General features: G+C 66.1%; 50 protein-coding genes, 1 tRNA gene and 1 pseudogene (1 of these 52 cut by a window edge). 24 read left to right on the top strand and 28 right to left on the bottom strand.

Features of this window, described 5'->3' with window-relative positions; all coding sequences use genetic code 11:
• The first annotated feature begins 72 nt into the window (after positions 1 to 72).
• The 4 genes from FQ775_RS12665 (at position 73) to FQ775_RS12650 (ending at position 4,110) form a co-directional block, all read left to right on the top strand.
• A complete protein-coding gene (locus tag FQ775_RS12665; protein WP_146300303.1) occupies positions 73 to 1,167 on the top strand; it encodes a polyamine ABC transporter substrate-binding protein in 1,095 nt (364 codons plus the stop codon).
• A gap of 64 nt (positions 1,168 to 1,231) precedes the next feature.
• Entirely contained in the window at positions 1,232 to 2,371 is a 1,140-nt protein-coding gene (locus tag FQ775_RS12660; protein ID WP_146300304.1) for an ABC transporter ATP-binding protein, read from the top strand.
• Positions 2,372 to 2,380: 9 nt separating this feature from the next.
• Complete coding sequence (locus FQ775_RS12655; RefSeq protein WP_146300305.1) at positions 2,381 to 3,292, top strand: ABC transporter permease subunit; 912 nt, start codon at positions 2,381 to 2,383, stop codon at positions 3,290 to 3,292.
• Positions 3,289 to 4,110, top strand: a complete 822-nt coding sequence (locus FQ775_RS12650; RefSeq protein ID WP_146300306.1) for an ABC transporter permease subunit — start codon at positions 3,289 to 3,291, stop codon at positions 4,108 to 4,110. The genes FQ775_RS12655 and FQ775_RS12650 overlap by 4 nt, the downstream gene beginning before the upstream one ends.
• 15 nt (positions 4,111 to 4,125) lie before the next feature.
• Here FQ775_RS12650 and FQ775_RS12645 read toward each other — a convergent pair whose 3' ends face one another.
• Positions 4,126 to 4,368, bottom strand: coding sequence for a DUF6460 domain-containing protein (locus FQ775_RS12645; RefSeq protein WP_146300307.1), 243 nt, complete (start codon positions 4,366 to 4,368; stop codon positions 4,126 to 4,128).
• A 138-nt stretch (positions 4,369 to 4,506) separates the two neighbouring features.
• Positions 4,507 to 6,354, bottom strand: a complete 1,848-nt coding sequence (locus FQ775_RS12640) for an AsmA family protein (protein ID WP_146300308.1) — start codon at positions 6,352 to 6,354, stop codon at positions 4,507 to 4,509.
• Between the two features lie 183 nt (positions 6,355 to 6,537).
• Between FQ775_RS12640 and FQ775_RS12635 the strand changes: the two genes are divergently transcribed.
• Positions 6,538 to 8,496 carry an acetoacetate--CoA ligase gene (locus FQ775_RS12635; RefSeq protein ID WP_146300309.1) on the top strand — a complete coding sequence of 653 codons (1,959 nt, stop codon included), beginning with the start codon at positions 6,538 to 6,540 and terminating at the stop codon, positions 8,494 to 8,496.
• Positions 8,497 to 8,750: 254 nt separating this feature from the next.
• On the opposite strand, the gene FQ775_RS12630 is transcribed toward FQ775_RS12635, so the two are convergent.
• From FQ775_RS12630 to FQ775_RS12620, 3 genes are all read right to left on the bottom strand, one after another.
• A complete protein-coding gene (locus tag FQ775_RS12630; RefSeq protein WP_146300310.1) occupies positions 8,751 to 10,451 on the bottom strand; it encodes an ABC transporter permease in 1,701 nt (566 codons plus the stop codon).
• Positions 10,452 to 10,553: 102 nt separating this feature from the next.
• On the bottom strand, positions 10,554 to 11,549 hold the full coding sequence (locus FQ775_RS12625; protein WP_146302001.1) for a Fe(3+) ABC transporter substrate-binding protein: 996 nt from the start codon (positions 11,547 to 11,549) through the stop codon (positions 10,554 to 10,556).
• Positions 11,550 to 11,805: 256 nt separating this feature from the next.
• The gene (locus FQ775_RS12620; RefSeq protein WP_349291476.1) at positions 11,806 to 15,576 is read right to left on the bottom strand and encodes a histidine kinase dimerization/phospho-acceptor domain-containing protein; all 3,771 of its coding nucleotides are present in this window, start codon (positions 15,574 to 15,576) and stop codon (positions 11,806 to 11,808) included.
• Between the two features lie 243 nt (positions 15,577 to 15,819).
• Here FQ775_RS12620 and FQ775_RS12615 point away from each other — a divergent pair, with 243 nt between their 5' ends.
• Positions 15,820 to 16,272, top strand: a complete 453-nt coding sequence (locus tag FQ775_RS12615) for a phasin (protein WP_146300311.1) — start codon at positions 15,820 to 15,822, stop codon at positions 16,270 to 16,272.
• Between the two features lie 192 nt (positions 16,273 to 16,464).
• Positions 16,465 to 16,541, top strand: a tRNA-His gene (locus FQ775_RS12610).
• Positions 16,542 to 16,755: 214 nt separating this feature from the next.
• Here FQ775_RS12610 and FQ775_RS12605 read toward each other — a convergent pair.
• Positions 16,756 to 16,896, bottom strand: coding sequence for a DUF1127 domain-containing protein (locus FQ775_RS12605; protein ID WP_146300312.1), 141 nt, complete (start codon positions 16,894 to 16,896; stop codon positions 16,756 to 16,758).
• A gap of 185 nt (positions 16,897 to 17,081) precedes the next feature.
• The gene (xseA, locus tag FQ775_RS12600) at positions 17,082 to 18,635 is read right to left on the bottom strand and encodes an exodeoxyribonuclease VII large subunit (protein WP_167812953.1); all 1,554 of its coding nucleotides are present in this window, start codon (positions 18,633 to 18,635) and stop codon (positions 17,082 to 17,084) included.
• 164 nt (positions 18,636 to 18,799) lie between these two features.
• Here xseA and FQ775_RS12595 point away from each other — a divergent pair, with 164 nt between their 5' ends.
• Positions 18,800 to 20,218, top strand: a complete 1,419-nt coding sequence (locus FQ775_RS12595) for an amidase family protein (RefSeq protein WP_146300982.1) — start codon at positions 18,800 to 18,802, stop codon at positions 20,216 to 20,218.
• A gap of 22 nt (positions 20,219 to 20,240) precedes the next feature.
• Here FQ775_RS12595 and FQ775_RS12590 read toward each other — a convergent pair whose 3' ends face one another.
• Positions 20,241 to 21,194, bottom strand: coding sequence for a LysR substrate-binding domain-containing protein (locus tag FQ775_RS12590; RefSeq protein ID WP_146300981.1), 954 nt, complete (start codon positions 21,192 to 21,194; stop codon positions 20,241 to 20,243).
• A 174-nt stretch (positions 21,195 to 21,368) separates the two neighbouring features.
• On the opposite strand from FQ775_RS12590, the gene FQ775_RS12585 reads away from it, so the two are divergent.
• Positions 21,369 to 21,671 carry a DUF1127 domain-containing protein gene (locus tag FQ775_RS12585; protein ID WP_146300980.1) on the top strand — a complete coding sequence of 101 codons (303 nt, stop codon included), beginning with the start codon at positions 21,369 to 21,371 and terminating at the stop codon, positions 21,669 to 21,671.
• A gap of 120 nt (positions 21,672 to 21,791) precedes the next feature.
• On the opposite strand, the gene FQ775_RS12580 is transcribed toward FQ775_RS12585, so the two are convergent.
• The 4 genes from FQ775_RS12580 to FQ775_RS12565 form a co-directional block, all read right to left on the bottom strand.
• Positions 21,792 to 22,730 (bottom strand): DUF937 domain-containing protein, encoded by a 939-nt coding sequence (locus FQ775_RS12580; protein ID WP_146300979.1) that lies wholly within the window; start codon positions 22,728 to 22,730, stop codon positions 21,792 to 21,794.
• A gap of 80 nt (positions 22,731 to 22,810) precedes the next feature.
• A complete protein-coding gene (locus FQ775_RS12575; RefSeq protein WP_146300978.1) occupies positions 22,811 to 24,184 on the bottom strand; it encodes a glutamate--cysteine ligase in 1,374 nt (457 codons plus the stop codon).
• Positions 24,185 to 24,308: 124 nt separating this feature from the next.
• Positions 24,309 to 25,601, bottom strand: a complete 1,293-nt coding sequence (locus tag FQ775_RS12570; protein WP_146300977.1) for an Hsp70 family protein — start codon at positions 25,599 to 25,601, stop codon at positions 24,309 to 24,311.
• Positions 25,602 to 25,730: 129 nt separating this feature from the next.
• Positions 25,731 to 26,468 (bottom strand): 16S rRNA (uracil(1498)-N(3))-methyltransferase, encoded by a 738-nt coding sequence (locus tag FQ775_RS12565; protein ID WP_146300976.1) that lies wholly within the window; start codon positions 26,466 to 26,468, stop codon positions 25,731 to 25,733.
• A gap of 220 nt (positions 26,469 to 26,688) precedes the next feature.
• Here FQ775_RS12565 and FQ775_RS12560 point away from each other — a divergent pair, with 220 nt between their 5' ends.
• Positions 26,689 to 27,180: a hypothetical protein gene (locus FQ775_RS12560; RefSeq protein WP_146300975.1), complete on the top strand. Its 492-nt coding sequence runs from the start codon at positions 26,689 to 26,691 to the stop codon at positions 27,178 to 27,180.
• A gap of 67 nt (positions 27,181 to 27,247) precedes the next feature.
• On the opposite strand, the gene FQ775_RS12555 is transcribed toward FQ775_RS12560, so the two are convergent.
• A complete protein-coding gene (locus FQ775_RS12555) occupies positions 27,248 to 27,892 on the bottom strand; it encodes a hypothetical protein (RefSeq protein WP_146300974.1) in 645 nt (214 codons plus the stop codon).
• Between the two features lie 18 nt (positions 27,893 to 27,910).
• Entirely contained in the window at positions 27,911 to 28,345 is a 435-nt protein-coding gene (locus FQ775_RS12550) for a GNAT family N-acetyltransferase (protein ID WP_146300973.1), read from the bottom strand.
• 99 nt (positions 28,346 to 28,444) lie between these two features.
• Here FQ775_RS12550 and FQ775_RS12545 point away from each other — a divergent pair, with 99 nt between their 5' ends.
• Positions 28,445 to 29,143 (top strand): type 1 glutamine amidotransferase, encoded by a 699-nt coding sequence (locus FQ775_RS12545; RefSeq protein ID WP_146300972.1) that lies wholly within the window; start codon positions 28,445 to 28,447, stop codon positions 29,141 to 29,143.
• Between the two features lie 13 nt (positions 29,144 to 29,156).
• Here the strand turns inward: FQ775_RS12545 and FQ775_RS12540 are convergent, their stop codons facing one another.
• Complete coding sequence (locus FQ775_RS12540) at positions 29,157 to 29,780, bottom strand: thioredoxin family protein (protein ID WP_146300971.1); 624 nt, start codon at positions 29,778 to 29,780, stop codon at positions 29,157 to 29,159.
• 223 nt (positions 29,781 to 30,003) lie between these two features.
• Here FQ775_RS12540 and FQ775_RS12535 point away from each other — a divergent pair, with 223 nt between their 5' ends.
• Positions 30,004 to 30,144: a hypothetical protein gene (locus tag FQ775_RS12535; protein WP_167812950.1), complete on the top strand. Its 141-nt coding sequence runs from the start codon at positions 30,004 to 30,006 to the stop codon at positions 30,142 to 30,144.
• Here the strand turns inward: FQ775_RS12535 and FQ775_RS12530 are convergent, their stop codons facing one another.
• The 6 genes from FQ775_RS12530 to FQ775_RS12505 are packed head-to-tail and all read right to left on the bottom strand — an operon-like array spanning position 30,145 to position 35,773.
• Positions 30,145 to 30,885, bottom strand: coding sequence for a metallophosphoesterase (locus FQ775_RS12530; RefSeq protein WP_146300970.1), 741 nt, complete (start codon positions 30,883 to 30,885; stop codon positions 30,145 to 30,147). It abuts the gene before it with no gap.
• A 7-nt stretch (positions 30,886 to 30,892) separates the two neighbouring features.
• On the bottom strand, positions 30,893 to 31,564 hold the full coding sequence (locus FQ775_RS12525; protein ID WP_146300969.1) for a LutC/YkgG family protein: 672 nt from the start codon (positions 31,562 to 31,564) through the stop codon (positions 30,893 to 30,895).
• On the bottom strand, positions 31,561 to 32,997 hold the full coding sequence (locus FQ775_RS12520) for a LutB/LldF family L-lactate oxidation iron-sulfur protein (protein WP_146300968.1): 1,437 nt from the start codon (positions 32,995 to 32,997) through the stop codon (positions 31,561 to 31,563). Before FQ775_RS12520 ends, FQ775_RS12525 begins: the two co-directional genes overlap by 4 nt.
• A 4-nt stretch (positions 32,998 to 33,001) precedes the next feature.
• On the bottom strand, positions 33,002 to 33,784 hold the full coding sequence (locus FQ775_RS12515) for a (Fe-S)-binding protein (protein WP_146300967.1): 783 nt from the start codon (positions 33,782 to 33,784) through the stop codon (positions 33,002 to 33,004).
• Positions 33,785 to 33,822: 38 nt separating this feature from the next.
• On the bottom strand, positions 33,823 to 34,968 hold the full coding sequence (locus FQ775_RS12510; RefSeq protein ID WP_146300966.1) for an alpha-hydroxy acid oxidase: 1,146 nt from the start codon (positions 34,966 to 34,968) through the stop codon (positions 33,823 to 33,825).
• Positions 34,969 to 34,987: 19 nt separating this feature from the next.
• Entirely contained in the window at positions 34,988 to 35,773 is a 786-nt protein-coding gene (locus tag FQ775_RS12505) for an FCD domain-containing protein (RefSeq protein ID WP_146300965.1), read from the bottom strand.
• A gap of 186 nt (positions 35,774 to 35,959) precedes the next feature.
• Between FQ775_RS12505 and FQ775_RS12500 the strand changes: the two genes are divergently transcribed.
• Entirely contained in the window at positions 35,960 to 37,288 is a 1,329-nt protein-coding gene (locus FQ775_RS12500) for a DUF3422 family protein (RefSeq protein ID WP_146302056.1), read from the top strand.
• Here the strand turns inward: FQ775_RS12500 and FQ775_RS12495 are convergent.
• A complete protein-coding gene (locus tag FQ775_RS12495; protein WP_146300964.1) occupies positions 37,285 to 38,283 on the bottom strand; it encodes a LysR family transcriptional regulator in 999 nt (332 codons plus the stop codon). The two genes, FQ775_RS12500 and FQ775_RS12495, sit on opposite strands and share 4 nt — an antisense overlap.
• Before the next feature lie 231 nt (positions 38,284 to 38,514).
• Here FQ775_RS12495 and FQ775_RS12490 point away from each other — a divergent pair, with 231 nt between their 5' ends.
• Genes FQ775_RS12490 through glcF form a run of 5 tightly spaced genes read left to right on the top strand, consistent with a single transcriptional unit; the run spans position 38,515 to position 43,567 of the window.
• Positions 38,515 to 40,011, top strand: coding sequence for an FAD-linked oxidase C-terminal domain-containing protein (locus tag FQ775_RS12490; RefSeq protein WP_146300963.1), 1,497 nt, complete (start codon positions 38,515 to 38,517; stop codon positions 40,009 to 40,011).
• Between the two features lie 5 nt (positions 40,012 to 40,016).
• Positions 40,017 to 40,598 carry an ASCH domain-containing protein gene (locus tag FQ775_RS12485; protein ID WP_146300962.1) on the top strand — a complete coding sequence of 194 codons (582 nt, stop codon included), beginning with the start codon at positions 40,017 to 40,019 and terminating at the stop codon, positions 40,596 to 40,598.
• Positions 40,595 to 41,830: a glycolate oxidase subunit GlcE gene (gene glcE / locus FQ775_RS12480; RefSeq protein WP_146300961.1), complete on the top strand. Its 1,236-nt coding sequence runs from the start codon at positions 40,595 to 40,597 to the stop codon at positions 41,828 to 41,830. The genes FQ775_RS12485 and glcE overlap by 4 nt, the downstream gene beginning before the upstream one ends.
• Positions 41,831 to 41,840: 10 nt before the next feature.
• On the top strand, positions 41,841 to 42,221 hold the full coding sequence (locus FQ775_RS12475) for a DUF4870 family protein (RefSeq protein ID WP_146300960.1): 381 nt from the start codon (positions 41,841 to 41,843) through the stop codon (positions 42,219 to 42,221).
• 44 nt (positions 42,222 to 42,265) lie between these two features.
• Positions 42,266 to 43,567, top strand: a complete 1,302-nt coding sequence (glcF, locus tag FQ775_RS12470; protein ID WP_146300959.1) for a glycolate oxidase subunit GlcF — start codon at positions 42,266 to 42,268, stop codon at positions 43,565 to 43,567.
• A gap of 35 nt (positions 43,568 to 43,602) precedes the next feature.
• Here the strand turns inward: glcF and FQ775_RS12465 are convergent, their stop codons facing one another.
• The 3 genes from FQ775_RS12465 to FQ775_RS12455 form a co-directional block, all read right to left on the bottom strand.
• Positions 43,603 to 44,466, bottom strand: a complete 864-nt coding sequence (locus tag FQ775_RS12465; RefSeq protein WP_146300958.1) for a bile acid:sodium symporter family protein — start codon at positions 44,464 to 44,466, stop codon at positions 43,603 to 43,605.
• A 72-nt stretch (positions 44,467 to 44,538) separates the two neighbouring features.
• Positions 44,539 to 45,441, bottom strand: a complete 903-nt coding sequence (locus FQ775_RS12460; RefSeq protein ID WP_146300957.1) for a bile acid:sodium symporter family protein — start codon at positions 45,439 to 45,441, stop codon at positions 44,539 to 44,541.
• 193 nt (positions 45,442 to 45,634) lie between these two features.
• The gene (locus FQ775_RS12455) at positions 45,635 to 46,444 is read right to left on the bottom strand and encodes a L,D-transpeptidase (protein ID WP_146300956.1); all 810 of its coding nucleotides are present in this window, start codon (positions 46,442 to 46,444) and stop codon (positions 45,635 to 45,637) included.
• Between the two features lie 229 nt (positions 46,445 to 46,673).
• On the opposite strand from FQ775_RS12455, the gene FQ775_RS12450 reads away from it, so the two are divergent.
• From FQ775_RS12450 to hisG, 5 genes are all read left to right on the top strand, one after another.
• The gene (locus FQ775_RS12450; protein ID WP_146300955.1) at positions 46,674 to 47,309 is read left to right on the top strand and encodes a DNA-3-methyladenine glycosylase I; all 636 of its coding nucleotides are present in this window, start codon (positions 46,674 to 46,676) and stop codon (positions 47,307 to 47,309) included.
• A gap of 1,268 nt (positions 47,310 to 48,577) precedes the next feature.
• On the top strand, positions 48,578 to 50,278 hold the full coding sequence (locus FQ775_RS12445; protein WP_146299437.1) for a histidine--tRNA ligase: 1,701 nt from the start codon (positions 48,578 to 48,580) through the stop codon (positions 50,276 to 50,278).
• 124 nt (positions 50,279 to 50,402) lie between these two features.
• Positions 50,403 to 51,521, top strand: a complete 1,119-nt coding sequence (locus tag FQ775_RS12440) for an ATP phosphoribosyltransferase regulatory subunit (RefSeq protein ID WP_167812948.1) — start codon at positions 50,403 to 50,405, stop codon at positions 51,519 to 51,521.
• A gap of 44 nt (positions 51,522 to 51,565) precedes the next feature.
• Complete coding sequence (locus FQ775_RS12435; protein WP_432420069.1) at positions 51,566 to 52,021, top strand: endonuclease domain-containing protein; 456 nt, start codon at positions 51,566 to 51,568, stop codon at positions 52,019 to 52,021.
• A 79-nt stretch (positions 52,022 to 52,100) separates the two neighbouring features.
• A complete protein-coding gene (gene hisG, locus FQ775_RS12430) occupies positions 52,101 to 52,799 on the top strand; it encodes an ATP phosphoribosyltransferase (protein ID WP_146300738.1) in 699 nt (232 codons plus the stop codon).
• Between the two features lie 243 nt (positions 52,800 to 53,042).
• Here hisG and FQ775_RS12425 read toward each other — a convergent pair whose 3' ends face one another.
• Positions 53,043 to 53,549, bottom strand: coding sequence for a YciE/YciF ferroxidase family protein (locus FQ775_RS12425; protein ID WP_146300739.1), 507 nt, complete (start codon positions 53,547 to 53,549; stop codon positions 53,043 to 53,045).
• 255 nt (positions 53,550 to 53,804) lie between these two features.
• Here FQ775_RS12425 and FQ775_RS12420 point away from each other — a divergent pair.
• Positions 53,805 to 55,528: pseudogene (locus FQ775_RS12420) on the top strand (AMP-binding protein).
• An 81-nt stretch (positions 55,529 to 55,609) separates the two neighbouring features.
• Here the strand turns inward: FQ775_RS12420 and FQ775_RS12415 are convergent.
• Positions 55,610 to 56,008 (bottom strand): DoxX family protein, encoded by a 399-nt coding sequence (locus FQ775_RS12415; RefSeq protein WP_146300740.1) that lies wholly within the window; start codon positions 56,006 to 56,008, stop codon positions 55,610 to 55,612.
• Positions 56,009 to 56,133: 125 nt separating this feature from the next.
• A protein-coding gene (fumC, locus tag FQ775_RS12410; RefSeq protein ID WP_146300741.1) for a class II fumarate hydratase crosses the window boundary here: on the bottom strand, positions 56,134 to 56,349 show its end. 1,176 nt of this gene lie beyond the right edge of the window; only the last 216 of its 1,392 coding nucleotides appear in the window; its start codon lies off the right edge, out of view — the gene reads right to left on this strand; it ends in the stop codon at positions 56,134 to 56,136.

Genomic DNA, 56,349 nt, shown 5'->3' with positions numbered 1-56,349 from the left:
GCTCAAAGTCAAAACCCGGCCGTGAAGGACCGCTGTGCGAGCCGGGAGGGGAAAAGACAGAGGAGAAAGTTCATGTCGCGCAAGGGGTTGCTGTTCGCCGCCACGTCTCTCGCCGCTATCGTCAGTTTCGGCGCTTCCGCCCAGGATCGGACGGTCAACGTCTACAACTGGTCCGACTATATCGACGAGTCGATCCTTGAGGACTTCACCGCCAAGACCGGAATCAAGGTCGTCTATGACGTCTTTGATTCGAACGAGATCCTCGAGACCAAGCTGCTCGCTGGCGGCACCGGCTACGATGTCGTGGTGCCGACCGGCACGTTCCTGGCGCGGCAGATCCAGGCCGGCGTGTTCCAGAAGCTGGACAAGTCGAAGCTGCCCAACATCTCCAACATGTGGGACATGATCGCCAGCCGCACCGAGAAATACGATCCCGAGAATGCCTATTCGATCAACTACATGTGGGGCACGACCGGCATCGGCTACAACGTCAAGAAGGTGCAGGACGCGCTTGGAATCGAGCGTGTCGACAGCTGGGACGTCGTCTTCAAGCCGGAGATGATTGCCAAGCTGGCCGACTGCGGGGTGCATATGCTCGACGCCCCGGCGGAGATGGTGCCGGCGGCGCTGAAATATCTCGGGCTTGACCCCCTCAGCACCGAGGCGGACGACCTCGCCAAGGCCGAGGAACTGCTTCTTTCCATCCGCCCGCACATCCGCAAGTTCCATTCGTCGGAATACATCAACGCTCTGGCCAATGGCGACATCTGCATGGCCATCGGCTGGTCGGGCGATGTCTTCCAGGCGCGCGACCGCGCGGCGGAAGCCGACCAGGGTGTGGCCGTCGATTATTCGATCCCGAAGGAAGGCGCGCAGATGTGGTTCGATCAGATGGCGATCCCGGCCGACGCCAAGAATGTCGAGGAGGCGCATGAGTTCCTGAACTACCTGATGACGCCCGAGGTGATCGCCAAGGCGTCCAACTACGTCTACTACGCCAACGGCAACAAGGCTTCGCAGGAACTTCTGGAGGAAGACGTGATCGGCGATCCGGCCGTCTACCCGGACCAGGCGACGCTCGACAATCTCTATACGACCATGCCCTACAACGCGAAGGCTCAGCGCCAGATCACGCGCCTGTGGACGCGGGTGGTCACCGGGCAGTGAATGCCGAAGGCCCCGGCAGGGACGCCGGGGCCTCGTTCGGCGGTCACGTAGGGGTGGAGGGGTCATGAAGTCGCTTGGCAGCATCCGGAAGAGTTTCGCGCCCTGGGTCGATCCGGCCGCCAAGCCCTATATCTCCGTCGAAAACGTCACCAAGAAATTCGGCGACTTCACAGCCGTCGACGATCTGTCCCTGACCATCTACGAGCGCGAGTTCTTCGCGCTGCTGGGTGCATCCGGCTGCGGCAAGTCCACTCTGTTGCGCATGCTGGCCGGCTTCGAGGAACCGACGGCCGGGCGCATCCTGCTTGACGGTCAGGACCTTGCCGGCATTCCGCCCTATCGGCGGCCCGTCAACATGATGTTCCAGTCCTATGCGCTGTTCCCGCACATGACGGTGGCGCAGAACATTGCGTTCGGGCTCAAGCAGGACGGCATGTCGAGAGCGGAGATCGAAACCCGCGTCGGCGAGATGCTGAAGCTGGTCAAGCTGGAGCAGTTCGCGAGCCGCAAGCCGCATCAGCTCTCCGGCGGACAGCGCCAGCGGGTGGCGCTCGCGCGTTCGGTCGCCAAGCGGCCCAAGGTGCTGCTGCTCGACGAACCGCTCGGCGCGCTCGACAAGAAGCTGCGCGAGGAGACCCAGTTCGAACTGATGGATCTGCAACAGGATCTCGGCCTGACCTTCATCGTGGTCACGCACGACCAGGAAGAGGCGATGACCATGGCCGACCGCATCGCCATCCTCGACAAGGGCGAGGTCATGCAGGTGGCGACCCCCGCCGAGATCTACGAAGCGCCCAACTCGCGCTTCGTCGCCGACTTCGTCGGCTCGGTGAACCTGATCGAGGGCGATGTCTCGGCGCGCGACGGCGCCTCGGCCCGCATCGACGGCGCTGGCCTTACCATCCTGACCGAGAATCCCGGTGACGCGCAGGCGGGGAGCCGGGTCTGGTTCGCGATCAGGCCGGAAAAGCTGCGTGTCAGTGCCGCGCGCCCGGAGGGCGCGGAGCTCAATGCTGCCGAGGGCGAGGTCTACGACATCGCCTATCTCGGCGACATGACCATCTACCACGTGCGCCTCGACGACGGCCGCATCGTGCGCGCCAGCACCATGAACAGCGCCCGCGTTAGCGAGGAGGCGCTGACCTGGCACGACCGTGCCTGGGTTTCCTTCAAGCCGGATGCCGGCGTCGTGCTGACGCGATAGGGGCATGTGATGAACCGTGTCGCCTCCGCCATCGCGAGCCGCCTGGTCATCCTCATCCCCTATCTCTGGCTGCTGGTCTTTTTCCTCGTCCCGTTCCTGATCGTCTTCAAGATTTCATTGTCAACGACGGCGATCGCCATGCCGCCCTACACGCCGGTGTTCGAGTTCTCCGGCGGGCTGGCGGGCTTTTTCGACAACCTCTCCCGGCTCGGCGTCGACAACTATCTCTGGCTGACCGAGGATCGGCTCTACATCAACGCCTACCTCTCCAGCATCGTGATCGCGCTTGTCTCGACGCTGATCACGCTCCTGATCGGCTTCCCGGTCGCCTATGGCATGGCGCGCGCGCCGGCCGAGCTTCGCCCGATCCTGCTGATGCTGGTCATCCTGCCGTTCTGGACCTCGTTCCTGATCCGCGTCTACGCCTGGATCGGCATCCTGAAACCGGAAGGGCTGCTCAACCAGTTCCTGCTCTGGATCGGCGTCATCGACGAGCCGCTTATCATCCTCAACACGCACACCGCGATCTTCATCGGCATCGTCTATTCCTACCTGCCGTTCATGGTGCTGCCGCTCTATTCCTCGCTCGAGAAGATGGACTATTCGCTGATCGAGGCGGCGCAGGACCTCGGCTGCACGCCGATCTCCGCCTTCTGGAAGATCACCTTCCCGCTGGCGCTGCCGGGCGTCGTCGCCGGCTGCCTGCTGGTCTTCATTCCCGCCGTCGGCGAGTTCGTTATCCCCGACCTGCTCGGCGGTTCCGGCACGCTGATGATCGGCAAGACGTTGTGGACGGAATTCTTCAACAATCGCGACTGGCCGGTTTCCTCTGCCGTGGCGGTGATCCTGCTTTTGATCCTGGTCGTGCCGATCATGTATTTCCAGCAGGCGCAGGCGCGCGCCCAGGAGCAGGACCGATGACCGGCTCGTGGACACGCTTCAACATCGTCTCGATCGTGGCGGGTTTCGCCTTTCTCTACCTGCCGATCGTGCTCCTGATCGTCTATTCCTTCAACGAATCGCAACTGGTCACCGTGTGGGCCGGCTTTTCGACGCGCTGGTATTTCGAGCTCTTCAACAATCAGGGCCTGCTCGACGCGGCATGGGTGACCGCGCGCGTCGCCTTCATCTCGGCCAGCGTGGCCACCGTGCTGGGCACGCTCGCCGCGCTCGCCCTGACGCGCTATACGCGCTTCCGGGGCAGGGTGCTTTTTTCGGGCATGGTGTTTGCGCCACTGGTGATGCCCGAAGTGATCACCGGGCTGTCGCTGCTGCTGCTGTTCGTGGCGATCGGGCTCGATCGCGGCTTCCTCACCGTGACGCTGGCCCACATCACCTTCTCAATGTGCTTCGTCGCGGTCGTGGTCCAGTCGCGCCTGTTGAGCTTCGACCGTTCGCTGGAGGAAGCCGCCATGGATCTCGGCGCGCCGCCGGTGAAGACCTTCTTTGCCATCACCCTGCCGGTGATCATGCCGGCCATTGTCTCGGGCTGGATGCTCGCCTTCACCCTGTCGCTCGACGATCTGGTGATCGCGAGCTTCACCTCGGGGCCTGGCGCCACCACCTTGCCGATGAAGATCTACAGCCAGGTGCGTCTTGGCGTGACGCCGGAGATCAACGCGGTCTGCACCATCCTGATCGGCGTCGTCACGATCGGGGTGGTGGCCGCCTCGATCCTCAACAAGCGCCGCGAGGTGCAGCGGCGGCGTGACGCCCAGGCGGCGCTGCGCGACGGCTGACGGGCACCGGGTCGTTCAACCGCGCGGCGGCTTCAGCAGATAGATCACCAGCCAGATCGGCACGATCACCATCGATCCCAGGACGATGTTGGGGACGGCCCAGGCGGCGCCGCGCTGCAGCAGATCGAGCACGTTTTCGGGCGTCAGGCCGAGATCGGCCAGAATGTCGGCGGCGGTGATGTCGAAAGCGGACAGCCCCGCCCCGGTGATGAGCGACACCACCGCGATCTTGAACAGGCCCGTCAGCAAGCGCAGCAAGCAACCCCTCCCGGACTGTGTGACCGGACACCCCGCCCGCCGCGCAATGGATCGCGGCACGCCGACCGACACCAAGCGGCACTTGACACGATCTTCGCGAACCTAGCGCGATTCGCCACCGCCGGGAAATTCGGCGGCTTACTCCACGGGCGGCACGGGGGCGAGAACCGGGGACACGAAGGGGGTGCTCCAGGAGCCGCCGACGAAGAAGGCGGCGACCGATTGCGGGTCGGGCGTACCGGCGGAAACGTCCTTCGGCGCGACGAGGCCGGACAGGGCCAGCCCGCGCCCGACATAAGGCACGATGCCGGTCAGCGAGATCGCGCGGTCGCCCGAGATCGCGCGGGCGATGTCGAGGCGGGCGACGCCATTGGCGATAGATGCCTTCAACTCGGCTTCCTGGATGGGCAGGGTGCCCTTGGACACCTCGCTCAGCGGAAAGAAGCCGCCCTGGCGGGTGCGTTCGAGGAAAGCGGCAAGATCGATGCCGGCAATGCTTCCCGGGCCCAGCTTGGCCGAGATCGACCCGTCGGCGCGTGACAGGAAATCGTCCCAGATAACGACATTGCTGTTGAGGATGACCGACAGCGTGGCGCGCGCCTGCGGCGCCGGGCGGGTCAAGGTCGCCGCAGTCGCCAGCGGGGCGGTGTCGATATCGGTGGCGAGAAAGCGGAACTGGGCGTGATTTTTGCCGTCGCGGCGGTCGATGCGCATGCCTGCCTGCACGGTGCCGCCGAAAGCCGTGGCGTCGGAAATGTCGAAGGCGGCCAGGCCATCCTTGATCTGCACCGTCGCGGCGACCTCGGTCATGGCGATCGGTCCGGCGGTAGCGCGGTCGGCGGAAAGCCGCAGGTCGAGGCCGAGGTCGTGCGCGAAGCGCGTGTCGATCTCCTGATGCCATGCCTCGGCGTTGTCGGGCGTGCGGGTGAACGCGGCGAGCAGCGAGCGCAGGTCGAGCGTTTCGAAGGCGAGCGTGCCGGCGACGGCCGGGATATCGCTGGCGAAGGAGAAGTCGATGACGCCCATGCCGGGATGGCCGCTGAACTCGATCTCGGCCTCCTCGACCTTGAGGCGTTGCATGTCGCCGATCAGGTGGCCGGACAGGGAAGCTGCGCCGACAGCCGATCCCGGGGAAATCTCGGTCCGCGACCATTCGAGTGCGCGCCGCAGCGAGGGCGATGAAAACTGTGCCCGGCCATCGATGAAGCCGCTGCCGGAGAAGGTGGCGATGCCCTCGAAGCGCGCGGTCAGCGGGGCGGCGGTCATCGCGAAGGTCACCGGCGCGCTGCCGCCGGCGAACAATGTCAGCGGCTGGCTCGTCGTCGTCTCGACGGAGACGTTCTCGCCGCGCCAGACACCCTTGGCCGTGATCGACAGCGGGCGGTTGAGCGATGGCCAACCGCCCCGCCCGCTGAGCGCGGTGACCAGGATTTCTTCCTTGCCGTCCGCCACCAGAACGATCTGGCCGTCCGTGAACTCGACCGAGCCGAGCGGGTCGGCCGGCATCTGGCTGGTGTCGGGCGCAGCCGGGTTGGCCGCGACGGCCTCGCGGGCCTTGACGACGGCGCGCTTGACGCGCCCGCCCATCGGCTCCGACGGCAGGGGCACGACCGCACCTGTGTCGCGCACGCGGACCATCGGCCGCAACAGATGCATCCTGGAGAAAACCACGTCGCCACGCAGGGCGGCGATGGCCGACAGCTCGAGCTCGATCCGCTCGGCCTGCAGCACCGGTGGATCGTCCGGATCGCTCCATTCCTTGAAGGCGACGTCATGCAGCACCGCGCGGAAGGTCGGCCAGACGTCGATGCGGGGATTGCCGAGCAGTTCGACCCTGTATCCGGTCCAGCTGCCGATCTCGTGGGCGATGCGGTTGCGCACGATCTGGGTCGAAGCGACATAGGGAATGGCGGCGAGAAGCGCGATCAGCGCCAGCACGCATATGCCGAATATCCAGATGCTTCTGCGCGCCGCCCTGGATGGCATCAGCCTTTTCAACTCCCGCATGCGCCCGGAGCGACCCCGACGCCGTTGCCCGCTTTGCACGAGACCGATGGCATTTCAAGCCATTGTGGCCCCGCGATGGCGCGATCACGCCACCGCCTGACGATATCTTGCCCGAAGGCGGCGCAGCATGCATAACCGCGCCACCAATCTCGGAGGTTCTATATGTCACGGACGGACCCGCTCTGGACCCCAACACCCGAAGCTGTCCGCAGCGCGCCCATCATGGCATTCATGGCTGAGGCATCCAAGCGCGCCGGCAGATCGTTCACGACTTATGAAGAGCTTCATGCCTGGTCGGTCGCCGAGCGCGAGGCGTTCTGGTCGCTGATCTGGGATTTCTGCGGCGTCGTCGGGGAAAAAGGCGGCACCATCCTCGAGAATGGCGATCGCATGCCGGGCGCCTCGTTCTTTCCCGAGGCGAAGCTGAATTTCGCCGAGAACCTGCTGGCGAAGTCGGGTCCGGGCGACGCGCTGGTCTTCCGCGGTGAAGACAAGGTCGAGCGGCGCATGTCCTGGGATGAATTGCGGGCGCTGGTATCGAAGCTGCAGCAGGCGCTGAAGGCCCAGGGCGTGAAGGCCGGCGATCGCGTCGCGGCGATGATGCCCAACATGCCCGAGACCATCGCCGCAATGTTGGCGGCAACCTCGATAGGCGCCATCTGGTCGTCCTGCTCGCCGGATTTCGGGGAGCAGGGCGTGCTCGACCGGTTCGGCCAGATCGAGCCGGTCGTCTTCGTCACGGTCGACGGCTACTGGTATGCCGGCAAGCGCATCGAGGTCGGCGACAAGGTCGAAAAGGTGCTCGACAAGCTGCCTGGCGTGCGCCAGGCAATCATCGTCGACTATCTGGGCACGGCCGGCGAACTGGCGGGTCGCATCGCCCGGGCCGAGACGCTGGAAAGCATCGTCGCGGCCCATCCCGCGGGAGAACTGTCCTTCGAACGGCTGCCCTTCGCGCATCCGATCTACATCCTGTTTTCGTCGGGCACCACCGGCATTCCCAAATGCATCGTGCATTCGGCCGGCGGCACGCTCCTGCAGCATCTGAAGGAACAGCGCCTCCACGCCGGCATCGCCGACGATGACCGCTTCTTCTATTTCACCACCTGCGGCTGGATGATGTGGAACTGGCTGGTGTCGGGGCTGGCGAGCGGCGCGACGCTGCTGCTTTATGACGGCTCGCCCTTCCATCCGGACGGCAATGTCATCTTCGATTTCGCCGAGGCCGAGAAGATGACCTATTTCGGCACCTCGGCGAAGTTCATCGACGCGGTGCGCAAATCCGGACTCGAGCCGATCGCGACGCATGATCTGTCGGCTGTCCGCGTCATCTCCTCGACCGGCTCGCCGCTGTCGCCGGAAGGTTTCGAGTTTGTCTATTCCGGCATCAAGAAGGATGTCCACCTCGCATCGATTTCAGGCGGCACGGACATCGTTTCCTGCTTTGTGCTCGGCGTGCCGACGCGCCCGGTATGGAGCGGCGAGATCCAGGGTGCGGGGCTCGGCATGGCTGTCGACGTGTGGGACGACGACGGCAAGCCGGTCGTCGGCGAAAAGGGCGAACTGGTCTGCACCAAGGCTTTCCCGTCGATGCCCGTGATGTTCTGGAACGATCCCGACGGCGCCAAATACCATGGCGCCTATTTCGAACGCTTCGACAATGTCTGGTGTCACGGTGACTTCGCCGAGCGCACCGGCCATGACGGCTTCGTCATTCATGGTCGTTCCGACGCCACGCTCAATCCGGGCGGCGTGCGCATAGGTACGGCCGAGATCTACAACCAGGTCGAGCAGATGGAGGAGATCGTCGAGGCCATCTGCATCGGTCAGGACTGGGAGGATGACGTGCGTGTCGTGCTGTTCGTTCGGCTGGCGGGTGGCGTCGAACTCGACGAGGACCTGCAGAAGCGGATCAAGGCCAAGGTGCGCTCCGGGGCGAGCCCGCGTCACGTCCCGGCGAGGATCGTCGCCGTCAGGGATATTCCGCGCACCAAGTCGGGCAAGATCACCGAACTCGCGGTGCGCGACGTGGTGCACGGGCGTCCGGTGAAGAACAAGGAAGCGCTCGCCAATCCGGAGGCGCTGGCGTTCTTCGCCGACCTGCCGGAGCTGAAAAGCTGAGCCCCGCGATGGTTAATGCTTTACCAACGCGAAATTTACCTAAGTGGAAGAAGTGGTACACTTCGGTAAAGAGCGGCGCATCGGGGTAAGGTTTTGTTAAGGCGATATGCCGATATTCGTGCGTAACTTGACGGAGGTTCTCCGAGCCTGGTGACAGGCAAACGCATTCGCTCAAGTCCTCGCGTGACAGCCCAATTAGAAGCTAAAAGGCGTCCCTCCGGGCGCCTTCTTTTTTTGCCGCCGCGGCTTTGATGTCAAAGAGTGGCTTCGGCGTCGCGCATCAGCGCCCGCGACAGCAGCACCACCGGCACGAGCGCGGTCAAGATGATCAGCAGGGCGGCGAGCGCTCCATCCTCGACCACGCCGCGCGAAGCGTTCTCGTAGACATGCGTGGCGAGGGTGGAGAAGCCGAACGGCCGCAGCAGGATCGTCGCCGACAGTTCCTTCACGGTGTCGACAAAGACCAGAACGGCGGCGGTGAAGAGCGCCGGCTTCAGAAGTGGGATCAGCACCTTGCGGGCGGTAGCGCCCGGCGCGTGGCCAAGGCTGCGCGCCGCCTCGTCGATATGCGGGGGCAGCTTTTCGAGGCCGGAATGGATGGCGCCTTCAGCCAGCGCCAGGAACCGTACCGAACAGGCCAGCACCACCGCCGCGGCGCTGCCGGTGAACAGCAGCCCGGTCGAAAAGCCGAGATGTTCCCGCGCCAGCGCGTCGACGACATTGTCGATCCGGCTCAGTGAAAACAGCAGGCCGAGGCCGAGGATCGTGCCGGGCATGGCGTATCCGCTGGACGCCAGCCGCGCCAGCGCGCCGACCGCCGCCGAACGGGAGAGCCGTGTTGCGTTGACGAGCGCCAGCGCGGCCAAAACGGTGACGACCGCCGCACTGCCGGCCGTCACCACGCTGGTGAGGAAGGCGTCGAACAGGGCAGGCTCGGCGAGTTGTTCCAGCCGCCGCGAGGCGTAGCCTGCAAAGACGTAGGCCGGAACGCCGAAGCCGGTGAGGACCGGCGCCACGACCGCGACGGTCGCGAGGCCGGCCCTGACACCCCTCAGCCTGACGCGCGGCGGGTGCGCCTTCATGTGGGTGGAGCGCGCGCCGTGGAAGCGCCGGTGGCGTCGTGCCCAGCGTTCGGCCCAGAGCAGGCCGAGCACGATCACGAGCATGACCATGGCGATCTGGGCCGCGCCTTCCAGGCTGCCGCGATTGAGCCAGGTGGTGAAGACGGAGAAGGTCAGCGTGCGCACCCCGAGATATTCGACGGCGCCGATGTCGTTGAGCGTTTCCATCAGCACGAGCGCCGTGCCGGCGATGATGGCCGGCCGGGCAACGGGGAGCAGGATTTTGAACAGCACCCGGGAAGGCGAGGCGCCGAGCGTCCTCGCCACGTCGGCGATGTTGCGGCCCTGCATGATGAAGACCACGCGCACCGTCAGATAGACATAGGGGAACAGCACCGAGGACAGCACGATCGCCGCGCCGGTGGTGCTGCGGATGTCTGGAAACCAGTAGTCGCGGGCGGTCTGGAAGCCGAACAGCGCGCGCCACAGGGTCTGGACGGGGCCGGTGAACAGGAAAAACTCGCCGAACGCATAAGCCGCGAGGTAGGGGGGGACCGCCAGCGGCAGGACGAGTGCCCAGGCCAGGACGCGGCGCAACGGAAAATCGTAGGCCACCACGAGCCAGGCGCTGGTCACCCCGATCGAGGCCGAACCGGCCGCGACCATGGCCAGCAGGACGAAGGTCGTGCCCGTCGATTGCGGAAGGACGTTGCTGACCAGATGCGGCCAGTCTTCGCCGCTGCCGGAGAGCGCGATCCCGACCACGACGGCGATCGGCAACAGCACGACGGCCGCGATCAGGCCGGCCGCGAGGGTTGCCCCGAGGTAGCGCTCGCGAAGGGCGGGCGGCGCGGTCTCAGCCAAGGCGAACACAGGCGCGCTTTCGGCGCTCACGACGCGGCCTCCCGTGCGCGCGGGATGTCCGTCATTGCCCGCAAATACGGAGCGGGCCGGATCGAGGATCCGGCCCGTCCGACATGGCTCGCCCTTGTCGGATCAGCTTGCCGGGCCATCCTGGAAGCCGGTCTTGTCGACCAGTTCCGATGCCGTCTTGCGGTTCTTGGCGATTTCTTCCAGCGGCAGCGTGTCGGGCTTGATCTCGCCGAAGCCCTTCACGATGTCGGAGGCTTCCGAACCGGGCGCGATCGGGTATTCGAACACCTGCTCGGCGTAGATTTCCTGACCTTCGGGGCTGGCGAGGAATTCCATCAGCTTGAGGGCATTGTCCTTGTTCGGCGAATGCTTGGCCAGCGCCATGCCGGAAATGTTGACATGGGTGCCACGATCGCCGGAATTGGGGAACAGCACCTTCATGGCATTGGCCCAGTCCTTCTGCTCGGGCTCCTTCTCGTTGTTCTGCATCAGACCGACATAATAGGTGTTGCCGATGCCGAGGTCGCATTCGCCGGCGAAGATCGCCTTGGCCTGTGCGCGGTCATTGCCGTCGGGCTTGCGCGCCAGATTGTTCTTCAGCCCGGTCAGCCATTTCTCGGCCTCGGCCTCGCCATGATGAGCGACCATCGAAGCGAAGAGAGCCAAATTGTAAACGTGCTGGCCGCTGCGGATGCAAATCTTGCCCTTCCACTTGGGATCGGCGAGTTCCTCATACGTGATCGTGTCCTGCTCGACGCGATCCTTGGACGCATAGACCACGCGACCGCGGGTGGTCAGGCCGAACCAGTGGCCTTCCGAATCGCGGTACTGCGCGGGAATGTTGGCGTTGACGGTCTCGTTCTCGACCGCCTGGGTGATCCCCTTCGCCTTGGCGTTGGAAAGGCGGCCGATGTCGACGGTGAAGATCAGGTCCGCTGGCGAATTGGCGCCCTCGGCCTCGATCTTTTCCTCCAGCCCCTTGTCCAGGAAGAGCACATTGGTGGTCACGCCGGTCTTCTCGGTGAAGGCATCGAGCAGCGGTTTGATCAGGTCAGGCTGACGATAGGAATAGATATTGACCTCGCCGTCGGCCTGAGCGGGCATGGCAAGGGTGGCCATTCCGCAGGACAGCGCGAAGGCGGCGATGGCGGTGTGGCGAAAGCTCGCGAATGTCATGAACGTCTCCTCTTGTCCCGAACCTGCGGCCGGCGTGGGGCCACGTGGCGGGCCCCTAATGGGCCAACCATATCAGATCGTCAAGGAAAAATGCAGCAAAATCAATAATTTAGAATTATTCTAAACTACGTTTGTCAACTATCTGGAAAATCTGGATTCTTTTGCTCCAGTAAGCTTCCAGCGTGCCCCGCGTAGGGCCTCAGTCGGCCAGGACGCGTGTCGACGGGAAGCAGATCTCGACCAGCGTTCCCTCTCCGGGCGTCGAGTGGATGGAGAACCGGGCGCGATTGGCTTCGACCATCGCCTTCGTCAGCGGCAGGCCGAGCCCGGTGCCGTCCGTGCGCTTGCGCTTCAACGAATTGATCTGCTTGAACGGTTTCAGTGCTTGGTCGATCTCGGCCGACGACATGCCGACGCCGGTGTCGCGCACCCGCAAGAACACGTCGCCGCTGGCTTCATAGGATGTCGAGACGATGACCTGCCCGCCCGGCGGCGTGAAGCGCACCGCGTTGGACAGCAGGTTGAGCGCGATCTGGCGGATGCTGCGCATGTCCGCCACCACGTCCGGCAACCGCGAGGCGTAGCTCGAGCGGATGATGACACGCTCGCGATTGGCCTGCGGCTGCATCATGGCGACGATTTCGCCCAAGGCGTCGTTCAGGGACACCGCCTCGTAGGCCATCTCCTGCTCGCCGGCCTCGATCTTGGAGATGTCGAGCAGATCGTTGACGAGGTCGAGCACATGGTTGCCGGAGCGGTTGATGTCGCGAAGATAGTCGCGATAGCGCTCGTTGCCGATCGGGCCGAACTTCTCGTCGAGGATGAGTTCGGAAAAGCCGATGATGGCGTTGAGCGGCGTGCGGATCTCGTGGCTCACCCTGGCCAGGAAGTCGGTCTTCTGGGAGGAGGAGCGCTCGGCCATCGCCCGCGCCTTGGTCAGTTCCTCCTCGGCGCGCTTCCACTGGGTGATGTCGCGCAAGACCGCGCAGAAGCCGCCGGAGGGCAGGCGGCCGATGGTCATGAACAGCGGGATGAACCGGCCCTGCGATTCGCGGCCGATCACCTCACGCCCGTCATTGAGGACGCTCGCAACGCCATTGTCGGAAAGGCCCTGGAGATAGTCGCGCGCCGCCCGCTGGCTCTCGACTGCGAACAGCGAGGTGAACGGCTTTCCGGCCATCTGGGCGCTCTCGCAGCCGAACAGGGCTTCGGCCGAGCCGTTGAGCGAGCGTATCTTCCCGTCCTCGGCAATCAGCACCACGCCGTCGGTCGCCGTGTCGAGGATCGAGCGCATTTCGGCGACGCGGGCGTCGGCGCTCAATGCCGCCGTCTCCGCAATCGCTTCCGGCTCCGGTTTCGGTTGGTCCACCTCGGCCGGCGTAATGGCCAGCAGCAGCGCCTTGCGCCTTGCCCACGGGATCGACTGCAAATGCGCCCGTACCGCGAATTCGCGGCCGTCGCGCGTCCGCACCACCGTGCCACGTCCGACCGGCTCGTGGGTTTCCTCATCCTCGTAGGGCTCGACGAACAGCGCGCCGAGACCGCCGGCCTCGTCCAACTCGTCGAGCGAGCGATAGCCGGTGAGTTCCCAGAAGGCATCATTGCCGAAATGCAGGACGTCGCCCGAATGCACCAGAACGGCTATCGGCAGCCTGGCCAGCACCGGCACACCGAGATTGCGGAACCCGTCTTCGGCACCCGCCGCGGCAAAGGCCGAGGGCAGGCTGATCACGCGGTCGGCTTCGCTGTCGGCGAGGTCCTCGCCGTCGCGGTCATCGCTGTGCCGATCTTCGCTTTCCGCGCTGGCATCGGCAGCGCGTTCGTCCGCCGCAGGCTCGCCATGCTCGTTGCGATCCTCAATGGCCGTCGGCGCTGAACGGTCGTCGTCGGCGGACGGGATAGAATCACCGTCCTTTGCCAATCCCGTCTCGCTCTCATTCGTGTCCGTGGGCTCGTCAGGGCGGTTCGTCGCCATCGGGGCGACAAACAACGGGCCGCCATCATGTGTCCTGCCGGCCTCCATGGCCGGAGCGAGGCGCGGCTCGACCGGGGCCGGCCTCGCCTCGACGCGCTCCTCAGCTGCGCCCGCTGCGTCGGCAAGCGGTTCGTCATGTGCCGCTGGAGGCGTCGGCGCGTCGGCTTTGCCATCCTGCGGGACCGATTCGTCCTCCGCGAGGGCCTCCGGCGCCGCCTCGTCGGCGGCGGGAGCATCGAGTCGGGGAGGCAGATCCTTGGTCTCGTCGGAGGTCTCTGCTTCCTCAGGGGCGTCGGCGGCCGCGGCCGTCTCCTCGCGCGAACCGGTCTCGTCGCCACGACGATCGTCATTGTCGGCGGGGCGCTGGCGTTCGGCGTCGTCGGCCTCGGCGGTTCCTTCGGTCGCGGCGGCCCGCAATTGCGAACCGATCTCGCGAAAGGCGTCGTGCTCGTTCGACGACAGCGTCCGTTCGGCTCCCTTGCCCCTGCGCGAGGCGAGCGTGACCACCTTGCCCGGCGCTTCGGTTACGGACCCGTCATCGGTCGTCTCTGCCCGGGGCTCGTTTGCCGCGGCTGCTTCCTGCGCGCCGCTCGTCGGGCGCTCGTCGGCTTCCACATGCTCGGCTGTCCCGGCATCATCAGGCGCGGCCGGCTCCTTGCCGGCCTCGGCGTCGGTCAGGCGTGCAATTCCAAAGCCGCGAAAGCCCTCGAAGCCGCGGTCGCGGCCATAGACCGGCAGCGCGGCAAGGTCGACCGGCACGCGGATGGCGGTCCCCGCCACCGGCCAGGAAACGGTCTTTCCCGACCAGGTGTCGCGGCGCGCCAGCAGCCCGGCGATGACGCCGTCGGGGTCGAGGCCAAGGCTTACGGCGATGTCGGCGAAGGGCCGGCCGACCAGTTCGTCCGGCCTCATGCGCACGGACCTGGCGAACTCTTCCGCGATGACGCTGATGCGGCCGCCAGCGTCGGTGCGCCAGACGAAGCGGACCGGCTGCGCGCCGGCGAAATCGGCCAGTGTCGGAGCGGGTTCCCTGGCTTCGTCGGCAGCGACGGTTTTGCTCGCGGGAGGCTGCTCGTTGTCGAAATACCAGCGGTCGACATGAGTGCGGCCATTGCCGTTGCCAGCGTCTTTCGGCCTTACCGCCTGATCGCCGGCGCCATCGTCGGCTGCGTCCGTGGTCGCGATTGCGTCCGTCCCGGTACGGGCGGTCTCCGGAGCGACGGCCGCGTCTGCCTGCACCGGGCCGGTGGCAGCCGGGGTCTCTGTATTGTCGGAGGCGGATTCAGCGTCGGGTTCGCCGCCAGCCTCGGCCGCTTCGGGTGCTGCCGCGTCGGCCACCACCACCAGCAGATGCGTCGGCGGATCGTCGGCAAGCCGGGCGATACCGGCCGGGATTTCCCTGCCGCCGGCGGAGATGCGGCGCTTGACGAGGCGGTCCCGTTCGCGGGCGACCTCGCTCACCAGCCGGGCGACGGTGTCGACTGCGATGTCGAGCGTCTCGAAGCCGGGGGCGGCCGCGATCAGCCGGCCGCCTTCGCCGACCAGCGCGGCGAAATAGCCGGCCTCGGTGAAGCCCGAGACGGCGCGGCGGGCGATCTCGACCGGATCGCGTGCGGCGGCCGCGGGCGCCGGCGCGGCGAGCAGGATCGCGCGCTCGCCATCGGGCAGTTCGACGCTGCTGGCATAAAAGCCCACCGCATGGCTCGACGCGCCGCGCGCCAGACGCAGCATCAGCGGCCGGTCGCGGCCGATATCGGGAAAGCCGGGCGTTGCCGCGATCTGGCGGCGCTGGGCCACGGAAAGGCCCGCCGCCGCGCCCATGATCGCTTCTATGTCGGGATAGCCGAACAACTGAGCGCCAGGCCCGTTGGCCCAGATCACTGCGTCGAGGTCGGTCGACAGGATCGCCAGCGCATCTCCGGCGGCAAACCGGGTGCGGACCTCGTCAAGGACGGCAATGTCGATGAACGAATATTCGCTGGACGCCATACGCATGACCCGGATTCGAAGGGATCCCCACCCCTGGCATTAAGGTTTCGTTAATAAAAGAGACATCTGCCAAGGTCTACAATCGGATCGGCACTGGCGAGCGGATTCTGGTTGGTTGGTTAACCCCGCATATCGTCTTTGCTGCAATGCAATATGAATGTTGCAATGCACAATAATATGCGCTATGTAGAGTCCTGACGCTGCGGCCCGGCGAGGCCGCGCGAAGCCCCAATCAGCGAGGAAACCAACATGAGCAAAGCCGCGAAATCCGCAGAAACCATCGAATTCCCGACCTTTGACCCGAGCCAGGCGACGGACCAGTTCCGCAGCCTCGCCGAGAAGGGCCTGGAGCAGTCCAAGGAAGCCTATGCCAAGTTCAAGGCCGGCGCCGAGGAAGCCCAGAAGACGCTTGAGACCAGCTTCGAGACCATCAAGAAGGCCGGCGACGAAGTGTCGCTCAAGACCATCGCCGCCATGCGCGCCAACGCCGAGGCCGGCTTCAGCCACCTCGAGGCGCTGGTTGGCGCCAAGAGCCTGTCGGAAGTGATCGAGCTGCAGACCTCGTTCGTCCGCAAGAATGTCGACATGGCCGTCGACCAGGCCAAGGAAATCCAGGCGGTGTCGTCCAAGGCCGTCGAGGACGTTTCCAAGCCGGTCAAGACCGCCTTCGACAAGGCGATGCAGGACCTCAAGGTCGCCTGATCGGCCGCATCTCATCGGGGAAGCGGTTTCCTCCTCCCTCCGCAACCCCGCGAACGGCCCTGGCAATCGCCGCGGCCGTTCATTGGAAGGCCGGCTGGCGCCGGCCTTTTCCTTTCCGCGCCGGGCGTGTTCCGGCCTTGCATTCGCGGCTGTTTGAACGTATTTGCACACTCGTCTCGCAACGAGGCCAGTGCGGTTGTAGCTCAGTTGGTTAGAGCACCAGATTGTGGATCTGGGGGTCGCTGGTTCGAGCCCAGCCAACCGTACCATTTCCAGCTTTTCCCTTCCTTTCGAAACCCCGCGCCGCCTCGGCCTTGCGGCAACCTTCGTGTTGCTCCGGCATGCCAAACGCAAAAGGCCCGCCGGGGGAGGAAACCGGCGGGCCTTCACATTTCGGATGGCGGGTCGTTCAGGGAGGAGGATGACCTGCCATCCTGGCCGGCGGGAACGGGAGGAACCAACCCGCCGGAAACTGTTGGACGGTCAGACCGTCTTGCGCGCGACGAGCGGGATCTCGGCGCGGGTGATGCCGATATCGTCGAGCTCGCGGTCCGACAGGCGGCTCAACTCGCCGACGGCGTGACGATAGCGTCGCCAGTTGCGGTAGTTGCGGATGATGCTCACGGCTTTTGCTCACATTCGATGTTGTTGTTCGACAGCGGGTAGATAGTCATGCGCCTGTCGCAAAGAAGCGCTGAAACCGCATAGGTCGAATGCAATTTTTGCAGGGCTCGCAGAGGCCGGAAATCGGCGGCGCCAAGGCCGCCCAGCCACACCGTTTCGCGTAATTCAAGGCCTGTAGATAACCGCTAGAAAAGCGAGCCCTGGCCGGCCGGCACGGGCTTCTCGGCCACCTTGCGCGGCTTGCGCTCGGCCGCCCCGTCGCCGCCGACGATCACGGCATTGGCGGCCGCATCGGCAAACTGCAGCGCGACCTGGTCTCCGGCGCCAAGATCGGCGGCGCGCTTGACCGGCAGCCCCTTGGCATCGGTGACCAGCGCGAAGCCGCGCGCCAGCACCGATTTGTAGGAGATCGTCTCAAGAAGCCTTGTCGCCTGCGCCAGCGTCCGCCGCCGTCCTTCGCCGGAGGCGGCGATGGCGCGGTCGGCGCGGCGGCCGGCATTGGCGAGCATGTCGCGCGCGCCGCCGAGCCGCGCGGCAAGCGGTTCCGGCCGCAGCCGCGCCACCGGGGCCGCCAGCCGTGCGCGGTGATCGCGCAGCACGTTCTGATGCGCGGCCGGCAGCCGGGTTGCGGCGCGCGAAACGTGGCGCCGCGCCTCTCCGAGGCGCCGTTCAAGCGTCGCCGGCGCAAGCCGCAGGCCGCCAAGCCGCAGCTTCTTGTTCTCCACATTGACGCTGAGCCCGCGCGACAGCCGGCTTGCCGCCTCGTCGAAGCGGCGGCGGGGCAGGCCGAGCAGCTGGTCGACTGAGGGCAGGGCGCGTGCCGCCGCCCGCAGCGCCTGGCGCTTGCGTTCGCCATTGCGTGACACCGCGCCGGAAAGCCGCGCCGAGAGGCTGGCCAGCGTCGCCTCGAGTTCGGCCCGCACCGGGACCGCGAGTTCGGCCGCCCCGGTCGGGGTCGGCGCGCGCGTGTCGGCGGCATGGTCGATCAGGGTCCAGTCGGTTTCGTGGCCGACGGCCGAAATCACCGGAATGTCGGATGCGGCGACCGCGCGCACCGCGTCCTCGTCGTTGAAGCCCCAGAGGTCCTCGAGGCTGCCGCCGCCGCGCGCCACGATGATGAGATCCGGCCGGGCGATCGCCCCGTCCGGCGGCAGGGCGTTGAAGCCGGCAACCGCGCTGGCGACTTCGGCGCCGGTGGTCTCGCCCTGGACGCGCACCGGCCACACGATCACGTGCAGCGGATAGCGGTCGGCGATGCGGTGCAGGATATCGCGGATGACGGCGCCGGTCGGCGAGGTGACGACGCCGATGACGCGCGGCAGGTAGGGCAGCCTTTTCTTGCGCTGGTCGTCGAAAAGGCCTTCGGCCGCCAGCTTGCGGCGGCGTTCTTCCAGCAGCGCCATCAGCGCGCCGGCGCCGGCCGGCTCCAGGCTGTCGATGACGATCTGGTACTTCGACGAGCCGGGATAGGTGGTGAGCCGCCCCTGCGCGATCACCTCCATGCCTTCCTCGGGGCGAATCTTCAGTCTGGCGAAGGTGCCGCGCCAGATCACCGCCTCGAGCCGCGCGCGCTCGTCCTTCAGCGCGAAATAGGCGTGGCCGGAGGAATGCGGGCCGCGATAGCCGGAAATCTCGCCGCGCACGCGCACATTGCCAAACGCGTCCTCGACCGTGCGCTTCAGCGCGCCGGAGATTTCCGAGACGGTGAATTCCGCCGCATTGGTGGGAGAATCGTTCATCCGCCCATTCGGGAAAGCGGGCCGCCGCAAGTCAAGCCCCGCTGGAGTTTGCGCTGGCTCAGTCCCGCCATGCTGCTGCCGCTTGCCGGTGCTGTCCTTACCGGCTACCCAAACAGCAGCGAAACGGAGCCGCATTCGCGGCAGCGACCGACCAGCGGGGAAACATGAGTGAACGCGCGATCTGGCAATTGAGTGCCTGCGACCTTGCCGAGGCTGTCCGGGCCAGGAAGATATCGGCCGAGGCCGCCGTCGGTGCCAGCGTGGAGCGCATGCGTGCCCGCAACGGCCGCATCAACGCCGTCGTCGACGATCTTGGCGATGCCGCGATCGAGGAGGCACGCCGGCTCGACGTCAGGTTCGCCGAGAGCGGGCCGGTCGGGCCGCTGCATGGCGTACCGGTGACGATCAAGGAAAATGTCGATCAGAAGGGCAGGGCGACCCCCAACGGCGTTGCCGCCTTCAGGGAGGTCGTGGCGCCCGACGACGCGCCGATCGTTCGCAATCTGAAGAATGCGGGTGCGGTGATCATCGGCCGCACCAACACGCCTGAGTTCTCCTTCCGCGCCACGACCGACAACGAACTGCACGGCCGTACCCTCAACCCGTGGGACGACGAGGCGTCGCCCGGCGGCTCGTCCGGCGGCGCGGCGGCGGCGGTGATGTCCGGCATGGGTGCGCTCGCGCATGGCAACGACATCGGCGGCTCGCTCCGCTTCCCCTGCGCGGCGACGGGAGCGGCGACGGTGAAACCCGGGCTCGGCCGGGTGCCCGCTTACAATCCCTCGGCCAAGGCCGAGCGCGGGCTGCTTGCCCAGATGATGTCCGTCCAGGGCATCATCGCGCGCGAGGTCCGCGATGTGCGGGCCGGGCTACAGGCCGCCATCGCCTACGATCCGAACGATCCCTGGATGGTGCCGATGCCCTTTGCCGGGCCGGCGCATGAGGGCCCGCTGCGCGTCGCCGTCACCCGCGACAGCTTCGAGTTCGACCTGCACCCCGCCGTCGAGCAGGCGATCACCACCGCCGCCGACTGTCTTGCCGATGCAGGCTACGAGATCGTCGAGATCGAGCCGCCGCTGGTGCGCGAATGCGGCGAACTCGGCTACCGCGCCCTGATGGGCGAGGTCACCGAGCTGATGGGGGCGGACATCGAGAAGTATGGCTCCGACACCATCAAGCAGATTTTCCAGGATTATTTCACGCTGTTTGCGCCGCTTGCAGGCAAGGAACTCCTCCAGGCCATCGCGCAGCGCGCCCACTATGTGCGCAGCTGGACCCTGTTCATGGAAGATTATCCGCTGGTGCTGACGCCGTTCCTGCTGGCCCCGGTCTATGGCTGGAACCGCGATGCCGAGGGAGTCGAGGGCGTGCGCGACGTGCTCGGCAAGGCGCATTACTCCTTCGCCATGAACTTCATGGGCCTGCCTGCCGGCCACATCTCGGCCGGCTTCCACGACGGACTGCCTGTCGGCGTCCAGATCGTCGGCCGCCGCTTCCGCGAGGACATGATCCTCGATGCCTGCGAGGTGGTCGAGAAGAAGGTCGGCGTGATGGCCGACAGGCTGTTCGCGCGCGGCGACTGATCGCCACACGCGATCGCGTCGTCTACCAGCCGGGCATCATGTTGGGCCGGTGGCGGCGCGGGCGCATCGCCATCATGGCGGCAAAGTCGAACATGCCGGCCTCCTCGCTCGCGGGCAGCGTTATGTTGTCGAGGCTTTCCGACACATGCCGGGCCAGCGCCTCGACGATCGCCGGCTGTCCCGTGTGGCCGCGCATCAGGCCGATGCGGCAGTCCGGCAGTGTGCCGAAGCCGTCACTTTCGCCGAGCACCCGCATGCCAGGGCGCAGCGCGCATTCGGGCAGCACCGAGACGGCAAGCCCCGAAATCACCGAGGCGATGATGACGGTGGCCGACCAGCTGGTGAACAGCACGCGATAGTCTCGCTCCATCTGGTCGAGCATGTCGATCGCGGCCCTCCGCCACACGCAGGTCGGCCGGCCGACGGCGAGCGGCAGCACTTCCTCCTCGTGCACGGCATGGTTGGAGGATGCGACCCACAACAGCGGCTCGTGGCGCACCACCTCCGACTGGCCCTTCTCGTCGTCATGGGTCACCAGCGCCAGATCGAGCGTGCCGCGCCGGATCTGCTCGACCAGGTTGACGGTCGGCTCGCAGATGACGGAAAGCTCGACGCGCGGGTTGGAGCGGGCGAACCGCGCCATGATTTCGGGCAGGAAACGGTCGGCGTAGTCGTCGGGCGTGCCGATGCGCACATGGCCCTCGAGCCGCCGGTCGTCGAAGGCGGCGATCGTCTCTCGGTTCAGCCGCAGCATGCGGCGCGCATAGGCCAGAAGCCGCTCGCCGTCTTCCGACAGCCGGTTGACGCGGCCGTCCTTCTCGAAGAGCTGCTTTCCGATCCGCTCTTCCAGCCGCCGCATCTGCATCGACACCGCCGACTGGGTGCGGTGAACCTCCTCGGCGGCGCGCGTGAAGCTGCCGGTATCGGCGATCGCGATGAAGGTCTGGAGCTGGTCGAGATCGAGCGGCGCGGCCATGGAGCATATCCATCATTCGTTTTGATGCTAAAGATTAAAAACATTCGTTCGACTTATCAATTCGCCCATGCGAGAAAATGCGCGTCCACTTGAATGGCGCGCATCAAGGCTCGCGGCCGGGTTTCTAACCCGTTGCCGAAGCAATGCGCGTGTTCAAAACCCAGGAGTAAGGAAATGACCGCTCTTCACCACGACCCGATCCCGCTTGCCGGCCATGTGCGTCCGCGGATCGTGGCGCGCGTTCTGCGCGTGGTGGCGGAGCGCATCGTACAGCTCTGGCGTGCCTGGAAAAATCAGCGTGAGGTCATCCGTCTCGCAGAGATGACGGACGCCCAGCTGGCCGACATCGGGCTGGTGCGCGGCGACCTCCACGCGGCCGCGCAGACGCCGCTCGGCGTCGACCCGACCGCCTATCTGGGCCTGGTCAGCGCGTCCCGTTCGCGCGAGATCGAGGATGCGGCCCGCCGCGCGAACTGAATTGCGCCGTCCTTCGCGGACGTCCGCCTTCCGCAGGCCCGATACTCCCGCCGGCTATCCCCCCGGCTAGCGCCTGCCGACTGCCCGGCCTTCTCCCCACGAAGGCCGGGCTTTTTTGGTTCAGCGGTGGCGGTCCATGCCCTTCAGAAACTGGTCGAACACCGATTCCATGTTCTTCTGATAGTCGTCTCGCGTCTTGCGCCCGGTCTCGAACATGTCGCCGAAGAGATCGTCATAGGGCGTGCGCTGCCGGCCGCTGGGATTGGTCCGCGCGCGCGGCTCGGGTTGCGGCTCGCGCGGCTGCGCGCCCGGTTGGGCGCCGCGCATCATTTCCTCGAAGATGCGACCGAGCGGGTTGTCGCCATAGGGACTTTGCTGCTGCGGCGCACGGCGCGGCTGTGGCGTCTGCCTCGGCTGCTGCTGCATGGCGCCGCCGAACATGTCCTGCAGGATCTTGCCGAAAGGATTGTCCATGGGATCGGGTGCCGCCTGCGGCTGCGGCGACCGCGATTGCGGCGCGCCCATGCCGCCGCCCTGGCGCATCATCTGCTCGATGATCTCGCCGAGCGGGTTGCCCTGACCGCCGAAGCCGGCGGCGCCGAAATTGGGCTGCACCGAGTGGCCGCCCTGCGCCATCTGCCCGGTCGACTGCTTGAACAGGCCACCCATCACCATCGCCGCGATCACCGGCAGCATCTGCTTCATGATTTCCTGTCCGATGCCGGTCGCCTGCGCGGCCTGTCCGGCAACGGCCCGCGACAGTTCCTTGGAGCCGAACAGATGGCCCAGAATGCCGTTGCCCTCGGCGACGCCCTGAGGCGACATGGCGCTGGTCGCATCCTCGAAATAGCGGGCGTGCTGGCCGGTCGCCAGCGCCGAGATGAACGCGCCGACACCATAGGGATCGGCGGCGTTGCGCTTCAGCCCCTGGCTGAAGGCCGGCAGCAGCGCCTCGACCGCGGCCTGCGTCTGCTGTTGCGAGAGGTTGAACTGGCGCGCCAGCGTCTCCATGGCGTGCCCGTTCTGGGCGTTGGCCAGCATGTCGTAGAGCGGCAGCATGGTTATCTCTCCCGGGCTTCCTCGTGCGCGCAGAGCCTAGACCAAATGCAACCGGTCGGGAACGAAAAAGGGGCGCTGCCCTAGTAGGCGTATTCCAGGAACACGGGTTCGATCGAGCCGCCCCAGCGGGTGTGGAAGGCGTTGGTCATCTCGTCGGCCGAGGTCGTACCGCGCGCCACCACCTCGTCGAGCGGCGACAGGAAGCTGGTCTCGTCATAGCCGTCGCGGTTGCAGCGGTTGCGGTTCTTCAGCCCCTTGCGCGAGATCGCCAGCACCTCGCGGGCCAGGTCGCGCAGGGGCGCTCCGCGGAAGCCGGCGTCGATGCCTTGGCCGGGCACGGCGTCGCGCATGGCGAGCACGTCGGCAAAACTCCAGTCGCGTGTCAGCGCCTCGGCGGCATCGAGCGCCTCGTCTTCGTAGAGCAGGCCGACCCAGAACGCCGGCAGCGCGCAGATGCGCCGCCACGGGCCGCCGTCGGCGCCGCGCATCTCCAGGAAGCGCTTCAGCCGAACGTCCGGAAACAGCGTCGACAGATGGTTGGCCCAGTCGCCCATGGTCGGCACGCCGTCGGGCACCGAGTTGCGCAGCGCGCCCTCCATGAACTGGCGGAAGGTGACATGGGTGCAGTCGTGATAGCGGCCGTCGCGGATGACGAAATACATCGGCACGTCGAGCGCCCATTCGACATAGTCGGCAAAGCCGAATTCGGGCGAGAAGCAGAAGTCGAGCAGGCCGGAACGCTGGTTGTCGGTGTCGCGCCAGATCTCGCCGCGCCAGCTCTTGAGCCCGTTCGGCCGGCCCTCGGTGAAGGGCGAATTGGCGAAAAGCGCGGTCGCCAGCGGCTGCAGCTTCAGGGACACCTGCATCTTGCGGCGCATGTCGGCTTCCGAGGCGAAATCGAGATTCACCTGGATGGTGCAGGTCCGGTACATCATGTCGAGCCCGTGCGTGCCGACCTTGGGCATGTAGGCGGTCATGATGTCGTAGCGCGACTTCGGCATCTTCGGCGTTTCGGCGAGCGTCCATTTCGGGCTGCCGCCGAGGCCGAGGAAGCGGATGCCGAGCGGCTCGGCGATCTCGCGCAACTGGGCGAGGTGCGCATTGCCCTCGCGGCAGGTCTGGTGGATCGTCTCCAGTGGCGCGCCGGAGAGCTCGAACTGGCCGCCCGGCTCCAGCGAGATGGCGCCGCGGCCGGTCGGTTCGACGAGGCCGATGATGTTGCCGGCGTCCATGATCGGCTCCCAGCCGAGCACCCGCTGCATGCCTTCCAGCAACGCCCTGATGCCGCGTTCGCCGCCATAGGGTACGGGCCCGTTGCCGTCGACGTAGAACGGGAACTTCTCGTGCTCGGTGCCGATGCGCCAGTCTTCGCGCGGCTTGCAGCCTGCCGCGAGATAGGCGACGAGTTCGTCCAGACTTTCGACGGGCCGGCTGTCGGTGGTGTCGCGCGCCATGAGCGTTTCCTGGACGATCCTGTTGGCCGACTTCGCGGCCGGCGAGTGATGGCCGGTCCATGCGGTGCGATCAAGCAAAAAATCCTGACAGCTCGGTCAATCGGAGTTGATCGGGCCGGCGTTGTCAGGCGGCCCAGCGCGCGACCTCGCCGGCTTCACCGATCAGTGCCAGCCCATGGGCGATGGAAAGCAGTTCGCCGCCGCTTTCGATGCGCGAGGCGTCGAAGCGGCGTTCAAAGATGGCGCGCACCGCCGGCACGAAGGAGCTGCCGCCGGTCAGGAAGACCTTGTCGACCGCCCCCGTCGGCGTGTCGGTCGTGGTCAGCACCTCGTCGAGCGCATCCTCGATGCGGGCAAGGTCGTCGGCGATCCAGTCTTCGAAATCGGAGCGCTTGACGGTCTTGCGGCCGGCCTTGCCGAGCGGCGCGAAATGGAACTCCGCCTCCGGTGCCTGCGACAGCGCCATCTTGGTCGCCGCGATTGCCTGGTAGAGTGGATAGCCCTCGTCATATTCGATCAGGTCGACGAAGAGTTGCAGCTTTTCCGGTTCCGTCGCCTGGCACACCAGCGATTTCAGGTCGGCGAACTCGCGTGTGGTCTTGAAGATCGACAGCTGGTTCCAGCGTCCGAAATTGGCGAAATAGCTCGCCGGCAGGTCGAGCAGCTTGTCGAAGCTGCGGAACTGGCTGCCCTTGCCGATCTCGGGCGCGACGAGATTGTCGATCAGGCGGTAGTCGAAATGGTCGCCGGCAATGCCGACGCCGGAATGGCCGATCGGCACGGCGCGCAGCACGCCGGCGTGGAATTCGAAGCGGATCAGCGAATAGTCGGTGGTGCCGCCGCCGAAATCGGCGACCAGCACGGTGGCGTCGCCGGAAAGCTGCTGCGCGAACCAGTAGGCCGCCGCGACCGGCTCGTGGACATAATGGATCTCGGGGAACCCGAAGCGGTCGAGCGCGGCGCGATAGCGCTCCAGCGCAAGTTCTTCGTCGGGACTGGCGCCGGCAAAACGCACCGGCCTGCCGACGACCAGCCGCGAAATCTCTTTCGGCCACGCGTCGCCGGCGTAGGCGCGGAGCCGGCGCAGGAAGATCTCCATCAGATCGTTGAAGGAATGGCGGCGGGCAAAGATGGTCGTCGCCTTGAAGGCGGCGCTTGCGGCAAAGGTCTTGATTGATTGCAGGAAGCGGCAGTCGCCGGGATGATCGATGAAGAGGTCGATCGCGGCCTGGCCGGCTTCGGTGCGCACCGTTTGCGTGCTGCGGCCCTCCTTCATGAAGGCGAGCGCGGTGCGGACGGAATCGGCGCCGCCGGCGCCGCAGTGAAACCGCAGCGAATGCGTCGCCACGCCGGAAGGCTCGGCCAATGCGAGTACCGTGTTGGTCGTGCCGAAATCGAGCCCGAGCGCGCGTGCCATGGCCGGCGTTCCTTCGGTCAGCATTGTTGTCAGAATGAAGCGGAGCGCTTCGGGTTGCGCGGAGCCTGGCTCACGCCGTCAGGGGCGCTCTGGTCGCACGACGGCCGGCATTTGGCAAGTCCGCCGGCGTTATAGCCAGTCGCCGATGGTCGCCTGGATCACGGCGAGCGCTGCCACGGCAGCCGTATCGGCACGCAGGATGCGCGGTCCGAGCGGGATCGCGGTCACGAAGGACTGCGCGCGCAGGAGGCGCCTTTCCGCTTCCGAAAACCCGCCCTCCGGGCCGACGAGGACGGCGAGGCTGCGCTCGGTGATCGCTCGCAGCGTGTCGAGCGGATTGTCGGTGTCGAACCCCTCGTCGCAGAAGATCAGCCGCCGCGCGGCGTCCCAGTCGGCGAGCAGCCGCTCAAGCTTCACCGGCTCGGCGACCCGCGGCAGGGCGAGGATGCCACACTGTTCGGCCGCTTCCAGCGCGTTGGCCTGCAGGCGCTCGATAGCGAGCTTCGGAACTTGCGTGTGTTGCGTGATGACGGGTTGTAGCACGCCGGCGCCCATCTCGACCGCCTTCTGGACCATGTAGTCGAGCCGGCCCTTCTTCAGCGGCGCGAAACAGTAGATCAGGCCGGGCGCCGGCGGCTGCGGCCGTGCCTGGCTTTCTGGCATGAGGGCCGCCTTCTTGCGGCCCTGCGTTTCGAGGCGGGCGAGCCACTCGCCGTCGCGGCCGTTGAAGAGCAGCACTTCGCTGCCGCTTTCCATGCGCAGCACGTTCAACAGATAATGCGCCTGTTCGCGGCTGGCCTCGACGGGCTGGCCCGCCGCCAGTCCGGCTTCGACGAACAGCCTTTGCATTCGATGGTTCGCGCGCATCGGCGAGCAATGCGCGACGCGCGGCAGCGGGTCAAGGGAGGGGGCGGCAACGCCCTTCGAGGCGGTGAACCGCGTCGAAAGTTTCCCGCATGACTTGTATCATCGCCCGGAACGTGCTTCATTGTTCCTGTTATGTTCTAGTTCTTGGGGGAAGGAGATGCGTAGCCTCCGCTCCGGCGTGCTCCTAGCGTTGCTTTGTGCTTTGGTCGCCGCGTGCACCATGAGCAACGGCACCATCGAGCGAATCCTGCGCAGTTCCGCGGAGGACCCACGCAAGGTCATGGATGCGACACGGTTCGAGCACGATCACCACAAGGGCGTCATCGTTCTCCGCGGCCCGATGGTCTACCTCGACAGGCTCGCGGGCGAGTATTTCATCCGCGGCTGGATCGATCCGGCAACGCGGACCTTGAAGGATGATTTCCAGATCGCCGTCGACGCGGTCTTCAAGCGGCGCGTCTACCTCGATCAGGCCTATTCGGAAGGGCAGGAACTGCCGACCAAGGTCATCGATCGGCTGCGGATTTGCGAAAGCACTTGCAGGACGCATGAGCGGATCGGCATTGCAGTGAGCGCCGAGGAGATGGTCACGCGCGCCGAGATAGGGCTCTCCTTCAAGATTTCCGGCAGGCGCGACGCCGTCGAAGTCAATATCCCGCCAGGCTATTTCGCCGGCGTGCTTGCCGCCTATCATGCCCATCGCGACGGCTGAGAACACTTTTTTCCAATGGTGTCCGATACCTCGTGTGGGCCTGGCCAACGGTGCAGCAATTGTCCCGTCAGTTGAGTGCGGTGGCGTGCAGGAGCGGCCCATAACCGCCCACCAGCGCCGCGATCGTGGCCGGCGGCGTGATTGCCTTGACGTCGCCGACAAGCGCGGCGCTCCACAGAGGGTCCCCATAGCCCGCGAAGCGCCAGAGTCGGACCTCGCCGTCAAGAACGAGGTGAGGTTTGCCCCGATACGCGACCATGGCGCCGTTCGGCAGGCCTGCCACCTCGGCGGGGCGCAGCAACGGTCTCTCCGACATTGGGGTCAGGCGTTCACGGTGCAGGATCGCGTCCATATCGGGAGCCGACAGGCGCTCCGTACCCTGGCCGGAGGCAAAGGCGGTGGCAAACCGCGTGGCCGCTTCGTGTCGGCAATAAAAGCAGGGCCGGTGGCCGGCGGCGAGCGCGGTCGCCTCGTCGAGGAAGAAAAGCTCGGTCCAGCCGGCGTTGCCCGACGGCGTGTTGCGACCCATCACCTCCCGGCGGCGGCCGCGAAAGCTGCATTCGCAGACGATCCAGGCCTTTGTCGTCCAGCGGCGCCCGAGCAGGGTTTTCGTCGCTGGATCGTGGATGACGCCGCGATTGCCGGTGAAGAGGCCGCGCTCCGGGGCCGCGTGGATCGTTCCGAACGGGTCGACACGGTTTTGCAGCGGCATGGATCACCGAACCCCGGGTCAGTGCTCGCGCTGGTACCAGAACGCATCGGCGGTGCGCGCCATGCCGATCCGCCCGTAAAACGGGACGGCGTCGGGCACCGATATCAGCACGAGACTGACTTCCGGTCCGAGCCGGCTGCGGGTCTCCTCGACCAGACCCTTGCCGATGCCGAGCCCCTGCGCCTGCCTGGAGACGGCGAGATCGGAGAGATAGGCGACCCAGGAGAAATCGGCGAGGGTGCGCGCCACACCGGCCAGAGTTCCGTCAGTCAGCCGTGCCGTGATTACGAGCCCGGCACCGTCGAGCATGCGCTGAAGCCGTTCCTCGTCGTCGACCGGGCGGATCGAACCGAGGCCGGACTCGACAAGCACCTGCCGGAACTCCGAAACGGCGAGTGTGTCTTCGCGCGCATAGGTGACGGCGCCGATCCCCGGTGCTGCGGTGGCTGTCATGACGACCTCGCTGTTCCTGTTTGACCAGGCCCGCACGAGCCCCTTGCGCGCGGACGCCACCTTGGTAATGGTCCGGCGGCAACCTTGCCATAGGGCACCATGCGCATCCTCGTCGTCCAGAACCTCGAACATACCGGCCTTGGCCAGATCGGGCGCGCGCTCGAAGAGGCGAGCGCCGAGGTCGATATGCTTCGCATGGATGCCGGCGGCGTTCTGCCGGCGAATACAGACAGCTATGACGGGCTCGTCGTGCTGGGAGGAGCGCAGAGCGCCATTGCCGACGTGGACCACCCCTATCTTCCGGCGCTGGCCGGGCTGATGCGCGACGTTGCACTTTCCGGGCGGGCGGTGCTCGGCGTCTGTCTCGGCAGCCAGCTTCTGGCGCGCGGGTTCGGCGCAAAAAACCTCCTCGGCGTGGCGAAGGAGTTTGCCTGGCAGCAGGTCGAACTCACCGCCGAAGGCAGGCTTGACCCGGTGTTGCGGGCAGCCCCGCCGGCTTTCCGCATCTTCCAGTGGCATGACGACACCTTCACCCTTCCCGCCGGCGCCGTCAGGCTCGCGCTCAGCGAAGCTGCCGACAACCAGGCGTTCCGCATCGGACGCGCCGGATACGGCATCCAGTTCCATTTCGAGGCCGACCGAAAGCTGGTCGCGCACTGGAACGGGGTTTTTTCAGAGTACATCGCCGAGCGGCATCCGGAATGGCCGCAACGCTTTGCCACCGAGGCGGAAGCGTACGGGCCCGAGGCCGACCGTGCCGGCCTGGCGATCGCGCGGGCCTGGGTCGCGATGGTGTGACGCCTGTAAGGCCTCAGTCCCAGATCTCGACCTCTTCGCCCTCCTCGCGCAGTTTTTCGGCGCGGGCGACGATGAACTCCTGGAAGTGCTGGTCCCGGTACGCGCCGCTCGCCACATAGTCGAACATCGAGGCGAAGTGGAACGGCTTGAAATAACCGGGCATCACGGCTGCCGCGGCCATGTTGGCCGGCTTGCCGTCGGGATCGGCGTCACTGGGCAGGAAGATCAGCGTCGGTGTGAACACCACGCCCCATTTGCGGGCGAGGTCGCGCTCGGCAAGCTCTTCGCCATCGGTGTCGGTCACCGCGCGGCTGCCGCGCAGGTCGAGTTGCAGCACATCGAATGTCTCGCGGATCTGGGCGACGATCTCCGGGCGGCGCAGATTGACCTTGTGCATCTCGCGGCAATAGGGGCAGCCCGACTGTTCGAAGACGATCACCAGCCCCTTGCCGGCGGCCTGTGCGTCGGCAAGGTCTTCCCCGACCTCGAGGAAGGACTGCAGGAACCAGTCCTGGACATGCAGGCCGTTGTCTCCGAGCTTCGGCTCGGCAAGCAATTCGTCGGCACCGGCCCTGCCGACCGCCGAGGCGATCATCAGCAGGGCGGCAGCGACGCCTGCGATTGTGGAGCGTGACATAATTGATACGCCTCCCGGAATCCGGTGTGGAACGCTTCACAGAAGACTAGCACCGCTCAGCCTATCGAACTATGTCGTCGCGGCTTCGCTGGCGAAAGCCAGTCGAAGGGCAAACGAAGGCAATCGAGCGCGGAAGGCGCAATACGACCGTAACAAAATTCTGCTTTGGTGAAACACTATCGTAACCACGAACGTTTTTAGTACGAAGAGAGTTTTAAGCGAGATGACCCCCGTGAAAGCCGCCCTTTTGTCCTTCCTCATGCTCTCAGGCATTGCGATCTGGGGTCTTGGCATCTACTCCGCCGACGCCGGTTCCGGCTATGTGGTGACCGACGGCTACGGCGTCGGTGCCGTCAAGAAGTAGTCAGCCCGCGACAGCTTCCAGCACGCGCTTTTCCCTGCCGTCGACCACCAGCGCGGTCAGCCGCCCGCTGGCGTAGGCCAGCGTGTCGACATTGACCCGGTTGGCGAGGATTTCGGCCTCCTCGTGAGGTGTGTGCCCGTGGACGATCACCTTGGGGTGAAGTTCGGGATGGTGCAGGAAGGCGTCGCGAATCCACACGAGGTCTTCGCGGTCCTGGCGATCGAGCGGCACCCCCGGCCGAATGCCGGCATGGCAGAAGAAAAAGTCGCCGAATTCCTGCGAAACCCGTAGATTTCCGAGAAAATCCACGTGTTTTTCCGGCACTTTGGCGGCCAAAGCCGCCCGGCTTGAGGCGGCGGCTTCGGTTGTCGAGAAGTCGGCCGCGACCCCATAGGAGCGCGCCGTGTCGGCGCCACCGAAGCGCGCGAACAGGCCGGTGCGGTCGCCGTCCCTCAGGAACGCCAGCAAGCCGTCATCATGGTTGCCCGCAAGTGCGATAACGCGGTCATCCTCGGCCGTGCGGTCGACCAGGAAATCGATCACACCGTTGGAGTCCGGACCGCGATCGACATAGTCGCCGAGATGGATGATGCGCCAGTCGTCCGGGCGGTCACGCTTCAGTTCGGCGCGGATTTGCGCATGCATGGCGCGAAGAAGGTCAAGGCGGCCATGAACGTCGCCGATCGCATAAAGCCGCATGCCGTCTGGCGCCGCCGCATCGAGGAAATGCACGCCGGCCATAGCGCCGCTAGCCGACCACGATCAGGTGGAGCGCTCGCGGGCCGTGCGCGCCGAGGATGATCTTCTGTTCGATGTCGCCGGAACGCGACGGCCCGGTGACCAGGTTCAAGGTGCGTGGCATGCCGCCCTTGCCGAACTTGCGCCTGAGCCTGGCCAGCACGGTCTCGAGATCGCCCGCGATATCGCCGGCGTCGACCACCACGATGTGATGCTCGGGCAGGAAGTTCACCGTCGTCGGATTGTCCTTGCCCGACAAGAGCGCGATCGTACCGGTCTCGGCGATGCCGGCGAAGGCGTGGCTGACGCCGACCTCGTCAAAGCCGTCGGACCGGCCCGGTTTCACGTCGAGCGACTTCAGCGCCTCCCAGGGCATCGCCCGGAGACGGCGACCGTCGCCCATGCGGATCGCGGCAGGAAGGTTCTTTGCACGCAGGTAGTCGGCGACCACCTTTGGCACACGCTCGGGCGAACGCACGCGCGTGACCGTTGCCGCCACCTTCTCCGCCATCTGGCAGAACAGCGCGACACGCTTCTTGTCGGGAAGTTGCCCACGCTCGGGCACGATGCCCTTTGGCGGTCTGGCAAGGCGCTTGTCAACGGCTTCGCGCCGCGCCGCGTTGTCAGCGCTATCGCCGATCGCCGCCCGTACCTTCGCCATGATGGCGTCGCGCGCACTCATGTCGGCCCTCGTCTCGACACAGCCGCGCCCTGGCGCCATTGCTGCATGAAGGTGCGGCGCTCGGGCGCGGGCAGGTCGCGAAACCTTGTCCAGCCGCCGGCGAAGGGCAGGGCGGAAAAACGCTTCTTCCTGCCACCGAAGAGCGACAACGCCGGAATGGCGAGCGAGGTCGCGAACTTATAGAGCCTCGGCCGCTTGGCGAAGGCGGCCCACAACTTCAGTCCGTAGCGCTGGGTCGCCGGGTTGAGCCCACGCTCGAATTCGCGCTCGCGCCAGCTGCGCATCATCTTCGGCAGCGGGATGCGCATCGGACACACGCTCTCGCAGCGTCCGCAGAAGGTCGAGGCGTTTGGCAGGTGCCCCGACTTGTCGACGCCGACCAGGGACGGGGTGAGCACGGCCCCCATCGGTCCGGGATAAACCCAGCCGTAAGCGTGGCCGCCGACGGCGTGGTAGACCGGGCAGTGGTTCATGCAGGCACCGCAGCGAATGCATCTGAGCATGTCCTGGAACTCGGTGCCGAGCATCGAGGAGCGGCCGTTGTCGAGCAGGATGACGTGATATTGCTCCGGCCCGTCAGGGTCGCCTCGGCGGCGCGGTCCCGTCGAAAAAGTCGTGTAGACGCTCATGTCCTGGCCGGTCGCCGAGCGTGCCAGAACGCGCAGGATCTGGCCGACATCGTTGAGCGTCGGCACGATCTTCTCGATCGACGCAACGACGACATGGACGCGCGGCAGCATCTGCGTCAGGTCGCCATTGCCCTCATTGGTGACGATGACCGAGCTGCCGGTTTCGGCGACGAGAAAGTTGGCGCCGGTGATGCCGACATCGGCCTCGAAATATTTCGCCCGCAGCACGCGGCGCGCCTCGTCGAGCAAGCTTTCCGGTTCCGACAGGTCTCGGTTCGGGGCGAGGTAGTCGTGGACGCGGCGGAAGTCGGCCTCGACCTGGTCCTTGTTGACGTGGACGGCCGGTGCGATGATGTGGCTCGGGTGCTCGCCGCGCAACTGGATGATGTATTCGCCGAGGTCGGTCTCGACCGCCTCGATGCCGGCAAGGGCGAGGAAATCGTTGAGCGCGATCTCCTCGGTGATCATCGATTTGCCCTTGGTCACCGTCTTTGCGTTCTGCATGCGGCAGATGTCGAGGATGATGCGACGCGCATCCTCCGCCGTCTCGGCCCAGTGCACGTGGCCCCCGGCCTCGGTGACCTTCTTCTCGTAGGCCTCCAGATAGAGATCGAGATGGGCGAGCGTGTGGTCCTTGATGTCGCGCGCGGCATCGCGCAACGCCTCGAACTCGGGCAGCGCATCGGCCGCCTTCCGTCGCTTGTCGATGAAGCCGGCGCGCACATTGCCCATCGCCTTCTGGAGTTGGGCGTCCTGCAGGGCTTGGACGGCGTTCTGCTTGAAGTTGGGAGAGGTGATCTGCACGTGCCTAGCCCCGTCCCCCGATCGGCGCACCGTCGGTCATGCCGGCCAGCACCTCGGCCACGTGGCGGGCCTCGACCCTGGAACCCTGCCGCTTGAGTTTGCCGGCCATGTTCATCAGGCAGCCGAGGTCGCCGGCGAGGAGCATGTCGGCGCCGCTTTCCTCGATGGCCGCGGTCTTCTTTTCGACGATGGCGTTGGAGATGTCGGAATATTTGACGCAGAACGTGCCGCCAAAGCCGCAGCAGACGTCGGAATCAGGCATTTCGTTAAGCGTGAGACCCTCGACCGAGCCGAGCAGAGCGCGCGGCTGCGCGGCAATGCCGAGTTCGCGCAGTCCGGAACAGGAATCGTGGTAGGTGGCGGTCGTCGCGTGGCTCGCGGAGACCTTCTCGACGCCCATCACGTCGGCAAGGAAAGAGACGAGTTCGTGTACCCGCGATGCGAATGCTTCGGCGCGCTCCTTCCAGGCCGGGTCGTCGGCGAACAGGCGAGGATAGTGCTTCTTCAACATGCCGGCGCAAGAGCCCGAGGGGGCAACGACATAGTCGAAGCCCTCGAAGGCGCGGATCGTGTTTTCGGCAATGGCGCGCGCGTCCTTGCGGTCGCCGGAATTGTAGGCCGGCTGGCCGCAGCAGGTCTGCGCCATCGGCACATCGACCGTGCAGCCGGCATCTTCGATCAGCCTGACCGCGGCGAAGCCAATCTGCGGACGGAACAGGTCGACCAGACAGGTGACAAAAAGGCCGACGTTCGGTGTTGTTGTCGGCTCGTCGGCGGTCGTGTGCATGCCTGGATATCCTGCTTGGCACGTCGTGAAGGCGGGTGTCAGGCCAAGGGTCGCGCCAGCCAGTCCTTGCCCGCAAGCTTGATGTCACGCTTACCACACAGGGCCATCGTGATGTCCAGTTCCTTGCGGATGATCTCCAGCGCCATGGTAACGCCGGCCTCGCCCATCGCCCCGAGACCGTAAAGGAACGGCCGGCCGATATAGGTACCCCTGGCGCCCAGGCAAAGCGCCTTGAGCACGTCCTGGCCCGAGCGGATGCCGCCGTCGAATTGGATCTCGATCCTGTCGCCGACCGCGTCGGCGATTTCCCCGAGTCTCGCTATCGAGGAGTCTGCGCCATCGAGCTGGCGGCCGCCATGGTTGGAGACGACGATCGCGTCGGCACCGGTCCTGGCAGCCATTTCCGCATCCTCGCGGTCAAGGATGCCCTTGAGGATCAGCTTGCCGCCCCAGCGCTGCCTGATCCACTCGATGTCCTCCCACGACAGTCGGGGGTCGAACTGCTCTGCCGTCCATGACGAAAGCGACGACAGGTCGGCGACGCCCTTGGCATGGCCAACGATATTGCCGAACGTGCGCCGCTGCGTGCCCAGCATGCCGAGACACCAGCGCGGGCGCGTCGCCATTTGCCAGATGTGCTTTGGCGTGAAGCGGGGTGGAGCCGACAGGCCATTGCGCAGATCCTTGTGGCGCTGGCCGAGTATCTGCAGGTCGAGCGTGAGCACCAGCGCCGAGCATCCGGCGGCTTTGGCGCGGTCGATCAGGTTGGCCACGAAATCCTTGTCGCGCATGACATAAAGCTGGAACCAGAACGGCTTGCCGGTCGCCGCAGCGACGTCCTCGATAGAGCAGATGCTCATGGTCGACAGCGTGAACGGAACGCCAAACTTCTCGGCGGCGCGCGCGGCGAGGATTTCGCCGTCGGCGTGCTGCATGCCGGTCAGGCCGGTGGGGGCGAGCGCGACGGGCATCGCGACCGGTTCCCCGACCATTGTCGAGGCGAGGCTGCGGTCGGTCATGTCGACCAGCACGCGCTGGCGCAGCTTGATTCCGGCGAAATCCTCCTCGTTGGCGCGGTAGGTGCTTTCGGTCCATGACCCGGAATCGGCGTAGTCGAAGAACATCTTCGGCACGCGCCGTCTGGCGAGTTTCTTGAGGTCGGCGATTTCGAGAATTGGGGGCATCAGGGATTGTCCGGTCGGGTTACACGTTGCGGTGGTCTCGACTGCGCTGGGCCAGCCGCAGTCGCGACACCTTCTGCCAGTTGTCGGCGCGTTCGGCCTTGGCGATCGCGCTCTCGACGAAATCGATATGTCGCCGCGCCGCTTCGAGGGCGCTTGCCGGTTTCCCGGCCAGGACAGCGTCGCCGATCGCCAGATGCTGCTCGAGCAGGGCGTCGCGGGCACCGGCCAGACGGTAGATGAGCGTGCGGTTAAAGAAGACGCCGTCGGCCAGCAGCCGATAACAGGAGCGGAGCGTGTGGAGCAGGATGATGTTGTGGGCGCACTCGCCGATTGCGCCGTGGAACTCGACGTCGAGCCTGGCTTCCTCGTCGAAGTCGGCGCGCTCGTGCGCCGCGCGCATCCGGTCCAGAATACCGGACAGCAGCACGCGGTCGTCGGGTGTCGCGCGTTCCGCGGCGAGCCTCGCGGCAACCCCCTCGATCTCGCGGCGAAACTCCAGGTAGTCGGCGGTAGCCTTGCCGTGGCCGGAAATGAGCTCCATCACCGGCTGGGTGAAAACCTCGCCGATGATGTCGGCAACGCGTGTGCCGCCGCCATGTCGGGAGACCAGCAGGCCGCGCGCCTCGAGCTGTTTCAGCGCGTCGCGCAGGATCGGCCGGGATACGTCGAACATGCTGGCGAGTTCGCGCTCGCCCGGCAGGCGGTCGCCCGAGCGAAGGATGCCCTCAAGGATCAGATCCTCGATGCGGCGCACCACCTCGTCGGCGGTGCGCGCGTGGTCGATGCGGGAAAACAGTTCGCTCAAGGTATGTTGCCGGACAGTCCATCATGCGGAAACGCCAAGCTTAAGCGCTGGATCGTTAAGTGGTCAATTTTTTTATCCACTTGCGGGATCTGCTTCTTCTGGTGGTTTGATGACCATCGGACGCGATGCCGCATGGACCCCGCGGTGCGTTCGACTAAAGTCTTACGTCGGGGCAGGACGGAATGGATGGCCGAAGCACAGAAACAGCCGGGAAAGAATGAGGCACTTGTCGGGACGGTGCTGGGTTTGCGCGCGCATGACGGTCGCGCCGCTGCGGTCGGCGAGGTTCATGCCCGCCCCCATCCCTTGATCGACACACCGCGCAACATCGTGCAGCTCGCCTTCATGACCGAAGGCGGCTCGTCCGTCGACCATGCCGTTCTGGCCGAGCTTTCGCGCCGTCTCGGCGTCGCGCCGCCGGACCGTCAGGCCCGGCACCACGCGATGAAGTGGGGACGCGGCTCGCTGCGCTGGGAGCGCCATACCGAATTTTCCACCTATCTCTGGGAGGGGCCGCCCGGAACCCGTGGCGCGCCGGGCGACGACAGCCCGTTCGGGAACGGCTTTTCGCCGCCGGGAACGGTGATTTCCGGTGTTCGCATCGAGATCAGGAAATGGACCCCGCAGGCCGAACGCGCGGTGGCCGGTTTCGATCCGGCGAGCCTGTGCTTTTCGCATGTCGAAGGCGGTAAGGCCGCCGTTGCGACCGATTTTCGCCAGGACGGCGACGGCCTGACTCGGGTTCTGGTGCTCGACCGCGGGCTCACGCCGGCGCGGGTGGGGGCGCTGTCGCAGCGTCTCATCGACATTGAGACCTATCGTACGTTGGCGATGCTCGGCCTGCCGCTGGCGCAGTCGCTGTCGCCGCGCATCCGGCGTATCGAGGACCGTCTGGCGCAACTGACTGGCGAAATGCGTTCGCGGGAGAGGGGCAACAGCGAAGGCCTGCTAGGCGAACTGACGGAACTGGCCGCGGAACTCGAGGCCGACGCGGCGGCAAGCCTCTACCGGTTTGGCGCCAGCCGGGCCTATCACGGAATCGTGGAGGAGCGGCTTGCCGCGCTCGCCGAAGAGGCAGCACCCGGACACGACACCTGGTCGGGATTTCTTCAGCGTCGTGTCGCGCCGGCCATGCGCACATGCCGCTCGATCGAGGAACGGCAGGCGAACCTGTCGCGCAAGCTGGCTCGCGCGGCGACGCTGCTGCGAACCTGGGTCGATGTCGAGGTCGAGCGCCAGAACCGAGATGTGCTCGCCTCGATGAACCGGCGCGCCAGGCTGCAGCTGCGTCTGCAGCAGACAGTCGAGGGCCTGTCCGTAGCGGCGGTCTCCTACTACGTCGTCGGCCTGGTAGGCTACCTTGCGAAGGGTGGCGTCGCGTTTGGCTTCGAGCCGAAGCCGGAACTGGTAACGGCGGCCGCGGTCATTCCCGTCATTCTAGCCGTCTGGTGGCTGGTGCGGCGGATCAGGCGTCACAATGCCGACGGTGACTCGCAGGAAGCGAAGTCGGGCTAACCGTCAGCAATTCCTGGCGTTGCCGCGTCGCCGGCGAAGCCGTTCGGTTTGTGCACGGGATCAGCTGCCGTTGCCGGAGCCGTCATGTTGGCGCGGCCACCGGTCTCCCAGTAGGGCACAGGTCCGTAGAGCGCAGCAAGGTAGTCGATGAACAGGCGGACCTTGGCCGGCAGGAAACGGCGCGAAGGATACACCGCGTGGATCGCGACGTTCCGCGACGCGGAAAAGTCGGGCAACACACGCTGCAGCCGCCCGCTCGCGATCTCCTCGCCGATGTCCCATGTCGAGCGCAGCGCAATGCCGATGCCGGCGATCGCGGCCTCGCGCAGCACCTCGCTGGAATTGGTCTGCAACGGTCCCTCGGCGCGGTAGACGAACGGGCCCTGCGGCCCTTCGAGGCGCCAGGCCTCATTGTTGTGCTGTGCCAGGCAGACGTGACGGTCGAGGTCTTCGATCGACTGCGGCGTTCCGTTCGCCGCCAAGTAGGTGGGCGCGGCCACCAGGACACGCTCGACCGGCGCCAGGCGGCGGGCAACCAGGCTCGAATCGGAGAGTTCGGCGATGCGGATGGCAAGGTCGAAACCCTCGCCGACGATGTCGACGAACTCGTCGGTCAGGACGAGGTTGATGGACAGATCGGCGTTCTCGCGCATGAAGGCACCGAGATGCGGCGCGATGTGCATGCGCGCAAACGAGGTCGGCGCCGAGATCTTCAAGGTACCGCGAGGCTGGGTGGAGCGCCGGGTGACGTAAGACTCGGCCTCCTCGATACCGGCGATGATGGCGACGACGCGTTCGTAAAAACCCTGGCCGGCTTCGGTCAGGGCCACCTGACGCGTCGTTCGCTGGAGCAATCGGGTGCCGAGCCGGTCTTCAAGCTTGCGCAGTCTTTTGGAGACGACGGCGGGAGAAAGGCCAAGTTCGCGGCCGGCCCCGGAAAGGCTACCGGCGGAAACCACTCGTGCGAAAATTTCAAGGTCAGCAATATTGGTCATCGAATATCGTACTTATGCTTGTGCAAGAACAATACGGCAAGGTGACGGGGCCGACTTACGATCACATGTTTGCGATAATGTGTCGCCGCACTCGGCCACCCCACGCGCCGGCAACAGGCAGGAGGCGCGAACGAGCCGGCGCCGTCTGTGAAAAGCATCACGGTTGCCATCACACATGGTTTGCGTTGCCGCGATTGACTGGTAAAAAGATTTGACCAATCGGAGTAAGCCATGTCGGGCCCGGCCATGCCGAAACCGGATGCCGAAACCATCTCGCGTCGCGCCGAGATCGTCGCCGACATGCGGATCATCGTGCCGGGCGAAGGTGTGGTCGATACCGACGTCGAGATGCGCGCCTTCGAGAGCGACGGGCTGACCGCCTACCGACAGTTGCCGCTGGTGGTGGTTCTGCCCGAAACGACGGCGCAGGTCGCGCGCATCCTGAAATATTGCATGGACCGCAGCATCCGCGTCGTGCCGCGCGGTTCGGGAACGTCGCTATCGGGCGGCGCGCTGCCGCTTGAGGACGCCGTGCTCCTGGTGATGAGCCGCTTCAACCGCATTCTCGACATCGACTACGCCAACCGTACCGTGACGGCGCAGCCGGGCGTCACCAATCTCGCCATCACCCACGCCGTCGAGCAGGAGGGGTTCTACTACGCCCCCGACCCCTCCTCGCAGATCGCCTGTTCGATCGGCGGCAATGTGGCCGAAAACTCGGGCGGCGTGCATTGCCTGAAATACGGGCTGACCGCCAACAATGTCCTCGGCGTCGAGATGGCGCTGATCAGCGGCGAGGTGATCCGCCTCGGCGGCAAGCATCTCGACGCGGAAGGCTACGACCTTCTGGGCGTGATGACGGGTTCGGAGGGGCTGCTCGGCGTCGTCACCGAGGTCACCGTGCGCATCCTCCGCAAGCCGGAGGCGGCGCGTGCCATGCTGGTCGGCTTTCCGTCGAGCGAGGCGGCCGGCCAGTGCGTCGCCGACATCATCGGCGCCGGTATCGTGCCCGGCGGCATGGAGATGATGGACCGGCCGGCAATCCACGCGGCGGAGGACTTTGTCCATGCCGGCTATCCGCGCGACGTCGAGGCGCTGCTGATCGTTGAACTGGACGGACCGGGGGCGGAGATCGACCATCTGCTCGCGCGCGTCGAAGAGATCGCGGCAAAGAACGGCGCCACCACCAGTCGTGTCTCCACTTCGGAGGAGGAACGGCTGTCTTTCTGGGCCGGGCGCAAGGCGGCGTTTCCGGCCGTCGGTCGCATTTCGCCTGACTACTACTGCATGGACGGGACCATCCCGCGCAAGGAACTGCCGCGAGTGCTCGCCGGCATGCGGGCGATGTCGGAGAAATACGGGCTGGGTGTCGCCAATGTCTTCCACGCCGGTGACGGCAATCTGCACCCGCTGATCCTTTATGACGCAAACAAACCGGGGGAACTCGAAAAGGCGGAGGCGTTCGGGGCCGACATCCTCAGGCTTTGCGTCGAGGTCGGCGGCGTACTGACCGGCGAACATGGGGTCGGGGTGGAAAAGCGCGATCTGATGCCGGCGATGTTTTCGGAGGCGGATCTCGACCAGCAGATGCGGGTCAAATGCGCCTTCGACCCCAATCATCTGCTCAACCCCGGCAAGATGTTTCCGCAGTTGCGCCGGTGCGCCGAACTGGGCCGCATGCACATCCATCGCGGCCAGATGCCGTTCCCGGATATTCCGAGGTTCTGAGCGGCATGCTTTTCAAGCAGGAAGCTCTTGAAGGAATTGCGCGCGGCGAGGTGACGGTCGCCTTCAGGCGCTGGAAGAAACCGACGGTGAAGGCCGGCTCGCGGGTGCGCACAGCGCTCGGCGAGGTGCTGATCGGGAACGTGATGCCTGTTGCAGACAACACCCTTGATAAGGGCGCAGCGCGCCGCGCGGGCTTTGCCACGCTGGCGGCGCTGGAAACCAGCCTGCGTGGTGGTGAAGATCGCCGGCTCTATCGGGTCGAGATTGCCGGCATCGTGCCGGACGCCCGTGTCGCGTTGCGCGAGGCGGCGGATATTGGCGAGGTCGAGCGGGCCGAGATCGGTACCCGTCTTGCCCGCTGGGATCGATCCGTGGGTCGGGACGGTTACCACCAGGCGATCCTGCGCCTGATCAGCAAGCGTCCGGGTGAGGCCGCGGCGGAGCTGGCGTCGACGCTCGGGGTTGAGAAGCTCAAATTCAAACGCGATGTGCGTAAACTCAAGGAGCTCGGCCTGACAATCAGCCTCGAGACCGGCTACCGCCTTTCGGCACGGGGAGAAGTTTTCGTTGGGGGATGCTCGCTTTGACCACCTTCCAGCCTGCCGCGTCCGCCGAGGTTGTGGAAACCGTCAAATGGGCGGCGGGCGAACAGTCGTCGCTGGAGATACTCGGCTGCGGTTCGAAACGCGGCATAGGCCGGCCGCTGCAATGCGAGCATGTGCTCGACCTTTCCGGCCTGACCGGCGTGACGCTCTACGAACCCGAGGAACTGGTGCTATCGGCCCGCGCTGGCACGTCGCTTGCCGAGATCGAGGCCCTGCTTGCCGAAAATCGCCAGCAACTTGCCTTCGAGCCGATGGATTATGGACCGCTGCTCGGCGGTAAGGCCGGTCATGCCACGATCGGCGGCGTGTTGGCCGCCAACCTTTCGGGACCAAGGCGAATCAAGGCTGGCGCGGCGCGCGACCACGTGCTTGGCGTCCACGCGGTGTCGGGGCGTGGCGAGGCCTTCAAGTCGGGCGGACGCGTGGTGAAGAACGTCACCGGCTACGACCTTTCCAAGGCACTGGCCGGGTCCTGGGGCACGCTGGCGGCGGTTACCGAGGTCACTTTCAAGGTGCTGCCGGCAGCCGAGACCGAAACGACCTTGGTGCTGCGAGGTCTTTCGGAGGCCGACGCGACAATGGCGATGGCGGCGGCGATGGGCTCGGCGGGCGAAGTCTCTGGCGCCGCGCACTTGCCCGAAAGTGTCACAGGTGTGGTCGCGGACGGCCGGTTTGCCGGTGAGCCATCGACGCTGTTCAGGATCGAAGGGTTCGGTCCGTCGGTGACATATCGCATGAACCTTTTGCGTGACCTCCTCAAAGGCGGTGCTTTTGAAGAGGTCGAGGCCGACATCTCGCGGACTCTGTGGCGCGAAATCCGCGACGTGGCGCCTTTCGCCGACGGTTCCGAAAAGCCGGTCTGGCGCGTGTCGATGGCGCCGGCGCAGGCGCACGAGATGGTAATGGCGTTGCGCATGGCGGCCGCAGCAGACGCCTTCTACGACTGGCAGGGCGGCTTGGTGTGGCTGCGCATGGAAGGTGATCCGGAGGCGGAAATCGTCAGGCGTTCGATCGCGGCGCATGGCGGCGGCCACGCCACGCTGGTGCGCGCCGCGCCCGCCTGGCGCGCCTCGGTACCCGTCTTCCAACCCCAGCCACCGGCACTTGCAGCCTTGTCGGCCCGGCTGAAAGGCCAGTTCGATCCGAACGACATTCTCAATCAGGGGCGGATGTTTCAGTCGACCGCGTCTGCTAGCCTCGCCCGAGAAGCTTGAGGAGACCACAATGAGCGACATGAATTCCGGTCCGTCCGAGCCGCGCCAGACCGATCGCTGGCTCGATCCGGGCAAGACCAACATCCAGATCATCTACATTCTCTATCTGGTCAGCCTGGCGATCGGGCTGACGGCGCTGATCGGTATCGTCATCGCCTACATGAACCGCGGCAAGGCCGGCGGCTGGGTCGAAACGCACTACACCTGGGCGATCCGTACCTTCTGGATCGGCCTGCTCTACGGCCTCGTCTCGGCGCTGCTCATGGTTGTCGGGATCGGCTTCCTGTTGATGATCGCGGTGGCGATCTGGGCCATCGTGCGCATCGTCATCGGCCTGCAGAAGGTGTCGCGCGACGAGCCGATCGGCAATCCTGAAAGCTGGCTGATATGAGCCCGGCCCGCCGTCTGGCCCCGATCCGCTGAGGTTGCGCCGCAGTGCAGACCAGCTTCACGCCAGAACAGCTTGCTGACCCGGATGTCGCGCATTCGGAACAGATCCTGCGCAAATGTGTGCATTGCGGCTTCTGCACGGCGACCTGCCCGACATACGTGACGCTCGGCAACGAACTCGACAGCCCGCGCGGGCGCATCTACCTGATCAAGGACATGCTGGAAAACGGCCGGCCGGCCGACCGAGAAATCGTCACGCATATCGATCGATGCCTGTCGTGCCTGGCTTGCATGACCACCTGCCCGTCCGGTGTGAACTACATGCATCTGGTCGACCATGCGCGTTCCCACATCGAAAAGACCTATCGCCGGCCGCTGCTCGACCGGCTGACGCGCCAGGTGCTTGCCAAAGTGCTGCCCTACCCGGCGCGCTTCCGCGCCGCGCTGTCGCTGGCAAGGCTTGGCCGGCCGTTCGCGCCGCTGCTGGCCGCTGTTGGCTTGACGCCGTTCGGTGCCATGCTGAAGCTGGCGCCGTCGCAAATTCCGGCGCGCTCGGATTCTGCTAAAGCCGGGGACCGCGCGCCGATAGGCGAAAGACGCGGCCGCGTCGCGCTTTTGTCGGGCTGTGCCCAGCCGGTTCTGAAGCCGGAGATCAACGAGGCGGCGATCCGGCTTCTCAACCGGCTGGGCATCGAGGTGACGATCGCCGCGGGCGAGGGCTGCTGCGGGGCGCTGGTGCATCACATGGGACGCGAGGACGATGCGCTCGCGGCGGCGCGGCGCAATGTCGATGCGTGGACGACGGAGATCGACAAGGGCGGCCTCGACGCCATTGTCATTACGGCGTCGGGTTGCGGCACGACGATCAAGGATTACGGCCACATGCTGCGGCTCGACCCGGCCTATGCCGAAAAGGCGGCACGGGTGTCATCGCTTGCCAGGGACATTACCGAGTATCTGGCGACGCTCGACTTGCCGGAACCCGCGCGGCCGGGCCTGACGCTCGCCTATCATTCGGCCTGCTCGATGCAGCACGGCCAGAAGATCACCCGCCAGCCGAAGGAACTGCTCAAGAAGGCCGGCTTTGTCGTGCGCGAGCCGCGCGAGGGGCATCTGTGCTGCGGCTCGGCAGGCACCTACAACATCCTGCAGTCCGAGATCGCGGACAAGCTGCGCGCCCGCAAGGTGGCGAATATCGAGGCGACCGGGGCTACGCTGGTCGCGACCGGCAATATCGGCTGCATTACCCAGATCGCCACCGGCTCCGACCTTGCCGTGGTCCATACCGTCGAACTGCTCGATTGGGCCTATGGCGGGCCGAAGCCGGCGGGCGTGGATGTCGCCTGAGGTCATCCGAACCATGATCGAGGCGGCGGTGGCGACTAACCCGCCGCCCGCCGGCGCCAGAGCACGAACGGTACCGACACCAGATACATGGTGATGCCGTAGACGCCGGACGGCAGCGAAAACGGCGGCAGGCCGCTCGCCTGCTCGGCGATCAGCGAACCGACGGTGATGCCGAGCGTGGCGTTCTGGATGCCTGTCTCGATGGCGATGGCCGAGGACTGGCGCCGGTCGAGCCCGCCGGCGCTTGCGAGCCCGGTGCCGATCGCGAGCAGCACCACGTTGAGGGCGACGACGGCCGGGCCGAGTACCGGCAGGTTCGCCACGAAAAGCGACCAGTTGGAGGCGAGCGCGCCGGCAACCACGACGCAGAACAGCACCGTTGCGAGATGCGAGACCGGTGTTTCGATCACGGCTGCGAAGCCGGACACGAAATGCCGCACCAGCATGCCAAGGATCACCGGCACGGCGGTGATCGCGAACATCGCAAGGCCGAGCGCGGTGACGTCGACCGGCGGCGCATCGACGCCCATGAAATGGCCGGCGGCGAGGCCGACGAGCAGCGGCACGCTGACGACCGAAACGAGGCTGATGACGCCGGTGAGCGAGATCGAAAGCGCAAGGTCGCCTTTGGCGAAACGGGTCAGGATGTTGGAGGTGACGCCGCCGGGACAGAACGACAGGATCATCAGGCCGACGGCGAGTTCGCCGGAGAGGCCAAACAGGACGACGGTCAGATAGGCGACGATCGGCAACAGCACGAGCTGCGCGACGGCGCCGATGGCGAATGCCTTCGGCTCGCGAGCGACACGCGAGAAGTCGGCGACGGTCAGGCCGAGGCCGAGCGAGAACATGATGATCGCCAGCGCCAGCGGCAGGAATACCGACAGGATGATGTCCATGCGTCTTCTCCTCCCCAAGCGGCGCTTCGGCCGCGTTTCCCGTGGACCTTGCTACAGCGATTCGGCGGAAGGTTAAGCAGCGTGCCGCATGGTTGGCTGCGACGCCATGTTGGCAAGTGCGAGACTGCGGCGCCAGAACATGAATGGGACCACGATCAAATACATCGTCACACCATAGACACCGGACGGCACGCTGTAGACCGGCACAACAGCGTCGGGACCGGCAATCAGCGCACCTACCGTGATCCCCAGCGCGGCGTTCTGGATACCGGCATCGGTCGAGATCGCGGTCGCCTGGGCCGTTTCCAACCCGGTCAGGGCAGATACTGCAAGTCCGCCCGCAAGCAACATCACCGCCAAGGCAACAACGCTTGGACCGAGAACCGGCAGTGTCGCCAGGAAGATCTGCCAGTTGACCATGATAGCGGCTGAAACAATGGCCACCAGCAGCAGCACGGAGAGCTTGCGGATGGCGGGGTCGAGAATTTCGGTCAAACCGGGTGCGAAGCGCCGGACCAGCATGCCGGCCGCAACCGGTATCGTCGTCATAGCGAACATGGAAAGCCCGAGCGAGGTCACCTGGATTTCAGGGGCTTCCGCACCCAGGAAGTGCTTGACGAAGAATGTCGCCAGCAGCGGCATGGTGACGACCGCGGCAAGGGTGGAGATTCCATTCAGCGATATGGAAAGAGCAACATCGCCGTGGCTGAACCTGGTCATGAGGTTGGCGGTCGGACCGCCGGGGCAGAGCGACAATATCATCAGCCCCAGCGCCATGTCGGGCGTCAAAGCGAATGTCATGGCAACGACGTAGGCGGTGAGCGGGATCAGCAGGAACTGTACCAGCAAACCGACCGCGAAGGCTTTCGGATTCCGGCCCAGTCGCGCGAAATCGTCGGCGACGAGACCAAGCCCCAGCGAGAACATGATCACCACCAGAACAACCGGCAGGAAAAGCGTAATGGTCAGGCTCATCTCGGGTCCTTTCTAGGCAGACCGGTCGCCGGGCAAGCGGCCGACGTAGTCGCCTTTGTCGAATGTCAAGGGCGGCGCGCCCCCTCGACGCACCGCCCTCGGCCGCGCTGTCCGGCCGGCACGTCCGAGCCGGCCGCCCCCGCTGCGGATTTCATGCCGGCGGTGACGCGTCGAACGCATGACCGCCGAGCCTTCACCTGACCACGACCCTGGTGCCGACGCTGACGCGTTCGTAAAGCTCGATCACGTCCTCGTTGCGCATGCGGATGCAGCCCGAGGACACCGCCTGGCCGATGGTCCAGGGCTGGTTGGTGCCGTGGATGCGGTAGAGCGTCGAGCCGAGATAGAGCGCGCGCGCGCCGAGCGGGTTGGCGGGCCCGCCCTTCATGTGGACGGGCAGGATGCGGCCCTTGGCGCGCTCGCGGGCGATCATTTCCGCCGGCGGGCGCCAGTCGGGCCAGACCCGCTTCTGGGTAACCTTGTGGGTGCCGGCCCATTCGAAGCCCGGCTTGCCGGTGCCAACGCCATAGCGGCGCGCCTTGCCGCCGGCCTGCACGTGATAGAGGAAGTTCTGCGTCGTATCGATGACGATGGTGCCGGCCTTCTCCGGCCCGTCATAGTCGACGGTCTGCGGCAGGTAGATCGGGTTCATCTGCGGCTGGACCGGCTTGCGCTCGGGCCGCACCACCGCGGCGGTGCGCAGCTGGCGCTCGCGATAGTCGGAGCCAGCATACGGCTGCGCGGCGTCGCGGTCATAGAAGATGCCACGGCGCACATAGGCCGGGCGCGGCTGGTCCATGACCTGGCGCACGCGTTCCATGGCGCGCGCTTCGGCGGCGCGGCGCGCGGCACCCGGCTTGCGCTTCAATTGCATGACCCACGGCGCGCTGAGGTCGGGGCTCACCGTGAGCGGTGGCCGCTTGCCGTAGCGCTCGCCCGCCGAGGCGCCGGATGCGAGGATGGCCAGCGCAGCTGCGCCGGCAATAACGGAAAGGAATTTCATCGGACGTACACTCCACAAAATCGCCTGACGAGCCGGGCGCGAAACGAGGGGAAGCGCCCGGAACCACGGCAATTGTCGCGGCGCGGCGGAGTCGGAATGGTGAATCGGGAACGCTAAAATGCCGATCTGGCAGGAAAGATTCCGGTGTGGTTACCGCCCGGTTCAGGAATCTGGTAAAGGCCGGCTTAACGAAGGCAATTTGCGTCAAGAGACGGATTTCCCCCGCACGATGAGCGAAAAGACCGGACTGATCGAGGGCCCGGACGGCGCCATGCGCTGCTTCTGGCACGGCAATGACGATTTCTACCGCCGCTACCACGACGAGGAGTGGGGCCGTCCGGTCGCCGACGACCGGCGGCTGTTCGAGAAGATCTGCCTGGAAGGTTTCCAGTCGGGCCTGTCGTGGATCACCATCCTGAGAAAGCGAGAGAATTTCCGCGAGGCCTTCGACAATTTCCATTTCGACCGGCTGGCGCTGTTCACCCAGCGCGACGTCGAGCGGCTGTTGACCAATGCCGGCATCGTGCGCCACCGCGGCAAGATCGAATCGGCGATCAACAATGCGCGCCGGGCGCGCGAACTCGCCGACGAGGCCGGCTCGCTGGCGGCCTGGTTCTGGCGCTTCGAGCCGGGGCCGGAGGAACGGCCGAAGGTGGTCGACCACGCCACGCTTACCGCCAATCCGAAGACGTCGACCTCGACGCTGATCTCCAAGGAGCTGAAAAAGCGCGGCTGGTCCTTCGTCGGCCCGACCACGGTCTATGCCTTCATGCAGGCGATGGGGCTGGTCAACGATCATATCGAGGGCTGCGTGTGCCGGCCGGTGGTGGAACTGGAACGCGAGCAGTTCAAGCGCCCGCGGTGACGACAGCCGATCTCCCCCCTTGTGGGGGAGATGGCCGGCAGGCCAGAGGGGGGCTGACTTTCAGGGCAACTCCTTTCGCTCACAACTTGGCTCCGCCCCCATCCTCCCCTGTGGGTCGCGGATCACAGCAACGCGGGGTGCTCCGTTGGTCTGCCCCATCTTGACTTGCGTTGCTGGCGGAGACGTCTGCATTCCTTCGCACCCCCCTCTGTCCTGCCGGACATCTCCCCCACAAGGAGGGAGATTGGCCGGCCGCGCTCGTGGCGTCTTTCCTCGTGCCCGCGTTGTCTCCTTTCGCTCACGCCGAGTTCGCTCCGCTCACCGGCTCCGCGCGGGCGGGCCATCAGGCCGCTCTTCCCTTTGCGTGCTCCGCTTCGCTGCGCATCGCGGCTGGCCGGTCGGGCTTGCGGCATGGGCCTGCCCTCCGCTTGGGCTCCTGACGTTCGTCGCTCGAAAAACCAAATCGTTGGCTTTTCGTGGCCTTCGGCCAGCACTCCTCACTACCACGCCCGCCAAACGCGTCTGGCCATTGAAAGGGAAGCGGGGCGCGGGGTCCCTGCCTTCGCTAGAAATTACGTGGCGCGGTCCTCCGCGCCCCGCCGGTGTTCTTGCCCGGTTGTGCAGATGCGCGTTGCCGTCCTTTCGAGACGGCACTCGCAAAGCCGGTGGCCTCGCGACCGGAACCCTGTCGGCCCCGCATCTCACCCTGGGGCCCGGACCTGGGGGCTCATCGCCCAGCGACGTCACCTTTCACGCCGCCGGTCCGGCACCGCCTCCGCCACGCTCGCCCGGTTCGCGACCCGCGTTCCCGTGCGGAAGGTGGGACGATGTTAGCCGCGCCGGTGAGGGCGTGGACGAAAAGGGAGTCGTGAATAGCGAATAGTGAGCAGGAACGAGGGGTTGGGGTGGGGGGAGGCGGGAATGCGTTCACGCTGGAGATGCGGCTGTTCCGACGAGCAGGGCGGAGGTGATTTTCTAGGCGAAGCGGGTTCGCGAGGGGCGGTGCCCTTTCGCACCCCCACTGTCCTGCCGGAGGCCGGGTCCCCGCTGCTTTCGCAGCGTCCCGGCGCTCGTCGGCCTTCCATCGTGCCACCGGCACGACGGATTCGCTTCGCGAACCGGCGGCTCGCCCCCCACAAGGAGGGAGATTGGCCGGCCGCACTGGCCGGCGCCAAACGCGCCCGACCCTTGCCGCCCCGTGGTGCATGGGCTACACGGCGCCTGCCCGTATTGCCGGGCCAGAACGTCATGCCGGAAAGCACAAAATCATGAGCGGCAAACCGATCAAGATGAAGGCGCGGCTGCCGCGCGGGCTGGTGGACCGCACGCCGGCCGATATCCGCGCCGTCGACGAGATGTGCGCCAAGATCCGCGCCGTCTACGAGCTCTACGGTTTCGAGCCGGTGGAGACGCCGCTGATCGAATACACCGACGCGCTCGGCAAGTTCCTGCCCGACCAGGACCGGCCGAACGAGGGCGTTTTCTCCTTCCAGGACGATGACGAGCAGTGGCTGTCGCTGCGCTACGACCTGACGGCGCCGCTGGCGCGCTATGTGGCGGAGAATTTCGAGCGGCTGGCCAAACCCTACCGCAGCTACCGCGCCGGCTGGGTTTTCCGCAACGAGAAGCCGGGGCCGGGACGGTTCCGCCAGTTCATGCAGTTCGACGCCGACACGGTCGGCACGCCGGGAGTGGCCGCCGACGCCGAGATGGCGATGATGATGGCCGACGTGATGGAAGCGGTCGGGATCAAGCGCGGCGACTATGTGATCCGGGTCAACAACCGCAAGGTGCTCGATGGCGTCATGGAGGCGATCGGGCTCGGCGGCGAGGAGAATGCCGGGCGCCGGCTGACGGTGCTGAGGGCGATCGACAAGCTCGACAAGTTCGGCCCCGAGGGCGTGAAGCTGCTGCTCGGTGAAGGCCGCTGGGACGGCGGCAAGGAGGGCGAGGGCGATTTTACGACTGGCGCCGGGCTGGATCAGGAGCAGATCCAGCCGTTGATCGAGCTGGCAAACTTCAAGGAAACGCTCGCAGGCATCAGATACAGCAATGCGCTGGACGACAAGGTTCAGTTCCCCATGCCGTTTCGCGAGCACCCGACCAAATGGGGTGCAAGGGAGAATGACGGTCAGTCGAACAAAAATGAGATGCGACGGAAGGGCGAGACACTGATGGAACTCGTCGAGGTTCCCGAAGATGTCGGCGACACGTGGAACCTCGACAACCTCAGCTTGTTTGCGCTTGTCTTCAATGCCAATCGTAAGATTGTCGAAGGTCTTAACGAACTCGCCGAGATTGCCACGTTGGCATTCAGGGCGGGCTATCACGAAGATCGTGTTTTGATCGATCCCTCGGTCGTCCGCGGGCTCGAATATTACACCGGGCCGGTCTACGAGGCCGAGCTGCTGGCCGAAATACCCAACGAGGACGGCGTCGTGGTGCGGTTCGGCTCGGTCGGCGGCGGCGGGCGTTATGACGGGCTGGTGTCGCGCTTCCGCGGCGAGCCGGTGCCGGCGACCGGTTTTTCGATCGGCGTGTCGCGGCTGATGACAGCGCTGAAAAACCTCGGCAAGCTCGATGCCGCCGACGCGGCCGGCCCGGTCGTCGTGCTGGCCATGGACAAGGATACCGACAGCCTCGGCCGCTACCAGAAGATGGTCGCCGAACTGCGCGCCGCCGGCATCCGCGCCGAGATGTATCTCGGCGGCGCCGGCATGAAGGCGCAGATGAAATATGCCGACCGCCGCCGCGCCCCTTGCGTGGTCATCCAGGGCGGCGACGAGCGCGAAAGGGGCGAGGTGCAGATCAAGGACCTCGTGGAAGGCGCGCGGCAGGCGAGGGCGATCGCCGGCCATGAAGAATACAAGGAGGCGCGGCCCGGCCAGGTGTCGGTGCCGGAGGCGGAACTGGTCGCCACGGTCGAGCGCATCATCGAAGCGCAGAAGGCCGAGCGGGACGGCCGGTGATGGAGGCTTGCGCGGCTTCGCGCCCCCCTCCGGCCGGGTCGCCGCTGCCTGGGCAGCGTCCCGGCGCTCGCCGGGCTTCGATGGTGCTGCCGGCTTCCCTCGCACAGCACGCCGGAGCGCGCCCATGACCGCGCGGCCCGACTTTGCCGCGGCGATCGAGACGCTGTTTGCCGAGCGCGGGGCGGCGATGGTCGACGTCGCCGTGATCCAGCCGGCGGAGCCGTTCCTCGACATGGCCGGCGAGGATCTGCGCCGGCGCATCTTCCTGACCGAAAGCGAGACCGGCGAGACGCTTTGCCTGCGGCCGGAATTCACCATTCCCGTCTGCCTCGACCACATCGCCAGCCGCGCCGGGACGCCGCGCCGCTATGCCTATCTGGGCGAGGTGTTCCGCCAGCGCCGCGAGGGCGGCAGCGAGTTTTTCCAGGCCGGCATCGAGGACCTCGGCGAGGCCGACATCGCGGCCGCCGACGCGCGCTCGCTGGCCGACGCGCATGCGCTGCTGTGCCGGGCGCTGCCGGGCCGCGCCTTTGCGATCACGCTCGGCGACCAGACCGTGTTCGAGGCCGTGCTGGCCGCGCTCGGCCTGCCGCGCGGCTGGCGCATGCGGCTGGCGCGCGCCTTCGGCGCGCCGGAGCAGCTGCAGGCGGCCCTTGCCGACCTCGCCGATCCGCCCAGGGTGGCGACGCTGCCGGCGCCGGTCGCGGCCTTCGTCGCCGATGGCGACCATGACGGCCTTGCCGGGCACATTGCCGCCGGCATGGAGGAATCGGGGCTGTCGCCGACCGCGGGGCGTACGCCGGCCGAGATCGCGCGGCGGCTGATCGAGAAGGCGGAGCTCAGAAGCGTGCGGCTGTCGGCCGAGGCCTTCGAGGCGCTGAAGCGCTTTCTGGCGATACACGTGCCGCTGGCCGAGGCCTCCGACGCGCTCAGGGCTTTTTCGGACGGCGCCGGCCTGTCGCTGGGGGCCGCACTCGACAATTTCGCCGCCCGCGCGGCAGCGATCGCCGAACACGGGCTCGCCGAGGCGCCGGTCGGCTATGACGCGGCGTTCGGGCGGCCGCTCGATTATTATACCGGGCTGGTGTTCGAGATATCGGCCACGGGTGGCGAACGGCCGCTCGCCGGCGGCGGCCGCTACGACCGGCTGCTGACGCTGCTGGGGGCGCAAAAACCGATTCCCGGCGTCGGCTTCTCGGTCTGGCTCGACCGCATCGAGGCGTTGCGGGGGGAGGGGCGATGATTGCGGGCAACAGGAATTCCTCGCCCCCGCGAAGCGGGGGAGAGGTGGCTCGGGCACACCCCGAGACGGAGAGGGGGGCAGTCCAGCCAAGCCGACGCTCCCCTGGCGGCGTTGCACGTGCCCGCGAACTGCGCCGCGGCGGCAACATGGCCGAAGCGATGCTCTGGGACGAACTGAAGGCGAAGAAACTCGGCGGCTACAAGTTTGTCCGCCAGATGCCCCTTGGTCCCTACTTTGCAGACTTCGCCTGCCGAAGCCAAAAGCTCGCCGTTGAACTCGACGGCTCTCAGCATGCCGACAGCACTAGCGACCGCCGTCGAGACGAGTTCATGCGCCGGGAAGGCTGGTCGGTGCTGCGGTTCTGGAGTCAGGACGCAGTCAGGGAACTGCGTAGCGTCTGCGAAACGATACTCGCGGCCCTGGAGGGACGATTGGCGCAGGATGCTGTTGCCACAGATGTGCGGTTCGTCGCCGAAGGGCACCGGGAGGGCGAGCGGTGACGGTCCCCCTCTCCGGCTCGCTGCGCTCGCCACCTCTCCCCCGCTTCGCGGGGGCGAGGAACAGGGAAAGGAGGCGCGCATGACCGTCACGCTTGCCCTGCCGTCGAAGGGGCGGCTGCGCGAGGAGGCGCTGGCGGTGTTTGCGCGTGCCGGTCTGGCGGTGGTCGAGCCCGAGGACCAGCGCCGCTACCGTGCCCGCATCGAGGGCCATGACGGGATCGAGGTCGCCTTCCTGTCGGCCTCGGAGATCGCGGGCGAGCTCGGCCGCGGCGCGGTCGATCTCGGCGTGACCGGCGAAGACCTGGTGCGGGAGGGGCTGGCCGACTGGGAGGCCAAGGTGGCGGTCGCGGCCCGGCTCGGTTTCGGGCGCGCCGACGTGGTGGTGGCGGTCCCCGACATCTGGCTCGACGTCGCCTCCATGGCCGACCTCGACGACGTCGCCGCCGATTTCCGCCAGCGGCACGGGCGCCGGCTGAGGATCGCCACCAAATACTGGCGGCTGACCCAGCAGTTCTTCTCGCAGATGCACGGCATCCAGGTCTATCGCATCGTCGAAAGCCTCGGCGCCACCGAGGGCGCGCCGGCGGCCGGCCAGGCCGACGTCATCGTCGACATCACCACCACCGGCTCGACGCTGAAGGCCAACCATCTGCGCGTGCTCGACGACGGGGTGATCCTCAAGTCGCAGGCCTGCCTGGTGGCGGCGAAGAAGCAGCGCAGCGCAGAGGCGCAGGCGCTGATCGCCGAGATCGGCGACAGGGTAGCGCGAGCACTTTAGCAGTTCTTACGCGGGTGGAAGTGGTTGGAGCGAATGGATCGCCCAGACGTGTCCGCGTCCGGGCGGCGACGGTTTGGCCGGCGTCGCGTTCGGTGATCTTCGCCCCGTTGGCGCAGCTGCGCCAACGGCCGGCTCCGCCCGCGCGGACCCGCAACAAAGCCGCTGCATGTCGACGCGGACATGCAAGAAGCGTTCGCGCAGGGCCATCCGCGGGCGGCGCCGGTCCGTTACGTGGCGGGCCTGTTACGCGGTCGCGGTCTCCAGCGCGGCTTCGTTCACCGTCCGCTCGGCCAGCTTGGTCAGATCGTCGTCGGTTTTCGCCTCCTGCCGCAGGGTTTCGTCAAGCAGCTTGGCGGCGTCCTTCATGCCGAGCTCACGGGCCCAGCGCTTGAGCGTGCCGTAGCGGGCGATTTCGTAATGCTCGACGGCCTGCGCGGCCGAGATCAGGCCGGCATCGAGAGCGGGCGCGTCCTTGAATTCCTCGATGATCTCCTCGCCTTCCGAGATCAGGCCCTCGATGGCCTCGCAGGTCTTCCCGCGCGCCGACTTGCCGAGAATCTCGAAAACCTGGCGCAGCCGCTCAACCTGGCCTTCGGTTTCCTCCTGGTGCTTTTCAAAGGCCGCCTTGAGGTCCTCGGACCGCGCGGCGCGCTTCATCTTCGGCAGTGCCTTGAGGATGCGGCGCTCCGCGTAATAGATGTCCTTCAACGTGTCGTGGAAGAGGTCTTCCAAGGTTTTGGTCTTCGCCATGGTGCATTTCCTTTGGATGGGGTGGATCGTGTCGGGCTCGTGACGGCAGCAAACGCGGCGCGGCCGCTTCGGGTTCCGCCGTTCCGTGGAGATGAATTTCCGGGAGTGGTGTCGAAGGGGCCCGCCAGCGCGGAGACGGGCAGGCATGCAGCAAAAAGAAAAAGGCCCGACGCGCGGCAGGGCCGGTGCTAAACTTCCTGCGTGGCATTATACTCCGATCCGGAGTATAATGCGGGCAATCGGGAGGAAGCGGAAATGAACGTTCATGCGGGCAAGGATCAGGCGCTGGCGCCGCGCGGCGGTATCTCGCATGTCGTCGGCGACCGCTCCGAGCCGCTGCTCGACGTCACCATTCCGGTGCAGCTGGCGCGCACCGTCCAACGGTTCGGCGACCGCGAGGCGGCGGTGTTTTCAGCCGAGGGGACACGGCTGACATGGCGCGAGTTCGCCGCCGAGGTCGACCGGCTGGCGGCCGGCCTGCTGGCGCTCGGGCTGGAGAAGGGCGATCGCGTCGGCATCTGGTCGCCCAACCGGCGCGAATGGCTGCTGACGCAGTTCGCCACGGCACGCATCGGCGTGTGCTGGTCAACATCAACCCGGCCTACCGGCTCTACGAGCTCGAATATGCGCTGAACAAGGTCGGCTGCCGGGCGCTGGTGACGGCGGCGAGCTTCAAGACCTCCGACTATCTCGGCATGCTGGCCGAACTGGCGCCGGAGCTCGAATCGGCGGTGCCGGGCGGGCTCAGGGCCGGGAAGCTGCCGAAGCTCACCACCGTCATCCGCATGGGCGAGGAGCGCTCGGCCGGCATGTTCAATTTCGGCGACGTGATGGCGAAGGGCGGGGCGGAGGAGATGGCGCGGCTCGACGCGGCGACGGCGAGCCTTTCGCCGGACGACGCCATCAACATCCAGTTCACCAGCGGCACCACGGGTGCGCCGAAGGGCGCGACGCTCAGCCACCGCAACATCCTCAACAACGCCCATTTCGTCACCGCGACGATGAACTTTTCCGAGGCCGACCGGCTGGCGATCCCGGTGCCGCTCTACCATTGCTTCGGCATGGTGATGGGCACGCTGGGCTGCGTGACCAAGGGCGCCACCATGGTGTTTCCCGGCGAGGGCTTCGAGCCGGCGGCGACGCTGGCGGCGGTGGCGAACGAGCGTTGCAGCGGCCTTTACGGCGTGCCGACCATGTTCGTCGCCATGCTCGACCATCCCGATTTCGCAAGCTTCGACCTGGCGTCGCTGCGCACCGGCATCATGGCCGGGGCGCCGTGCCCGGTCGAGGTGATGAAGCGGGTGCAGCGCGACATGCATATGAGCGAGGTGACGATCGCCTACGGCATGACCGAGACCAGCCCGGTGTCGTTCCAGAGCCATGTCGACGACCCGCTGGAAAAGCGCGTCTCGACGGTCGGCCGCATCCACCCGCATGTCGAGGTCAAGGTGATCGACGGCGAGGGGCGCACCGTGCCGGTCGGCGAGCGTGGCGAACTTTGCACGCGCGGCTATTCGGTGATGAAGGGCTATTGGGACGAGCCGGAGAGGACCGCCGAGGCGATCGACGCCGAGGGCTGGATGCACACCGGCGACCTCGCCATCATCGACGCCGAGGGTTACGGCAACATCGTCGGCCGGGTCAAGGACATGATCATCCGCGGCGGCGAGAACGTCTATCCGCGCGAGATCGAGGAGTTCCTCTACCGACATCCCAAGGTGCGCGAGGTGCAGGTGTTCGGCGTGCCCGACCAGCGCTACGGCGAGGAAATCTGCGCTTGGATCGTGGCGGCGGGCGAGGCGCCGGACGAGGAGGAAATCCGCGACTTCTGCAAGGGCCAGATCGCGCATTACAAGATCCCGCGTTACGTGCGGGTGAAGGACGCGCTGCCGATGACGGTGACCGGAAAGCCGCAGAAATTCATCATGCGCGACGCGATGATCGAGGAACTGGGGCTGGTCGTGGAGAAGACGGCGTAGACGCTTCCGGCGGTCTCATCACGCCGGCATGAAAAAGGCCCGGCGCCGGCCGGACCTTTTCGTTTCGATGACGTCGGGTGGTCAGGCGGTCGCGACGGCGCCAGTGCGGGCGTCGACCGACAGCGAGCCGGGACCGGAGGCGAAGAGTGCGAGCAGGCCGCCGGCGATGGTGATGTTCTTCATGAACAGGATCATCTGGATCTGGTCGGCCGGCACGTAATGGAACATGAAGCCGGTGAAGACGCAGAACAGGGCCAGCGCGATCGCGGCGATCCTGGTCTGGAAGCCGACGAGCAGGGCGATGCCGACGACGGTCTCGAAGATTGCGGCGAGCCAGGCAAGCAGGGTCGCGGCAGGCAGGCCTACGGACGAGATGTAGCCGGCGGTGCCTTCGATGCCGCCGAACTTCTGCAGGCCCGACATGATGAAGATAATCGCCAGCAGGATGCGGGCGAGAAGGAGGATGACGCTGTTGGACATGATTTTCTCCGGGGGGTTGCGGATCAGTCGCCCACAGATAGTCCACGCTTCGCGTCACGAAAGAGGCCGAAAGCGGTACTCATTGTTCAACAAACGTGAACGAAAACCAGGAAGGCGGCTACATCTCAGCCTGGCCCAGTCATCTGTTCCGGCCTGACGATGCGGTCGTAATCTTCCGCGCTCACCAGGCCGGTCGCCAGCGCTTCCTCGCGCAGCGTGGTGCCGTTCCGGTGCGCCGTCTTGGCGATCCTGGCGGCGTTGTCATAACCGATGGTCGGGGCGAGCGCGGTCACCAGCATCAGCGAGCGTTCGAGCGCGGCCTTGATGTTGTCCTCGCGGGC

Source organism: Nitratireductor mangrovi (assembly GCF_007922615.2).
GTDB lineage: Bacteria > Pseudomonadota > Alphaproteobacteria > Rhizobiales > Rhizobiaceae > Mangrovimarina > Mangrovimarina mangrovi.
The sequence above is the reverse complement of the archived record's forward strand: the minus strand, read 5'-3'. Positions and strand labels throughout refer to the sequence as shown.

What these genes read in the sequence shown, in the direction of transcription:
- FQ775_RS12650 (WP_146300306.1), top strand. Translation starts at nt 3,289, where the DNA reads ATGACCGGCTCGTGGACACGCTTCAACATCGTCTCGATCGTGGCGGGT.
- FQ775_RS12415 (WP_146300740.1), bottom strand. Translation starts at nt 56,008, where the DNA reads ATGTCCAACAGCGTCATCCTCCTTCTCGCCCGCATCCTGCTGGCGATT.
- FQ775_RS12640 (WP_146300308.1), bottom strand. Translation starts at nt 6,354, where the DNA reads ATGCCATCCAGGGCGGCGCGCAGAAGCATCTGGATATTCGGCATATGC.
- FQ775_RS12450 (WP_146300955.1), top strand. Translation starts at nt 46,674, where the DNA reads ATGAGCGAAAAGACCGGACTGATCGAGGGCCCGGACGGCGCCATGCGC.
- FQ775_RS12540 (WP_146300971.1), bottom strand. Translation starts at nt 29,780, where the DNA reads ATGTCACGCTCCACAATCGCAGGCGTCGCTGCCGCCCTGCTGATGATC.
- FQ775_RS12500 (WP_146302056.1), top strand. Translation starts at nt 35,960, where the DNA reads ATGGCCGAAGCACAGAAACAGCCGGGAAAGAATGAGGCACTTGTCGGG.
- FQ775_RS12515 (WP_146300967.1), bottom strand. Translation starts at nt 33,784, where the DNA reads ATGCACACGACCGCCGACGAGCCGACAACAACACCGAACGTCGGCCTT.
- FQ775_RS12440 (WP_167812948.1), top strand. Translation starts at nt 50,403, where the DNA reads ATGACCGCGCGGCCCGACTTTGCCGCGGCGATCGAGACGCTGTTTGCC.
- FQ775_RS12535 (WP_167812950.1), top strand. Translation starts at nt 30,004, where the DNA reads ATGACCCCCGTGAAAGCCGCCCTTTTGTCCTTCCTCATGCTCTCAGGC.
- FQ775_RS12590 (WP_146300981.1), bottom strand. Translation starts at nt 21,194, where the DNA reads ATGGCCGCGCCGCTCGATCTCGACCAGCTCCAGACCTTCATCGCGATC.
- FQ775_RS12490 (WP_146300963.1), top strand. Translation starts at nt 38,515, where the DNA reads ATGTCGGGCCCGGCCATGCCGAAACCGGATGCCGAAACCATCTCGCGT.
- FQ775_RS12565 (WP_146300976.1), bottom strand. Translation starts at nt 26,468, where the DNA reads ATGCGCGCGAACCATCGAATGCAAAGGCTGTTCGTCGAAGCCGGACTG.
- FQ775_RS12530 (WP_146300970.1), bottom strand. Translation starts at nt 30,885, where the DNA reads ATGGCCGGCGTGCATTTCCTCGATGCGGCGGCGCCAGACGGCATGCGG.
- FQ775_RS12655 (WP_146300305.1), top strand. Translation starts at nt 2,381, where the DNA reads ATGAACCGTGTCGCCTCCGCCATCGCGAGCCGCCTGGTCATCCTCATC.
- FQ775_RS12665 (WP_146300303.1), top strand. Translation starts at nt 73, where the DNA reads ATGTCGCGCAAGGGGTTGCTGTTCGCCGCCACGTCTCTCGCCGCTATC.
- FQ775_RS12550 (WP_146300973.1), bottom strand. Translation starts at nt 28,345, where the DNA reads ATGACAGCCACCGCAGCACCGGGGATCGGCGCCGTCACCTATGCGCGC.
- FQ775_RS12510 (WP_146300966.1), bottom strand. Translation starts at nt 34,968, where the DNA reads ATGCCCCCAATTCTCGAAATCGCCGACCTCAAGAAACTCGCCAGACGG.
- FQ775_RS12455 (WP_146300956.1), bottom strand. Translation starts at nt 46,444, where the DNA reads ATGAAATTCCTTTCCGTTATTGCCGGCGCAGCTGCGCTGGCCATCCTC.
- FQ775_RS12555 (WP_146300974.1), bottom strand. Translation starts at nt 27,892, where the DNA reads ATGCCGCTGCAAAACCGTGTCGACCCGTTCGGAACGATCCACGCGGCC.
- FQ775_RS12525 (WP_146300969.1), bottom strand. Translation starts at nt 31,564, where the DNA reads ATGAGTGCGCGCGACGCCATCATGGCGAAGGTACGGGCGGCGATCGGC.
- FQ775_RS12635 (WP_146300309.1), top strand. Translation starts at nt 6,538, where the DNA reads ATGTCACGGACGGACCCGCTCTGGACCCCAACACCCGAAGCTGTCCGC.
- FQ775_RS12570 (WP_146300977.1), bottom strand. Translation starts at nt 25,601, where the DNA reads ATGGCACGCGCGCTCGGGCTCGATTTCGGCACGACCAACACGGTACTC.
- FQ775_RS12475 (WP_146300960.1), top strand. Translation starts at nt 41,841, where the DNA reads ATGAGCGACATGAATTCCGGTCCGTCCGAGCCGCGCCAGACCGATCGC.
- FQ775_RS12595 (WP_146300982.1), top strand. Translation starts at nt 18,800, where the DNA reads ATGAGTGAACGCGCGATCTGGCAATTGAGTGCCTGCGACCTTGCCGAG.
- FQ775_RS12545 (WP_146300972.1), top strand. Translation starts at nt 28,445, where the DNA reads ATGCGCATCCTCGTCGTCCAGAACCTCGAACATACCGGCCTTGGCCAG.
- xseA (WP_167812953.1), bottom strand. Translation starts at nt 18,635, where the DNA reads ATGAACGATTCTCCCACCAATGCGGCGGAATTCACCGTCTCGGAAATC.
- FQ775_RS12585 (WP_146300980.1), top strand. Translation starts at nt 21,369, where the DNA reads ATGACCGCTCTTCACCACGACCCGATCCCGCTTGCCGGCCATGTGCGT.
- FQ775_RS12445 (WP_146299437.1), top strand. Translation starts at nt 48,578, where the DNA reads ATGAGCGGCAAACCGATCAAGATGAAGGCGCGGCTGCCGCGCGGGCTG.
- FQ775_RS12575 (WP_146300978.1), bottom strand. Translation starts at nt 24,184, where the DNA reads ATGGCGCGCGACACCACCGACAGCCGGCCCGTCGAAAGTCTGGACGAA.
- FQ775_RS12465 (WP_146300958.1), bottom strand. Translation starts at nt 44,466, where the DNA reads ATGGACATCATCCTGTCGGTATTCCTGCCGCTGGCGCTGGCGATCATC.
- FQ775_RS12580 (WP_146300979.1), bottom strand. Translation starts at nt 22,730, where the DNA reads ATGCTGCCGCTCTACGACATGCTGGCCAACGCCCAGAACGGGCACGCC.
- hisG (WP_146300738.1), top strand. Translation starts at nt 52,101, where the DNA reads ATGACCGTCACGCTTGCCCTGCCGTCGAAGGGGCGGCTGCGCGAGGAG.
- FQ775_RS12620 (WP_349291476.1), bottom strand. Translation starts at nt 15,576, where the DNA reads ATGCGTATGGCGTCCAGCGAATATTCGTTCATCGACATTGCCGTCCTT.
- FQ775_RS12615 (WP_146300311.1), top strand. Translation starts at nt 15,820, where the DNA reads ATGAGCAAAGCCGCGAAATCCGCAGAAACCATCGAATTCCCGACCTTT.
- FQ775_RS12495 (WP_146300964.1), bottom strand. Translation starts at nt 38,283, where the DNA reads ATGACCAATATTGCTGACCTTGAAATTTTCGCACGAGTGGTTTCCGCC.
- FQ775_RS12460 (WP_146300957.1), bottom strand. Translation starts at nt 45,441, where the DNA reads ATGAGCCTGACCATTACGCTTTTCCTGCCGGTTGTTCTGGTGGTGATC.
- FQ775_RS12485 (WP_146300962.1), top strand. Translation starts at nt 40,017, where the DNA reads ATGCTTTTCAAGCAGGAAGCTCTTGAAGGAATTGCGCGCGGCGAGGTG.
- FQ775_RS12660 (WP_146300304.1), top strand. Translation starts at nt 1,232, where the DNA reads ATGAAGTCGCTTGGCAGCATCCGGAAGAGTTTCGCGCCCTGGGTCGAT.
- FQ775_RS12425 (WP_146300739.1), bottom strand. Translation starts at nt 53,549, where the DNA reads ATGGCGAAGACCAAAACCTTGGAAGACCTCTTCCACGACACGTTGAAG.
- FQ775_RS12625 (WP_146302001.1), bottom strand. Translation starts at nt 11,549, where the DNA reads ATGGCCACCCTTGCCATGCCCGCTCAGGCCGACGGCGAGGTCAATATC.
- FQ775_RS12560 (WP_146300975.1), top strand. Translation starts at nt 26,689, where the DNA reads ATGAGCAACGGCACCATCGAGCGAATCCTGCGCAGTTCCGCGGAGGAC.